This window comes from Streptomyces venezuelae, from assembly GCF_008642375.1.
Lineage (GTDB): Bacteria > Actinomycetota > Actinomycetes > Streptomycetales > Streptomycetaceae > Streptomyces > Streptomyces venezuelae_G.
In genome coordinates this window covers 503,966-561,636 of the sequence record NZ_CP029194.1, presented here as the reverse complement: position 1 = coordinate 561,636, position 57,671 = coordinate 503,966, and the positions used below count along the sequence as shown (strand labels likewise).

At 73.4% G+C, this 57,671-nt stretch carries 44 protein-coding genes, 1 pseudogene and 1 riboswitch (2 of these 46 running past the window's edge); of the genes and pseudogenes, 10 read left to right on the top strand and 35 right to left on the bottom strand.

The window, feature by feature from the left end; translation table 11 throughout:
* The 29 genes and pseudogenes from DEJ46_RS02605 to DEJ46_RS02465 form a co-directional block, all read right to left on the bottom strand.
* A protein-coding gene (locus DEJ46_RS02605) for a glutamate-1-semialdehyde 2,1-aminomutase (protein WP_150263966.1) crosses the window boundary here: on the bottom strand, positions 1–416 show its 5' portion. 928 nt of this gene lie to the left of the window's left edge; 416 of the gene's 1,344 nt are visible here — the first part of the coding sequence; the start codon lies at positions 414–416; the stop codon falls past the left edge of the window.
* A 7-nt stretch (positions 417–423) separates the two neighbouring features.
* Complete coding sequence (gene rfbC, locus DEJ46_RS02600; protein ID WP_150263965.1) at positions 424–975, bottom strand: dTDP-4-dehydrorhamnose 3,5-epimerase; 552 nt, start codon at positions 973–975, stop codon at positions 424–426.
* On the bottom strand, positions 972–2,210 hold the full coding sequence (locus DEJ46_RS02595; RefSeq protein ID WP_150263964.1) for a polysaccharide pyruvyl transferase family protein: 1,239 nt from the start codon (positions 2,208–2,210) through the stop codon (positions 972–974). Before DEJ46_RS02595 ends, rfbC begins: the two co-directional genes overlap by 4 nt.
* Complete coding sequence (locus tag DEJ46_RS02590) at positions 2,207–3,181, bottom strand: glycosyltransferase family 2 protein (RefSeq protein WP_150263963.1); 975 nt, start codon at positions 3,179–3,181, stop codon at positions 2,207–2,209. Before DEJ46_RS02590 ends, DEJ46_RS02595 begins: the two co-directional genes overlap by 4 nt.
* Positions 3,178–4,470 (bottom strand): hypothetical protein, encoded by a 1,293-nt coding sequence (locus DEJ46_RS02585; RefSeq protein ID WP_150263962.1) that lies wholly within the window; start codon positions 4,468–4,470, stop codon positions 3,178–3,180. Before DEJ46_RS02585 ends, DEJ46_RS02590 begins: the two co-directional genes overlap by 4 nt.
* Before the next feature lie 5 nt (positions 4,471–4,475).
* Positions 4,476–5,750, bottom strand: coding sequence for a DUF4910 domain-containing protein (locus DEJ46_RS02580; RefSeq protein WP_190622394.1), 1,275 nt, complete (start codon positions 5,748–5,750; stop codon positions 4,476–4,478).
* A complete protein-coding gene (locus tag DEJ46_RS02575; protein ID WP_150263960.1) occupies positions 5,747–6,772 on the bottom strand; it encodes an NAD-dependent epimerase/dehydratase family protein in 1,026 nt (341 codons plus the stop codon). The genes DEJ46_RS02580 and DEJ46_RS02575 overlap by 4 nt, the downstream gene beginning before the upstream one ends.
* Before the next feature lie 3 nt (positions 6,773–6,775).
* The gene (locus tag DEJ46_RS02570; protein WP_150263959.1) at positions 6,776–7,423 is read right to left on the bottom strand and encodes a PIG-L deacetylase family protein; all 648 of its coding nucleotides are present in this window, start codon (positions 7,421–7,423) and stop codon (positions 6,776–6,778) included.
* Positions 7,420–8,235, bottom strand: coding sequence for a glucose-1-phosphate cytidylyltransferase (locus DEJ46_RS02565; protein WP_150263958.1), 816 nt, complete (start codon positions 8,233–8,235; stop codon positions 7,420–7,422). The genes DEJ46_RS02570 and DEJ46_RS02565 overlap by 4 nt, the downstream gene beginning before the upstream one ends.
* Positions 8,232–9,467 carry a class I SAM-dependent methyltransferase gene (locus DEJ46_RS02560; RefSeq protein WP_150263957.1) on the bottom strand — a complete coding sequence of 412 codons (1,236 nt, stop codon included), beginning with the start codon at positions 9,465–9,467 and terminating at the stop codon, positions 8,232–8,234. Before DEJ46_RS02560 ends, DEJ46_RS02565 begins: the two co-directional genes overlap by 4 nt.
* 1 nt (position 9,468) lies before the next feature.
* Positions 9,469–10,740, bottom strand: coding sequence for a glycosyltransferase (locus DEJ46_RS02555; RefSeq protein WP_150274022.1), 1,272 nt, complete (start codon positions 10,738–10,740; stop codon positions 9,469–9,471).
* A 7-nt stretch (positions 10,741–10,747) separates the two neighbouring features.
* Positions 10,748–12,066 (bottom strand): annotated as a pseudogene (locus tag DEJ46_RS02550) (O-antigen ligase domain-containing protein).
* A 1-nt stretch (position 12,067) separates the two neighbouring features.
* Positions 12,068–13,645, bottom strand: coding sequence for a right-handed parallel beta-helix repeat-containing protein (locus DEJ46_RS02545; protein WP_411757807.1), 1,578 nt, complete (start codon positions 13,643–13,645; stop codon positions 12,068–12,070).
* Positions 13,646–13,656: 11 nt separating this feature from the next.
* The gene (locus tag DEJ46_RS02540) at positions 13,657–15,624 is read right to left on the bottom strand and encodes a heparinase II/III family protein (RefSeq protein ID WP_150263955.1); all 1,968 of its coding nucleotides are present in this window, start codon (positions 15,622–15,624) and stop codon (positions 13,657–13,659) included.
* Positions 15,621–17,807 carry a bi-domain-containing oxidoreductase gene (locus DEJ46_RS02535; RefSeq protein WP_150263954.1) on the bottom strand — a complete coding sequence of 729 codons (2,187 nt, stop codon included), beginning with the start codon at positions 17,805–17,807 and terminating at the stop codon, positions 15,621–15,623. Before DEJ46_RS02535 ends, DEJ46_RS02540 begins: the two co-directional genes overlap by 4 nt.
* Positions 17,808–17,832: 25 nt before the next feature.
* Positions 17,833–19,767 carry an asparagine synthase (glutamine-hydrolyzing) gene (asnB, locus tag DEJ46_RS02530; RefSeq protein WP_150263953.1) on the bottom strand — a complete coding sequence of 645 codons (1,935 nt, stop codon included), beginning with the start codon at positions 19,765–19,767 and terminating at the stop codon, positions 17,833–17,835.
* Positions 19,768–19,770: 3 nt separating this feature from the next.
* Complete coding sequence (locus DEJ46_RS02525) at positions 19,771–21,324, bottom strand: Wzz/FepE/Etk N-terminal domain-containing protein (RefSeq protein ID WP_150263952.1); 1,554 nt, start codon at positions 21,322–21,324, stop codon at positions 19,771–19,773.
* The gene (locus DEJ46_RS02520) at positions 21,321–22,724 is read right to left on the bottom strand and encodes a Wzz/FepE/Etk N-terminal domain-containing protein (RefSeq protein WP_150263951.1); all 1,404 of its coding nucleotides are present in this window, start codon (positions 22,722–22,724) and stop codon (positions 21,321–21,323) included. Before DEJ46_RS02520 ends, DEJ46_RS02525 begins: the two co-directional genes overlap by 4 nt.
* Positions 22,721–23,968: a glycosyltransferase family 4 protein gene (locus DEJ46_RS02515; RefSeq protein ID WP_150263950.1), complete on the bottom strand. Its 1,248-nt coding sequence runs from the start codon at positions 23,966–23,968 to the stop codon at positions 22,721–22,723. Before DEJ46_RS02515 ends, DEJ46_RS02520 begins: the two co-directional genes overlap by 4 nt.
* The gene (locus DEJ46_RS02510) at positions 23,958–25,283 is read right to left on the bottom strand and encodes a nucleotide sugar dehydrogenase (protein ID WP_150263949.1); all 1,326 of its coding nucleotides are present in this window, start codon (positions 25,281–25,283) and stop codon (positions 23,958–23,960) included. The genes DEJ46_RS02515 and DEJ46_RS02510 overlap by 11 nt, the downstream gene beginning before the upstream one ends.
* A 79-nt stretch (positions 25,284–25,362) precedes the next feature.
* The gene (locus tag DEJ46_RS02505; protein ID WP_150263948.1) at positions 25,363–26,841 is read right to left on the bottom strand and encodes a sugar transferase; all 1,479 of its coding nucleotides are present in this window, start codon (positions 26,839–26,841) and stop codon (positions 25,363–25,365) included.
* 276 nt (positions 26,842–27,117) lie between these two features.
* On the bottom strand, positions 27,118–27,327 hold the full coding sequence (locus DEJ46_RS02500) for a Trm112 family protein (RefSeq protein WP_150263947.1): 210 nt from the start codon (positions 27,325–27,327) through the stop codon (positions 27,118–27,120).
* Positions 27,324–28,229 carry a DMT family transporter gene (locus DEJ46_RS02495; RefSeq protein ID WP_150263946.1) on the bottom strand — a complete coding sequence of 302 codons (906 nt, stop codon included), beginning with the start codon at positions 28,227–28,229 and terminating at the stop codon, positions 27,324–27,326. Before DEJ46_RS02495 ends, DEJ46_RS02500 begins: the two co-directional genes overlap by 4 nt.
* A gap of 3 nt (positions 28,230–28,232) precedes the next feature.
* Entirely contained in the window at positions 28,233–29,024 is a 792-nt protein-coding gene (locus DEJ46_RS02490) for a class I SAM-dependent methyltransferase (protein ID WP_190622392.1), read from the bottom strand.
* On the bottom strand, positions 29,021–30,367 hold the full coding sequence (locus DEJ46_RS02485; protein WP_317852160.1) for a condensation protein: 1,347 nt from the start codon (positions 30,365–30,367) through the stop codon (positions 29,021–29,023). Before DEJ46_RS02485 ends, DEJ46_RS02490 begins: the two co-directional genes overlap by 4 nt.
* Before the next feature lie 80 nt (positions 30,368–30,447).
* Positions 30,448–34,716, bottom strand: a complete 4,269-nt coding sequence (locus tag DEJ46_RS02480) for an alpha-(1->3)-arabinofuranosyltransferase family protein (RefSeq protein ID WP_150263944.1) — start codon at positions 34,714–34,716, stop codon at positions 30,448–30,450.
* A 22-nt stretch (positions 34,717–34,738) separates the two neighbouring features.
* Positions 34,739–35,416: a class I SAM-dependent methyltransferase gene (locus DEJ46_RS02475; protein WP_150274018.1), complete on the bottom strand. Its 678-nt coding sequence runs from the start codon at positions 35,414–35,416 to the stop codon at positions 34,739–34,741.
* Positions 35,417–35,480: 64 nt separating this feature from the next.
* Positions 35,481–36,707 (bottom strand): glycosyltransferase family 4 protein, encoded by a 1,227-nt coding sequence (locus DEJ46_RS02470; protein ID WP_150263943.1) that lies wholly within the window; start codon positions 36,705–36,707, stop codon positions 35,481–35,483.
* A 255-nt stretch (positions 36,708–36,962) separates the two neighbouring features.
* Positions 36,963–37,919, bottom strand: a complete 957-nt coding sequence (locus DEJ46_RS02465; protein WP_150263942.1) for a DUF3068 domain-containing protein — start codon at positions 37,917–37,919, stop codon at positions 36,963–36,965.
* A 229-nt stretch (positions 37,920–38,148) separates the two neighbouring features.
* Between DEJ46_RS02465 and DEJ46_RS02460 the strand changes: the two genes are divergently transcribed.
* Both DEJ46_RS02460 and DEJ46_RS02455 read left to right on the top strand, forming a co-directional pair.
* On the top strand, positions 38,149–38,331 hold the full coding sequence (locus DEJ46_RS02460) for a hypothetical protein (RefSeq protein ID WP_150263941.1): 183 nt from the start codon (positions 38,149–38,151) through the stop codon (positions 38,329–38,331).
* 87 nt (positions 38,332–38,418) lie between these two features.
* Positions 38,419–39,606 (top strand): PucR family transcriptional regulator, encoded by a 1,188-nt coding sequence (locus DEJ46_RS02455; RefSeq protein WP_190622389.1) that lies wholly within the window; start codon positions 38,419–38,421, stop codon positions 39,604–39,606.
* A gap of 7 nt (positions 39,607–39,613) precedes the next feature.
* On the opposite strand, the gene DEJ46_RS02450 is transcribed toward DEJ46_RS02455, so the two are convergent.
* Positions 39,614–40,888, bottom strand: coding sequence for a PucR family transcriptional regulator (locus tag DEJ46_RS02450; protein ID WP_223834465.1), 1,275 nt, complete (start codon positions 40,886–40,888; stop codon positions 39,614–39,616).
* Positions 40,889–41,064: 176 nt separating this feature from the next.
* Here DEJ46_RS02450 and DEJ46_RS02445 point away from each other — a divergent pair, with 176 nt between their 5' ends.
* The 3 genes from DEJ46_RS02445 (at position 41,065) to DEJ46_RS02435 (ending at position 44,586) form a co-directional block, all read left to right on the top strand.
* Entirely contained in the window at positions 41,065–42,420 is a 1,356-nt protein-coding gene (locus DEJ46_RS02445) for a lipase family protein (protein ID WP_150263939.1), read from the top strand.
* A gap of 89 nt (positions 42,421–42,509) precedes the next feature.
* Positions 42,510–42,618: riboswitch (ZMP/ZTP riboswitch) on the top strand.
* Positions 42,619–42,646: 28 nt separating this feature from the next.
* A complete protein-coding gene (locus DEJ46_RS02440) occupies positions 42,647–43,501 on the top strand; it encodes a bifunctional 5,10-methylenetetrahydrofolate dehydrogenase/5,10-methenyltetrahydrofolate cyclohydrolase (protein WP_150263938.1) in 855 nt (284 codons plus the stop codon).
* 203 nt (positions 43,502–43,704) lie between these two features.
* Positions 43,705–44,586, top strand: a complete 882-nt coding sequence (locus DEJ46_RS02435) for a hypothetical protein (protein WP_150263937.1) — start codon at positions 43,705–43,707, stop codon at positions 44,584–44,586.
* On the opposite strand, the gene DEJ46_RS02430 is transcribed toward DEJ46_RS02435, so the two are convergent.
* Positions 44,567–45,943, bottom strand: a complete 1,377-nt coding sequence (locus DEJ46_RS02430) for an SWF or SNF family helicase (RefSeq protein WP_150263936.1) — start codon at positions 45,941–45,943, stop codon at positions 44,567–44,569. The two genes, DEJ46_RS02435 and DEJ46_RS02430, sit on opposite strands and share 20 nt — an antisense overlap.
* Positions 45,940–48,948: a DEAD/DEAH box helicase gene (locus tag DEJ46_RS02425; RefSeq protein ID WP_411757708.1), complete on the bottom strand. Its 3,009-nt coding sequence runs from the start codon at positions 48,946–48,948 to the stop codon at positions 45,940–45,942. The genes DEJ46_RS02430 and DEJ46_RS02425 overlap by 4 nt, the downstream gene beginning before the upstream one ends.
* Before the next feature lie 270 nt (positions 48,949–49,218).
* On the opposite strand from DEJ46_RS02425, the gene DEJ46_RS02420 reads away from it, so the two are divergent.
* Both DEJ46_RS02420 and DEJ46_RS02415 read left to right on the top strand, forming a co-directional pair.
* Entirely contained in the window at positions 49,219–50,328 is a 1,110-nt protein-coding gene (locus DEJ46_RS02420) for a fatty acid desaturase family protein (protein ID WP_150263934.1), read from the top strand.
* A 105-nt stretch (positions 50,329–50,433) separates the two neighbouring features.
* Entirely contained in the window at positions 50,434–50,979 is a 546-nt protein-coding gene (locus DEJ46_RS02415; protein WP_150263933.1) for an MOSC domain-containing protein, read from the top strand.
* 13 nt (positions 50,980–50,992) lie between these two features.
* On the opposite strand, the gene DEJ46_RS02410 is transcribed toward DEJ46_RS02415, so the two are convergent.
* The 3 genes from DEJ46_RS02410 to DEJ46_RS02400 form a co-directional block, all read right to left on the bottom strand.
* Entirely contained in the window at positions 50,993–51,874 is an 882-nt protein-coding gene (locus tag DEJ46_RS02410; protein ID WP_150263932.1) for a hypothetical protein, read from the bottom strand.
* A 63-nt stretch (positions 51,875–51,937) separates the two neighbouring features.
* A complete protein-coding gene (locus DEJ46_RS02405) occupies positions 51,938–52,246 on the bottom strand; it encodes a hypothetical protein (protein WP_150263931.1) in 309 nt (102 codons plus the stop codon).
* 166 nt (positions 52,247–52,412) lie between these two features.
* The gene (locus DEJ46_RS02400; RefSeq protein ID WP_150263930.1) at positions 52,413–53,090 is read right to left on the bottom strand and encodes a class I SAM-dependent methyltransferase; all 678 of its coding nucleotides are present in this window, start codon (positions 53,088–53,090) and stop codon (positions 52,413–52,415) included.
* 151 nt (positions 53,091–53,241) lie between these two features.
* Between DEJ46_RS02400 and DEJ46_RS02395 the strand changes: the two genes are divergently transcribed.
* The 3 genes from DEJ46_RS02395 to DEJ46_RS02385 all read left to right on the top strand — a co-directional run.
* Positions 53,242–54,069 carry an MHYT domain-containing protein gene (locus tag DEJ46_RS02395; protein WP_150263929.1) on the top strand — a complete coding sequence of 276 codons (828 nt, stop codon included), beginning with the start codon at positions 53,242–53,244 and terminating at the stop codon, positions 54,067–54,069.
* A 105-nt stretch (positions 54,070–54,174) separates the two neighbouring features.
* Positions 54,175–57,279: a sensor histidine kinase gene (locus DEJ46_RS02390; RefSeq protein WP_150263928.1), complete on the top strand. Its 3,105-nt coding sequence runs from the start codon at positions 54,175–54,177 to the stop codon at positions 57,277–57,279.
* Positions 57,276–57,671: the 5' portion of a roadblock/LC7 domain-containing protein gene (locus DEJ46_RS02385; RefSeq protein ID WP_055639656.1), read on the top strand. It continues 39 nt past the right edge of the window; only the first 396 of its 435 coding nucleotides appear in the window; it begins with the start codon at positions 57,276–57,278; its stop codon lies beyond the right edge, outside the window. The genes DEJ46_RS02390 and DEJ46_RS02385 overlap by 4 nt, the downstream gene beginning before the upstream one ends.

Genomic DNA, 57,671 nt, shown 5'->3' with positions numbered 1-57,671 from the left:
AGGCGCACCGCCGCGGTGGTCGCGTCGGAGCCGTTCTTCGCGAACTTCACCATCTCGGCGGTCGGCACCGTGGCGAGGAAGCGTTCCGCCGCCTCGATCTCCATGACCGACGGCCGGACGAAGTTGCTGCCGCGGTCGAGCTCCCGCCGCACCGCCTCGACCACGCGGGGGTGGGCGTGACCGAGGCTGACCGAGCGCAGGCCGGAGCCGTACTCGATGTAGCGGTTGCCGTCGACGTCCCACACATGGGCTCCGCGGCCGTGGCTGATGACCGGAGCCAGGTTCTCGGGGTACTGGTCGTCGCCCTTGGCATAGGTGTGCGCGCCCCCGGGGACCAGGGCGTGCAGCCGCTCGTTCGCCTGCCGCGACCGGGGGAGGACGAGCTCGCCGGTGTCTTCGGTGTCTTCGGTGTCCATGGCGGCCTCAGCTCTCCTTCTGCTTCAGGACCTCGGCGAGGCTCGGCGCCTCCCGGTCCCGCCGGGACATCGAGGTGGCCGGCAACGGCCAGGGAATGGCGAGCTCCGGGTCGTCGAAGGCGATCGTCACGTCCTCGGCCGGATCGTGCGGTCGGTCGATCCGGTACGAGGTGTCGGCGGTCTCGGTGAGCGCCTGGAAGCCGTGGGCGCACCCCGCCGGGATGTAGAGGGTCGCCTGCGTCTCGTCGGACAGCTCGACGAAGGCCCGGTTCCGGTAGGTCGGCGAGTCCGCCCGCAGGTCCACGACGACGTCGAAGATCCTCCCGTACGAGCACCGCACGAGCTTGGCCTCGCCGGCGCCGGAGCGCAGGTGCAGGCCGCGCAGTACGCCCCGGACCGAGCGGGACAGGCTGTCCTGGACGAAGGCGTTCGGGTCGAGGCCCACCGAGCGGACCACGTCGGCGTCGAAGGTACGGCTGAAGAAGCCGCGCTCGTCGGCGTACGGCGTCGGCTCGAACAGGTACGCGCCGGCGATCTCCGGGACTTCGGTCGCTTTCATGGAGCCTTCCGCGAGGTGTGGAGGGAGGTGTGGGCGGTTGCCGGGAACAGGGTCTTCGTCAGCGCGGTGAACTGGTCCGCGAGGTGGCGGGCGGTGGAAGCGTTCCGCTCGGTCAGGGTCCGGCGCAGTTCGGCCGATCGCTTCTCCAGCTCCCGGAACTGCTCCAGCAGCCGTTCGGCGTCGACCTCGCGCGCCGGGTGGCAGTACGAGGCGAGCCCCATGCGGGCCATGAGCGCGTCGCTCTTCGCCGCGTAGCTGAGCGCGAGCGTCGGCGTGCCGACCTTCAACGCGCACACCAGGTTGTGGTACCGGGTCGCCACCACGGTGTCGGCGGCCGCCGTCTCCTTCATCAGGTCGGTCAGGGAGGCCGTCTCGGCGGCGGTGACCAGCGGCGAGTCCACCGCGTCGAGGATCGCGGCGACCACCCGCGCGTCGCACGCGTCGCCGGTGAGCAGCCGGACCGGCCTGCCGTCCTCGACCAGCGCGCGGACGAAGCGGGTCGTTCCCTCGACGTAGCGCCGGTGGATCTCCTCGGCCCGCGCGCGGTCGTCGTTCCCGCCGTGGAAGTCCATGACCCCGACGCAGACCGTTCCCGGCGGACCGGGGGGCGTGGTCGCCTCCGGCGCCGGCAGGGCGAACGCGAGGTCCGGGTGGACCTCGTCGCGCGCGGTGTCCACGCCCATCGCCCGCATCGCGTCGCGCGACTGGGTGTCCCGGTACGACCGGTACGCGGCGAGCCGCGCCGACCAGCGCACCAGGGCGCGGGTCGGCCGGTCGCCGATCGCGCCGGCGCCGACGCCCACCAGCGCCACCCGGGTGCCGAACAGCCGGCCCGTCGCACAGAGCAGGAACAGCGCATACGGGAATCCCCACGGCCGCAGTGGCAGCGTGGCCTCCAGGACGCCCATGCCCGGCACGATCACCACGTCGTGCCGGCGCACCCAGGCGCCGGTGCGGAGGACGTCGACGAGCTTGCCGAGCCCCTTCGCCGCGACCGCGCCCGCACGCGACGCGGTCCGGTACTCCCCGCGGTACCAGTGCAGCCGGGTCGCGGGGATCCCGTACCGGGCCGTGACGGCCCCGGGGCCGCCGCACAGCGCGTCCACGACCGCCTCAGGGTGTTCGGCGCGGAGGTATCCCAGTACCGCTTCGAGCGACCCGTCGTTGCCGAGGTTGCCGGAGCCGAGGAGACCGAACACCCCGACGTGCACCGGTGCTTCACGAGCGGCCGTCACCCACGCCTCCCGGCACGGCCCTCACGGCCCTCACGGCCCTCGCGGCCCGCGACGAGGGCGTCGACCGAGACCGTCAGGCGGCTCGGGTCGACCGGGGCGCGGTCCTCGACCCGCTCGCCGGCCCCCGGCCGGGCCCGGCTGCTCATCCACTCGGCCAGGTGGCGGTAGCACGCGCGCCGGTCGGCCGCGGACAGGGGCGCCCGCCGGATCGCGGCGACGAAGCCCCAGACGTACTCGGCCAGCAGCCGGGGCGTCGGGTGCAGCGCGCCCGCCCGGCGCGGATCCAGGTTGACGCACCGGGACCGCTTGGAGGGGTTCGCCCGCTCGGCGCGGGTCGGGTGGTCGCGGCGGAAGTACAGCAGCTCCGGCACCTGGTGGAAGGGCCCGTTCAGGCCGATCTCGGCGACGAACGTGCGGTCCGCGTGGTGGTAGCTGTCGTGCGGCCGCACCCGGCGCAGCACGTCGGCCCGCATCACCCCGTAGAAGTCGTCGCCCCCGGGCTCGAACAGCATGCTGCGGAAACGCTCCGGCGCGCTCGGGGAGGCGGTGGCGAGCCCGTACTCGTACGGGACCTTCACCTGGCCGTCGCCGTCGATGACCGCCTGGTCGGCGTGGGCGAGGATCACGTCCGGCCGCTCGTCCAGCGCCTCCACGCACCGCCGCAGCAGGTCCCTCGCGTACAGGTCGTCGTGCGAGGCCCACTTGAACAGCTCGCCGTGGCACTCGGTGAACACGTAGTTGTGGTTCGGCGCGGCACCGATGTTCCGCAGCAGGCGGATGTACCGGATGCGCGGGTCCCGGGCGGCGTAGTCGCGGCAGATCTCCTGCGTGGCGTCAGTCGAGGCGTTGTCGGAGATGACCAGCTCGAAGTCCGTGTAGGTCTGGCCGAGCAGGGCGTCGAGGGATTCGGCGAGGTACTCCTCGCCGTTGTAGACGGGCAGCCCGATGCCGAGCCGGGGGTGGGCGGTCATGACGTCCTCACTTCGGTGATCGGTTCTTGGTGGTGCTCGCGCAGGGCGGAGCGCAGCTCCAGCCACCACACGGCGGAGCTGCCGACGGTCGCGGCGGCGACGCCCCAGGCCGAGCCGACCGCGCCGGCCGCGAGCGCTCCGCCGAGTCCGCCGCCGACATAGAGGGCGGAGGCGAACAACTGGCAGCGCAGACTGCGCCGGGCCGCGCCGAGCGCGCGCAGCCCGGCCGCCGCGCCGGTGCCGAGGCTGGCGCCCGCGACGCCGAGCGTGGCCGGCACGACGAGCTGCGCGGCGGAGTGCCAGACGCCGCCGAGCACGAGCTCGCCCAGCCGGGCCGGTACGAGGAGCAGCGCCCCGCCCCAGAGGAGCGCGGCGGCGGCCTGCCCGCCGCCCAGCAGGAGGCAGAACGTGCCGAGGCGGTGCGAGGCCTGCCGCAGCACCCGGGCCGCCTCGGCGACGGTGACGAGCGACAGGCCCATCAGCACGGCGAGGAACGGGCCGAGCAGGAGCTCGGCGCCCCGGACCGCACCCACCGCGCCGACCCCGGCGATCGCGCCGAGCCCGTAGGCCCGCAGCTGGCTCGCGCCGCTGAGGCTGACGTTCTCGACGAGGTACCGGGATCCGAGGTCGCGCTGCTCGCGGAGCCACGCGCGCGCCCCGGCAGGCCGTGGCCGGATGCCGGACTGGAAGCAGCCGTACACCGCGGCGACCGCGGCGGACCCGCCCCAGGCGAGCACGAAGGCGGCGACACTGCCCACGCGGGCCGCCACGACCATGGCCGGCACGAGCGCGACGCCCCACACGACGTCGTTGACGAACGCCTTCCGTCCGGAGCCGGCGGCGAAGAACGCGAACCGCCAGGCGTCCTGCAGGAGCAGCCCCGGCAGCGCGACGCCGAGGCAGACGAACGCGCTCCCCAACGGGCCGCCGATCCCCGCTCCGGCCGCCAGGCACGCCGTGCCGATGACGGCTCCGACGCCGAGCGCGGTGCCCGCCGAACGGGGCACCGCCCCGCGCCAGGACGCCTCCGGCCCGCCGCTGAAGCGCACCACCAGGGGGTCGGTGGCCAGCCCGCGGGCGACGTTGAGCACGACGCCGTAGGTCACCCAGGCGAGGCTGAACACACCGAACGCGCCCAGCCCGAGCGAGCGGGCCACGTAGATCCCCACCGCGAAGTTGGTCATGCTGGAGGCCGCCTGGTCGGCCAGCCCCCAGGACAGCCGGCCGACGATCGCCCGCCGGACGGACCCGGCGGATCCCGTCGTCTTCTCCCCCTCGGTGGTGGTCATCGGGGTCACTCCTTGATCAGCCCGGCGTCGAGCAGGGCGTCGGCCGCGGCGGCGACGGTGTCGAACGGCAGCCCGGCCCGCTCGGCGACGTCCAGCAGGCTGTGCTCGCCGTCCGAGAGGTTGAGCACCCAGAGCATGGCCATCTGGGCCTGCTTGGTGTCGCTGCGGCCGCCGAGCGCGTCGTACAACCCGCGTCGGCCCAACTGCGGTTCGCCGTAAGGGCTGAGGTTGACGTACCGCCGGTCCCGGTCGAGCACGCCGAAGGCCTCGCGGCAGACGGCGAGCGTGTCGGCCATCGCCTCCGGGGAGACGAAGTCCGGGTTGTCGGCCGAGGTGTGGTACTCGGGATAGCCGGCGTACGGGGTCCGGGTGAGCGAGCCCACGCCGAGATCGAACCCGGGCGAGCAGTACTGCCGCTCGTCGTAGCCGTACGGGGTGAACTCGTCGATCCGGTGCGGGCGTCCGGACGCGGCGAGCACATGCCGCATCGCCCGGTCGATCCCCGCGTCGCCGCGCCTGCTCCGCTTGTACGTCAGGCTGCCCCGGTCACCGGCGCAGGCGAGCACGAGACCGTGCCTGACCTTCTCCACCCGCTCCGCGTTGCGGGCCAGCCAGGTGATCGCCCCGATCGTTCCGGGGGCGAAGACGAACCGGTAGGTGTGGTACGGCTTCTGCTCCGCCAGCGCCCGGGCCAGGAACACCGCCACCGCGACGCCGGCCATGTTGTCGTTGGCCAGCGCCGGATGGCAGACGTGGCAGGAGACGATCACCTCGTCGGCGACCTGCCCGCGGACCACATGCTCCGCGTAGGTGAGGTGGCCGTCGGCGAGCGTGGAGTCGACACACACCTCGTAGTCGCCGTCCGGCAGCGCGTCCAGGGTCTCCTGGGCCAGGCAGAACCCCCATTCCGGCTTGTAGTAGCTGGTCCGGTACGGCACCCAGGACGGGTGGTCCGGCAGGGTGTGCAGGTGTTCGCGCAGCTCGGCCAGCGGCATCGTCGCCGACACCGGCACGCTGTAGCCGAGCACGTGCAGGCTGGACGCGGCGAAGTCGACGACCCGCCTGCCGGTGGAGTCGGCGACGTACGCGTCCCGGATGTTCCACTCCTGCGGCACCGTCCAGTCGAGGACCTGGGTGCCGGTCGGCACCTCGTGGACCTGGAGCGGGATGTACTCGCCGACGATGTCCAGCGTGGCGCGCACACCGTCACCGGTGATGCTCCGGCACAGCGGGTACAACCGCTCCACCAGTGCGTGCATCTCCTCGCCGGGCCCCGTCATCGGCGCCACCGCAGGGTGTCGTCGACGGAGCCGGCGCCGGACGCCGCGCGCAGCACGGCGAGCCGGGTGAAGCGCTGCTCGAAGTCCTCCCGGGTCAGGCCGTGCTTCCGGTAGGCGTCGGCGAGTTCGAGCGCGCCCCGCCGCACCGTCCACTCGCAGTCGAAGCCGGGGACCGCCGCACGGAACCGGGAGAAGTCCACGCGGTACGACCGCGGGTCGGCGCCGTTCTCCCCGGTGATCCGCACCTTCGAACCGGGCACCGCCTCGGCGACCTCCTCGGCGATCTCGGCGACCGTGACGTTGTTGACCTCGCTGCCGATGTTGAACGCCAGGTCGTGCACCGCCTCGCGCGGCGCGGCCAGCGCGGCCGTGAAGGCCCGGGCGATGTCGGCGGCGTGCACCAGCGGGCGCCAGGGGGTGCCGTCGGAGAGGACGAGCACCTCGCCGGACAGCAGCGCGTGGCCCACCAGGTTGTTCAGCACGATGTCGGCGCGCAGCCGGGGCGAGTAGCCGAAGGCGGTGGCGTTGCGCATGTACACCGGGCTGAAGTCGCCGTCGGCCAGCGCGTGCAGGTCGTCCTCCACCCGCACCTTCGACTCCGCGTACGGCGTCACAGGCCGCAGCGGGGCGTCCTCGGCGACCAGGTCGTCGCCGCCCGCCGCGCCGTAGACCGAGCACGTCGACGCGTACAGGAAGCGTCCCACCCCGGCGTCCTTGGCCAGCCGGGCGAGCCGGACGGACGCGTGGTGGTTGATGTCGTAGGTGAGGTCCGGTGCCAGCGACCCCAGCGGGTCGTTGGAGAGCGCGGCGAGGTGGATCACGGCGTCCACGCCGGCCACGTGCTCGGCCGTGACGTCACGCAGGTCCACCCGGTGCCCGGACGGGTCCGCGGGCGTCGGGCCGAGCACACAGCCGGCGAACAGTCCGGCGTCGAGACCGACGACCTCGTGCCCGGCGGCCGTGAGGACGGGGGCCATGACGGTGCCCAGGTAGCCCTGGTGTCCGGTCAGCAGTACGCGCAAGGTTCATTCCCCCAGGTCGAGAGTGAGTTTGGTGATGTCGAACGCCTCGGCGTAGCGCGCGTGGCATTCGATGCCGCGGATCCGGGCGAGGCCGAGGAAGGCCTCCCGGTCGTACCAGGGACGGTGCCGCTGCGAGGGGTAGTGCTCCTGCAGCAGCCGCACCTTCCGTTCGGCGATCTCCGGCGTCAGCGGCTGGTACGCCGCCGGTCGGCCGAGGTCGCCGTCCCACTTGACGATCTCGTAGCCGAGCACGAGGTGGTCGCGGAACGCCGTGGTCATGAGCCGTGCCAGGCCGCGGTGGTCCTGGTGCGCGTCCTCGGTGCGCGGGGCGAGGACCAGATCGGGCTCGGTCTGCCCGCGCAGCTCCTCGATCGCGCCCTTGGCCTCGTCCCAGTGCGCGGGCAGCCGGCCGTCCGGCAGCTTGTGCACGGTCAGCCGGAGGTCGGCGCCCGGGCAGAAGGCGGCGAGCGCGGCCCGCTCCTCCTGCTCCCGCTCGCCGCCACCGCCGGAGAGCACCAGCGCGTCGACGCGGATGCCCGGCCGCGCGAGGCAGAGCGTGAGCAGCGTGCCCCCGGCGCCGATCGCGATGTCGTCGCAGTGCGCGCCCACCGCGACGACCCGGTCGAGGCGTCCGGCCCCGAGCCGGATCACGCCCGTGCTCCGGCGACGGCCGCGGCCGCCGCCGCGCCGCCCCGCTCCCACACGGCCCACGGGCGGTCGCCCCGGGCGTAGGCCTCGTCGAGCGCGGCCCGCTCCTTCACGGTGTCGGTCGGCTTCCAGAAGCCCCGGTGCCGGTGCGCCACGAGCCGGCCCTCCTTGGCCAGGGCGGCGCACCCGTCGGCGACCAGGTCCCCGTTCTCCGGTATGTGGTCGAAGACCTCCTGACGGAGCACGAAGTAGCCGCCGTTCTCCCACAGCGGCAGTTCGCTGACCGCGGTGATGCCTCCCACCAGTCCGTCCTCGCCCAGCTCCACGCAGTGGAACGAGGACTGCGGCGGCACCACCATCATCGACGCGCCGGCGTCGCGCCGGGAGAACTTCTCGATCATCTCCGGCAGCGGGGCGTCGGTGAGCACGTCGGCGTAGTTGGCGAGGAACATCTCGTCGCCCTCCAGGTGGTGCCGCACCCGGCGGAGCCGTTCCCCGATCGGCGACTCGATGCCGGTCTGGGCGAAGGTGATCGTCCAGTCGGCGATGTCGGTGGACAGCAGCTCGGTCCGCCCGCCGCGCAGCACGAAGTCGTTGGACGTCGTCTCCTCGTAGTTGAGGAAGAAGTCCTTGATGTGGTGCGCGCCGTATCCGAGGCACAGGATGAACTCCTTGTGCCCGAAGTGCGCGTAGTACCGCATGACGTGCCAGATCAGTGGCCGCGGCCCGACCATCGCCATCGGCTTGGGCACGTCGTCGGAGGCGCCGTTGCGCATCCGCATCCCGTAACCGCCGCAGAACAGCACGACCTTCACGGCTTGACCTCCACAATGCTCAGCTCCGGTATGGGGAAGACCAGGCGGCCGCCCCACTCGTGCACGAAGGACAGCTGCTCGACCAGCTCGGCCCGCAGGTTCCACGGGAGGACGAGGACGTAGTCCGGCCTGTCGGCGGCGATCCGCTCGGGCGGCAGGATCGGGATACGGGTGCCCGGGGTGAACCTGCCGTGCTTGTAGGGATTCCGGTCGACCGTGTACGCGAGCAGGTCGGGCCGGATGCCGCAGTGGTTGAGCAGGGTGTTGCCCTTGCCCGGGGCGCCGTAGCCGACGACCGTCTTGCCGCGCTCGGCCGCCTCGATGAGGAACTTCAGCAGGTCCCGGCGCACCTTGGCGACCCGGGCGGAGAACTCGGCGTATCCCGACAGCTCCTGGAGCCCGGCCGCCTTCTCCCGGTCGAGCACCTCGGCCACCCTCCGGGACGGCTCGCCCGCCACCTCGGCCGGCCGGGCCCACAGCCGGATGGAACCGCCGTGCGTGGGCAGCAGCTCGACGTCCACGAGCGAGAGTCCGCCGCTCGCGAGCGCCCGGATCGCGGATGCGACCGTGTAGTACTGGAAGTGCTCGTGGTAGATCGTGTCGTACTGGTTCTCCTCGATCAGGGTCAGCAGGTGCTGCACCTCGACGGAGACCCAGCCGTCGTCGGCGACCAGGGCGCGCAGCCCCCGGGTGAAGCCGACCACGTCGGGGATGTGCGCGTACACGTTGTTGGCCACGACCAGGTCCGCCGGGCCGTGCTCGGCGCGGACGGCCGCGCCGGTGTCCGGGCTCAGGAACTCCGTGAGCGTCGGGACCCCGGCCTCCCGCGCCGCGGCGCCGACGTTCACCGACGGCTCGATGCCGAGGCAGCGGATCCCGCGGTCCACCACGTGCCTCAGCAGGTATCCGTCGTTGCTCGCGACCTCGACCACGAAGGCGTCCTCGCCGAGACCGATCCGCTGTACGGCGCCGTCGACGAACGTACGCGCGTGCTCCACCCAGGACGTCGAGTACGAGGAGAAGTACGCGTACTCCTGGAACGTGTCCTCCGGTGTGATCAGCGGTGGGATCTGCGCCAGCCAGCACTCCGTGCAGACCCGCAGGTGCAGCGGGTACGCGGGCTCCGGCCGGTCCAGCCGGTCCGCGGCGAGAAAGCTCTCGCACGGCGGCGTCGCCCCCAGGTCGACGACGCTGGCCAGCGCCGCCGAGCCGCAGAGTCGGCATCGTGTCATCTCATTCCCCCATCCCGCTCGCGCCGGTGCCCCGCCGCGAGCCAGTGCTCTCGTCCCCTGTCGGCAGCGGGCCGTCCCCGCCGCCGGACCACCCCGCTATCGCGGCGTGGTACTCCTCCACCAGGCGCTCCAGCCCGACCGCCGGGCTGAAGTCCCGCTCGTAACGGCGCCGGGCCGCCTGTCCCATCTCCCGGTTGAGGGCCGGATCGGTCGCGATCCGGCGCAGGCGGGCCGCGAGCGAGGCGGCATCGCCCGGCGCGTGCAGCAGCCCGGTCACCCCGTCGTCGACGAGCTCGACGAAGGCGCCGTGAGCGGCGGCGACGGCCGGGACCCCGGCCGCCATCGCCTCCGCGACGACCAGGCCGAACGTCTCCAGCGACATCGACGGCGCCACCACGGCGACCGACCGCGCGACGGCCCGCCGGCACCGATCGGGGTCGTACAGGCCGACGTACCGCACGTCGTCCCGGTCCGCCGCCCAGGCGGACACCTCGCTCTCCAGCGGCCCCGCGCCGGCGATCACGAGCGGCACGCCCACACCGCCGTCCGCCGCGACCGCGTCCCACGCGGCCATGAGCAGCCGCACGCCTTTGGTCTCCGCGAGCCGCCCGAGGAAGAGCAGATGCTCGCCCGCGCCCGCTCGGGCGATGCCCGGCTCGGGCACGAAGTTGTGCTTCACGGCAAGCCGCTCGGGCGGCATGCCGGACCGCACCAGGACGTCGCGCTGCGCGGCGGAGATGCAGAAGAACCGCTCCACGCCGGACCACCAGCGCCGCCGGTTGACCGACAGGCTGACCGCGAGCGGAACGGTCGCGAGCCGGGAGTTCCGGTAGCAGCCGTGCCGGACGGCCGGCAGCGAGGTCGCCGACCCGACGCACTCGGTGCACGGCCGGCCGTCCCGGTGCAGCGTGCCGGGCGGGCAGACCTGGGTGTAGTTGTGCAGCGTGGCGACGACCGGTACGCCGGCGTCGGCGCAGGCGGCGAGCACCGCGGGGGACAGGAGCGGGAAGACGTTGTGGACGTGCACCACGTCCGGCCGCTCGGCGCGGAGCCGGGCGGTGAGCTCCGTACGGACGGCCGGGTTCCACGGCACGAGGAGCGGCACGGCGGCCTTGCCGAGGAGCGACCGGGCGGCGATGTCGTCGCTGCGCCGCTCGAAGACGTCGACCCGGTGGCCGGCCGCGCGCAGCAGCCCCACCTCTTCGTCGACCACCCTGTTCTCGCCGCTCGGCTGCGCCGAGGAATAGCGGTTGTGCACCACAAGGACATGCATGCTCAGGTCACCTCCGGGCCCATCGCGGGATACGTCGTCGGGGAACTTCGGCCGTGGGAAGGGCCGTGGGGACGGGTGGGGGGAGGGGCGTGGGGACGGCTCCGGGGAGGGGCGTGGGGACGGCTCCTGGAGGGGCGTGGGGACGGCCGCGGGGAGCGGTGTGCCCGCCGGGGCGGGCGCCACGAGGAGCGAGGCGGCCAGGGCCAGATGCAGTAGATACGCGGAGGCGTCGCCGAGACCGACCTCCGTGTACGAGGAGATCGCGCAGTAGCTGATCAGGAAGATCGCGCAGGCCCTCGGCAGCGACGGCGGCCGCAGCAGCGCTACGGCGCCCAGCACGAGGATCATCGCCGCCACGATGGTGACGCCGACCAGACCCTGCTCGTGGTAGACGGCCAGCCAGCTGTTGTCGATCGGCAGCCCGTCGAACGACTTGTCGCCGAGACCCGTGCCGAGCGCCTGCTCTCCGAGCGTCCGCGGCTCCGCCAGGAGGGCGTCCCAGACCTTCGCCCGGCCGGTGAGGTTGGAGAAGTTCTCCTGGCTCTGCCCGCGCAGGAACCACGACCGCAGCGCGGAGCTGAACACCACCGCGGCCACCGTGGCGCACAGCACGGCCCAGGCGAAGACCCGGCGGGCGGCGGCGCTCGTCATCACGAGCGAGCCGATCGCCAGCGTCAGCGCGATGATCAGACCGAGCGTGGCCGTCCGTGTGTGGGTCATGGCGAGCAGGACGAGCGACGGCACGACGACGACCGCCGCACCGGCCCCGGCGGTCCGGCGGCCCAGCACGAGCAGCACGGTCAGCCCGGTCACCACCGCGGCGTACTGGCCGATCTGCGGCGGGGTGAGCGGCCACAACGCGCCGACGAGGCGCCCTCCGTAATACTCGGGCATGGCCGTGCCCGGCGCGACGACCAGCCCGACGGCCACCAGGACGAGCACCGCGAAGTACATCCGGATGTGGTGCCGGACGAACGTCGGACCGCCGTCCCACCAGCGGCTGAGCAGCCACAGCGTGCCGACGAAGAGGGCCAGCCGGGCACAGCGGAACAGCGCGCCGAAGCCGACCTCCAGGTGCACGCTGGAGATCACGCTCGGCACCAGCAGCAGGGTGAGCAGGAAGACGAAGGCACTGGCCCGGACGCGCAGCCGGGGGTTGACGACGAGCGCCAGCGCGAACGCGGCGACCAACGCGCCCATCGTGACCATCTGGATGAGGGAGCGGGGGAGCGGGACGACGGTCCTCGCCCCGGCGGAGCCGAGCGTGTTGAGGGCCAGCAGCGCCCAGGCCGTTCCGACGATCTTCGGTGTGTGGTCCGCGACCATCTCAACCACCGTCCCGCGCGCGGAAGGTGCTGCCCGCGTCCTGCCGGTACGGCGCGCCCTGCCAGTCGCCGAAGTCGAGCGTGCGGCCCGGGGCGTGGGCGACGAACGTCCACGGTCCGAGGTAGACGTTGTCGCGCCAGCGGTTCCGCTGCCCGCGGGTGATCGCCTCGGAGACCCGCTCACCCTTGTACGGCGACCACTCCGGAGACGTACCGGAGTTGGCCACCACCGCCATGCGGTCGCACCCCACCGTGCAGTCGAGGGCGGCCTTGTCCAGGACGAAGCGGTTGCCGTGGACGTCCACCCGCTGGGTCTTCCACCGGCAGTCGTCGCGCAGCGGCGCGGCGGCGATCGCCGGAGGCGCGCAGCGGGCCGCGTCCTTCACCAGCAACGTGCAGTACCCGGTGGAGGTGTTGGACGGGCTGTTGCAGAACCGGTCGGCGTTCTCCCACAGGGTGATCCCGGACCAGTTGTTCTCCAGCACGTTCCCGTAGATCTCGATCCTGTCCGTGCGGGCCGGGACCCGCGGCTCGCCCCCGGACTCGGACACGTAGACGGTCCCGTAGGGGAAGTCGTCGCCGTCCTCGGCGTGGCCACGGCCCTCGACCACGTTGTTGCGCCGGATCGTGTTGTTCCTGATGACCGCGTTGTAGCTGGTCTCGTAGATCAGCGCGGCACCGTCGTTGGCTTCGATGACGTTGTCCTCGAAGCGGAAGTCGTTGTTGTTGGTGTCCGCCCACAATCCGGCCCCGCGGTTGTCGTGCACCCAGTTGCCGCGGATGTCGGCGCCGTCGACCGCCCAGAACTTGATGCCCGCGGTGCAGCCGCAGCCCGGCTGCCGCCGCTCCCAGTCGTCGGTGTTGTTGCCCACGACCTCGTTGCCCTCGACCACCAGGCCCTTGACGGAGTCGCCGGTCTTGTAGGCGTTCATGCCGTACTGCCCGTTGCCGCGCAGGCAGCTGGCGCGGACCTGCTGACGGGCACCGGCCATCAGCCCGGCACCGGAGTTGTCCTGGATCCTCGCGTGCTCGATCACCCACCCGTCGGCCATGTCGTGGTTGACCACGCCCTCGTTGTTCGGCGCGACGAAGCGCTGCACGGTCAGGTGGCGGATGGTGACGTCGCGGGCGGTGCCGCCGAACGCGTACTGGTTGGTCCTCCGGCCGTCGAGCACCGCGCCCGGCGCGCCGAGGTAGGTGTTCCCCTCCTTGGGCACGACCTGGGCGTAGGGGTCCGCTTCGAGCCTGTGTGTGCCAGGCCGCAGCCAGAACGTGGTGTTCGGGGGGCTGCTCCCGGTCTTCGCGGCCAGGTCGCCGACCACCGCCGGGTCGACCGTGACCGCGCCGGCCGGGGCCTTCGCCGGCCCGGCCTCGGGTGCGGCGCACACCCGGGCCACGGCGGTGGAGGGGGCTCCGGAGGCCGCGGGCGCCCCGGACGCCGAGGACGTACGGGTCGGCTTCGCCGGGGCGTCCGCCGTACCCGTACAGCCGGTCGCCGCAAGCAGAAGCAGCACCGGCAGCAGCCCCGGGAGCCGCACCGGAGGCGCCGTCGGCACCGTCCGGCGCCGCCGCTCGATCACCACGCGCCCCCCTAGCCGCGGAACCTGAGCACGGTGGTGAACTCCCCCGACAGCGTGGTGCCGTCGGCGAATCCGGTGCCGACCAGCGTGGTGGAGGGTTCCTTGCGCCCGAAACCGGGGGAGTACCAGCCCAGCGGCGGTCGGCTCTCGCCGCGATGCGCCCGCCAGGACAGCTGCCCGGGCAGGTCGAGCGCGGCGGAACGGTCCTCGCCGTCCCGCGTCCAGGTGAGGACGGCCAGGTTCCCCACCAGCTCCGCGGCGATCGCCGGGCCGAGGTGGAACGCCAGGCGGACGGCCCCGCCGTCGCCGTGGACCTCGTCGACCACCCGCAGCTCCCGGCTCGCGGCCGTCAGCTCCACCCGGCGGCGGTGCGTGAAACGCTCGTACCCGTCGTGCTCGGCGCACCAGCGCGCCACCCCGTCGCCGGCGGTGTCCGCGACCAGGACACGGCTCCGGGCATGGCGGGTCCACAGGAACGGGCCGCCGGAGACGGACTGGTCACCGCCCTCCCACTGCAGGGTGTTGTGGCCGAGCGTCGACCGGAAGTACTGCCGCCACTCGGGCTGCCCGTGGTAGCAGTACGTCCCCGGGTCGGCGAGCACGTCGACCCCGTCGTGCCGGACCTCCACGGACAGGGCGTCCGCGTGGGCGTGCGCGGCGATGGACAGGAACCCGTGCGGACCGCCGTCGCAGCGGCACCAGATCTCCCCCGGCCCCCGCAGGATGGTCATGCCCGCGTCGGCGAAATGGGCCGGCCTGCTCGCCGGCCGGGACACGGCCGGTGCGCCGCCCGGCTTCGCGTACGGCCGGACGAGCGCCGCGAGCAGCGGCGTACGCACATCGGTGCCGGTCACCTCCGGCCACCAGTCGAGCCGCCCGAACACGGCGTCCCCGGTGGCCAGCAGAGAACCCCAGCGGTCGGTGCCCGCGCCGTCGACGACCAGACCGTGGCCGTCGTCGGAGTCGCCCTGGCGCGGTGGCCGTAATCGGTTGTCCACGACGGCGGCGAGCGCGTCGGTCATCCGCAGCAGCACCAGCCGGACCGTCGGGGGGACCGGTACGCCGGCCGCGTCCGCCTCGGCCACCGCGGCCAGGCCCAGCTCCAGGACCAGCCCGTGGTACTCGGTGGCCAGCTCGCGGTTGAGGCCGGAGCCGAAGGTGTTGGCCCGCAGCTGCCGGTCCAGCGTCCGCAGGGCGTCCGCCCGCCAACGCGCCGAGGCGGGGAACCAGTCGAACGCGCAGGCCGCGGCGAACTGCCCGGCGGCCTCGGCGACGACGTGGTTGTTCGCCGACGACCCCCGGCTGGGGAAGGCGGCCAGCCAGCGCTGGTGGTGCCAGATCTGGCGCAGCGCCACCGGATTGCCCTCGAACAGGCCGGCCGCGCCCGGCCAGCCGTCGAGCAGCCGCCGGACCCACACCCAGGAGAGCAGCCGGATCCCCAGCTCGATGCCGCTGGTCCAGTGCACCCCGCGCAGCGGCGCGTTGGCCGCCCACCACGACCGCAGGTGCTCGGCCACCCGCTCGGCGTACCGCTCGTCGCCGGTGATCGCGTAGGCGGCGGCGAGCACGGTGAGGTACTGGTGCCGGGACAGCTCCCAGATCTGCTTGATGTCCCCGACCGTCTCCTCGTCGCGGTACGGCACGTCGAAGGCGTAGCCCCACGGGGCCCGGCGCCCGGTCTTCGGGTCGTACCACCAGTCCGGGTCCACCAGGTCGTCGCGGACCACCCCGAAGTACTCGACGTGCCCGGCCATCAGCCGGTCCGCCTCGGCGACGAGACGTTTCGCGGCGTCCGGCGGCACCGCGCCGATCGTCCCCTCGGGCAGCACCGCGGTGAACCGGGCGCCGGTCACCGCCGGGCCGTCCGGTCGCACCGACCGCCACCGCCGCCTGCGCAGGGCGTCGCCCACCCTGCCGCCGACCTCCCGCGGCCCCATCCGGGACAGTCGCCGCAGGTACCAGCCCGTGCTCAGGGTCATCGAGCCCCCGCCAGCGTCACCGGCACCCCCGCGGCCAGGCCGGCCGGCACGGCGAGGGTGGCCGCCGTGGTGGCGACGAGCGACTCCAGCGGCACCGGCATCGGCCCGCCGGTCCGCACGGCCCTGACGAACGCCGCCAGCTCCGCGTTCTGGCCCTTGTCCCGGGCCTTCGGCAGCCGCGAACTGACCCACCGCTTGCCGCCGTGGACCGAGGCACGGACGAAGTCGTCGAGCCGCAGCACCTTTCCGTCGGCGACGAGGTCCAGCGTCTCCTTGGGGAAGCCGGGCGCGCCGGTGGTGACGTAGCTGATGGTGGCGGTGGACCCGTCCGGGTAGCGCAGTACGACCTGCAGGTCGTCGGCGCCGGACATGGCGACCGCGTACACGGAGACCGGGTCGGCCCCCAGCAGCCAGCTCGCCGTGTCGATGAAGTGGCCGCCCTCGCCGGCGAAGCGCGAGCCCTCGGTGCCCTGCCGGAGATACCAGCTGCCGTGCTGGAGCCGGCCCGCGTTGACCAGGTAGCGCAGGCTCGCCGGACCGCTCCGGGCGCCGAACCGCTCCCTGGCCTCCTGCAGCAGGGGCGAGAACCGGCGGTTGAAGCCCACCTGCAGCCGGTCGTTGCCGGACTCCTCCACCGCCGCGAGCACGCCGGCCAGCTCGTCCTCGGAGAGCGCGAGGGGCTTCTCCACGAACACCGCCTTGCCCGCGAGCAGCGCCCGCCGGGTCAGTTCGGCGTGCGAGCTGTGGCGGGTGACGACGAACACCGCGTCGACGGACTTGTCGTCGAGCACGGCGTCGAGATCGGTGGTCGCCTCGGCGAAGCCGAACTTCCGCTGCGCGTTGGCCGCGGAAAGCGCCGTCGTGGTGACGACGGTCGACAGCTCGACGCCGTCGCGCCCCGCCAGATGCGGCAGCAGCATCGACGTCGCGTAGTTGCCGGCGCCGACGAACGCCAGCCGCACCGGCTTCCCGGCGGCCCGGGCCGGGGCGGACACCGCGCCGCCGCTCCGCTTCACGGCGGGCACGGCCACCGCCGGAGCCGCCGCTTCCCCCGTGTCTCCCTCGGGGTACCGGAACAGCACGGCCACGGCCTTCAGATCGCCGTCCTTCAGGCGCCGGTACGTCTCGACGGCGTCGTCGAAATCGGCGACGTGGGAGACCAGGGGCTCCACGTCGACGCTGCCGCGCGAGAGGAGGTCGAGGAAGCACGCCAGGTTGCGGCGCTCGGTCCAGCGCACGTACCCGATCGGATAGTCCCGCCCTTCGAGCTCGTACGCAGGGTCGTAGCGCCCGGGGCCGTAGGAGCGCGAGAACCGGACGTCGAGCTCCTTCTCGTAGTACGCGTTCCACGGGAGGTCCAGGCGGCACTTGCCGATGTCGACGACCCGGCCCCGGTCCCGGGCCAGCCGGGCGGCCAGCTCGACGGGCTGGTTGCTGCCGCCGCCGGCGGCCAGGTACACCTGGTCCACCCCGTGACCGTCGGTGAGCTCGGCGACGGCTGCTTCCACGGCCGCCGACGCGGGATCGCCGCAGGCCTCGGCCCCCAGGCGCTCGGCGAGCTCGCAGCGCGCCGGATCGGGGTCGACGCCGACGACGCGGACCCCCGAGGCCGCCAGGAGCTGCACCACCAGCTGCCCGATCAGCCCGAGGCCGATGACCAGCGCCGCCTCGCCGAGCTGCGGCTCGCCCTGGCGGACTCCCTGCAGCGCGATCGACCCGACCGTGCCGAAGGCCGCGTGCCGAGGCGCGAGGCCGTCCGGCACACGGGAGTAGAGGTTCTTCGGCACCCAGTTCAGCTCGGCGTGCAGCGCGTGCTCGTTGCCGGCGCAGGCCACCAGGTCGCCGACCTTCACGTCGTCGATCCCGCTGCCGACCTGCTCGACCACCCCGCACAGCGAGTAGCCGAGCGGCGTGTAGGAGTCCAGCTTGCCCATGACCTTGCTGTAGGTGGCCGGTAAGCCGTTGGTGGCCACGCTCTGCATGACCTTCGCCACCTGGTCCGGCCGGGAGCGGGCCTTGCCCAGCATCGACATGCCGGCCTCGGACACCTTCATCAGCTCGGTCCCGGTGGATATCAGCGAGTACGCGGTACGGACCAGCACACCGCCCGGCTTGCATCCCGGCACGGGCACGTCGAGCACGGCCAGTTCGCCGCTCTTGTAGTTCTGTACGACCTGTTTCACCAAAGTCCCTTGTCTCTTCTCGTCTCTACGCGGTCAAGGAAGAGTTCTGGCCGGACCCGGAGGTCGCACCGCGATACCAGTACTCGAGCGTCAGCACATGCCACAGATGCTTGGAGAAGTCCCGCTGCCCGGCGGCGTCCTCGGCGACCATGCGCGCCAGCGCGTCGCGGCGCAGGAGCCCGGAGCGGACGAGCTCGCCGTCGTTCACCACCTCGCGCACCAGCGGTGCCAGGTCCCGGCTCATCCAGGCGCGCAGCGGGGCGCTGAAGAGGCCCTTGGGCCGGTACGCGATCTCCCGGGGCAGGACCGACGTGGCCGCCTCCTTGAGGACGGCCTTGCCCTGCCGGCCGACGATCTTGCGGTCACCGGGCACGGTGAACGCCGCCTTGACCACCTCGACGTCCACGTACGGCACGCGCACCTCGGTCGACGCGGCCATGCTCGACCGGTCCGTGTACGCGAGGTTCAGGCCCGGCAGGAACATCCGGGCGTCGCCCAGGCACATGCGGTTGACGAAGTCGTCGAGGTCGTTGTCCTCGTAGACGTCCGCGTGTTCGGTCAGTACGTCGTCGACGGTCCCGGCCAGGTCCGGATCGATCAGGCCGAGCAGCTCGCCCCGGTCGTACATGGTGTAGCTGCGCCGGAACGCGGTCTCCTCCGGCAGGTCGGCGAAGGAGAGGAACCGCTTCGCGAAGCGCACCGACCGGTACCCCCGGCGGGCCGTGGCGACCGGCAGCCGGTCCACGGCCCTGGACACGCCGCGCCGCAGGGGCCGCGGGACGCGCTGGTAGCGCAGCGCGATCAGATTGGCCAGGTGCTTGCGGTAGCCGGCGAACAGCTCGTCGGCGCCCATGCCCGAGAGCATCACCTTGACCCCGGCCTCCCGGGCGGCCGAGCAGATGAGGAAGGTGTTGATCGCGGCGGGGTCGCCGATCGGCTCGTCCAGGTGGTACGTCATCCGCGGCAGCAGGTCGAGCACGTCCGGCGCGATCTCGATCTCGTGGAGGTCGACGCCGAACCGCTCGGCCACCCGCCGGGCGTAGCGCAGGTCGTCCGGCATCGCCTCGAACCTGGCGTCCTCCGCCCGGAACCCGATCGTGTAGGCGGAGATCCCGGGCTGCTCGCGGGCCGCGAGCGCCGTCAGGTAGCTGGAGTCGAGACCACCGGACAGGAAGGTCGCCACGGGCACGTCGGAGAGCAGGTGCCGCCGGGTCGACTCCTCGACGATCGCGGCCAGGTCCGGCCGCTCGCCGGCCAGGGCCCGGTCCCGGCCCTCGGCCGCGACGTCCTTCAGGTTCCAGAACCGGCCGCGCTCCACCCGCCCGTCGGGCCGGCACCGGAGCCAGCTCCCCGGCGGCAGCTTCTCCGCCTCGCGGAAGGCGCACCGCGAGTCCGGCACCCAGTAGTAGAGCAGCGAGGCCACCAGCGCCGCGTGGTCCACCTCCAGCGACCCGCCGGTCACGGCGGCGAGCGCCTTCAGCTCGGAGGAGAACAGCAGACCCCCGCCGCGCCGGAGCAGGAACAGCGGCTTGATGCCGAGCTGGTCACGGGCGAGCACGAGCTCACCGGTCCGCTCGTCGAAGATCCCGAACGCGAACATGCCGCGCAGCCTGGGCAGGCAGTCCGTGCCCCAGCGCCGCCAGGCCTCCAGGAGCACCTCGGTGTCGGACGTACCGCGGAAGCGCACCCCGGCCGCCGTCAACTCGGCCCGCAGCTCGGGCGCGTTGTACAGCTCGCCGTTGTACGTCAGGACGAGGCCGTCCGAGACCATCGGCTGGGCGCCGGTCTCCGAGAGGTCGACGATGGCCAGCCGGCGGTGCCCGAGGTGCACCTCGCCGTCACCGACGGGGTGGCCGTACCGGCCCGCCCCGTCCGGACCGCGGTGGGCGAGCGTATCGGTGAGCCGGTCGGCCACGACCTTCCCGTCCGGCCATCGGTAAGTACCCGCTATGCCACACATGTCCTACTGACCCTCCTGATCGCTGTCGGGGACCCGCGCCGCCCACATCGGCAGCCGCTCCGTCCGCCGTCCGCCCTCCCCCACTGCCTGAACGGCGCGGGAGGTACCCCCACCGTTCCGCCGGACGGGCACCTCGTTCCGGCCGCGCAGAGCGGTGAACGGGCCCTCCCACAGGGTGCCGTCGGTCCTGTCCCGCGGATCCGGGTCGATCAGCACCACACCGACCACCGGGATGTGCTGGTCCGCGAGCTGACGTGCCACGGTGTGCAGCCAGGCGGCGCTGCCGTGCCCCGCCCGCACGACGAGCACGGTCCGGGGACCGAGGTAGCGCAGGTCGGTCCATGCCGTGCCGGGCGCCACCGAGCCGATGCCGACCAGGCGTTCCTGACGCGGCACCGTCGCGGCACGCTCCCCGCCGACCACGGCCGGGTCTCCCGGCTTCGGCCGCCGGTCGGCGAGCCTGCGGCCGGGCAGCCCGTCGACGACGACCACCGGCCCGTCCGCCGCCAGTGACCCGGCGAGGTCCAGGGCGATCGCGCTCGCACTGCGCTCACAGCCCAGCTCCAGCAGGGACACCGGTTCCCCGGAGCCGCGCACGGTGCGGGCCAGGGACGTCGTGAGCCGTTCGCGTGCCGCCCGGGCCCGGCGGCGCTGCCACGGCCAGGCCGACCGGCGGGGGAGCTCCGCGATGACCGAGGCGCCGAGGTTCGCCGCGATCTCCCGGCGCAGCACGGGGCGGTCCGCCACCACCGCGCCGACCGCGGACACCGCGAGCCCGAGGACGAGCCCGAGGGCGAGTCCGATCGCGGCGTCGGTGGCGGCGGTCCTGGGCAGCGAGTGCCGCACCATGCGCGGGGCGTCCACGATCTGCGTCCCGGCGACGAGCCGGGGCGTCCCCATGCGTGCCTCGGCGGCACGCTGGTCGAAATCGCTGATCCGCGAGGTGAGTTCGGCCCGGCGGGCGAAGAGCGCCTCCCGGTCCGCCGACGCCCTGGGCCCGCTCTCCGGCGATCCGTCCCCGATCGTCCTGTTGACCTGGGCGAGTTCGTCCCGCATGCGGTCGCGCTGGTCGAGCAGGGCCTTGGCCTCGGCGTCCGCGACCTCCTGGATCCGCCTCACATGGTCGGCGACGAACACGTCGGCCAGCGCCCTGGCGCGCGCCAAGGCCTCCGCGTCGGTGTCACCCGCCACCTCGATCTGCAGCAGGTTGTTGGTCAGGCCGGCGGCCGTGTACTCCTTCATGAAGTCCTCCGGCTTCACCGGGGACTTGAGAGAGCGCAGGGCCTCACCGGCGATCCGCGTCGTCTGCAGAAGCGCGACGTCGGTGCGGATCAGCGTGCCGGGGTCGTTCGGCTGGTCCTCCTGATGCGCGACCAGCAGCTTGGTCACCGCGGTCGGCGGTGGCGGCAGCAGCACCGCGAAGGCCGTCCCGAGGAGCAGCCCCAGGAGCGCCGAGGCGTACCAGACGCGCCGCCGCCGGCGCACCGCCACCACCAGTGCGTGCAGGTCGAGGAGCGGAGCGGCGGCCGGCTGCTCCGCTGTCGTACGTGTCGTCACCCGGGCACTCCCGTCGCCTCGTCGGCCGGCGCGAGAGCCGCCGCGGCGGATCGCCGAGGACGGCCGGCTGCCCGTGTCGGTCCTGCCAGGACCGTGCCCGCGAGGACGATGCCGACGAGCTCGTGGCCGGAGTCCACGCACGCCTCGGCGATGCCGGCGAGCTCTCCCGCGGTCCACTGGCCCGCGCTGAGCACCACCAGGGCGCCGGACTCCTCGTCGCGGTCCGGCAGCATCGGCCGGGACACCGGGACCTCCACCACGCGCAGCTTGGGGTATCCCGTGCCCGAGGCGTCGGGGGAGGGATCGCCCGCGGCCTCGGCGGCGAGCCGCTCGGCGGCCAGCCGGCCGATCTCGTCGCCGTCCGGGACGACGACCAGCAGCCGGGAGGCCGGCAGCCGGTCCCGGAGGCGGGCGCACACCCGCCGGTAGCGGGTCTGCCTGCTCGCCTCGTCGCCGGACTTCCGGGAGGCCGGCAGGTCCCACCGGACGTCGACGCCGAGCAGCCGGCGGACCAGTGCCCGCGGGCCACGGCCGGCCGGCCCGTGCGTGGGCCGCTGTGCGGGCACGTCGACGCTGCCGAGGAGCGTCGAGCCCAGCGCCGCGGCGATCTCCGGCTCGGTGCGCAGCCGACGGCTCATCCGGGCGGCGACGAGGTGGCCGACGACCGCGACCAGCAGGAACAGCAGCGCTCCGCCGGCGATGAGCTGCGTCCTCGTCGGCGGCGCCTCGCCGGCCGGGCGGACCGCCGGGCCCATGACGACCATGTCGGCCTTGACCGCCCTGCCGGAGGCGGGGTCGGCCTGGTCCAGCTTGTCGACGGCCTCCCGCAGCGCGGTACGCAGCTTCTCGAGGTCGGTGCGGGTCTGCACGCTCTCCACGGTCCGCCCGGGATCGGCCGCTTCGGCCAGCTCGGTGATGCGGCGGTCGGTCCGCACGACGGCCTGCCGCAGTGCCTCCAGCCGCGCCGCCGCGTCGCGGTCGGTGTCGCTGCCCAGGACCTGTTCGGCGAACGTCACGAACTCCCGCGCCACCAGGTCGGCGAGTCGCTGCGCGCGCTCCGGGGTGTCGGCCGTGCCCGAGACCGTGATGATGTTCCCGTCGGCGACCTCGGCGGTCACCCGCTCGCGCAGCTCGACGCCGTCGGCGCCGGGCCGGCCGAGGGCGGCGGCCACCCGGTCGACCACCACCGAACTGGTCGCGATCTCCGCCTGCGTCCGCAGCTCGCGCTCCTCCCACGCCCCCGGCAGCAGTACCGAGGCCGAGGTCGTGTAGCGCGGCGGAAGCAGCAGGGAGGTGCCGTAGCCGACGAGCGCGCCCACCACGACGAGCAGGGTGAGGAGCCGCCGGCGCCGACGGACAATCCGCCCGATCGTGACCAGGCGTATCGTGTCTTCGCTCAACGGTGCGGCCTCTTCCCCGCACGGTCCGTGCCACCGGCCGACACCGCGGCGGTGTAGGCGGCGAGCAGCGATCGCTGGGAGTTGCGCCAGGACAGGGCCCCGTTGATCCGCTCCTGGCCGATCTTGCCCATCCGGGCCCGCTCCTCCGGGTCGTCGAGCAGCCGCGCGATCAGCCGGGCGAACTCGGCCTCGTCGTTCGCCGGAGCGTAGACGGCCGCGTCACCGGCGGAGACGCGCGCCTCCCGGAGGTCGAACGAGACGATCGGCCGGCCCATGACCATGTACTCCAGGACCTTGTTCATGGTCGACACGTCGTTGAGCGGATTGCGCGGGTCGGGGGAGAGGCACACGTCCGCGGTGGACAGGTAGCGCGCCAGATCGGCGTCCGGCACGCGCCCGGTGAACTGCACCTGCTCCGAGAGCCCGAGCCGCCCGGACAGCTCCACCATCGCGTCGAAGGTGTCACCGCCGCCGACGAACACCGCGTGCCAGTCGCTCCGCCCGACCTCGTCCCGCAGCTTCGCCAGGGCGCGCAGGGCGTAGTCGACGCCGTCCTGCGGGCCCATGACGCCGAGGTAGCACAGCAGATGGGGCTTGCCGCGCTTCAGCTCCGGCTCCGGCGGCACGGGGCGGAACCGGTCGGTGTCGGGCGCGCTGCGCACCACGAACACGTCCTCCGGGCGCCGGCCGCCGCGGCGCACCGCGACGTCCCGGTAGCTCTCGTTGGTGGCGAGCACGACGTCCGCGGCCCGGTAGGTCGTCCGTTCCAGCGCGCACACGGCGCGGTAGAGCAGGTCCTCGCCGCGGTCGAACCGGGAGAGGTACAGCTCGGGCACCAGGTCGTGCTGGTCGAAGACGAACCGCGCCCCGCGCCGCTGCAGCCACCGGGCCGGCAGGAACAGCAGGTCCGGCGGGTTGCAGGCGTGGACCACGTCGACCGGGCCGATCCGGCGGGCCAGCCGGAAGGTGTGCCACAACGCCGATCCGTACTCCCGCAGGTAGCCGGCCGGACCGCCGGTGGCCGCGCGCAAGGGGTAGCGGTGGATCCGAACCCCCTCGATCACCGCCTCCGGCTCCGTGTCCCGCTTGTTCCCCTGCGGACAGATGACGTGCACCTCCCAGCCCGCGTCCCGGAGCGTCGTGCACTCCTGCCACACCCGCCGGTCGAACGGCACCGACAGGTTCTCCACCAGGATCAGCGCGCGCCGGTCTGCCCGGTCACCGCCGGTCGTCTCACCAAGCAAGGCCCACGTACCCGGGTTCGGCCCGCCGCGCGTCGGCGTCGGGAAGGTGGATGAGGTCGACGATCACGGGGCCGTCGCCATGCGGCAGCGCCGACAGCACGGCCGGATCCCTGGTCCCGACCAGGCACACCTCGGCGTGTTCGAGGACCTCGTCGACGGAATCCGTGAGCAGCTGGCCCAGGTGCGGCAGCCGGGACTCGATGTACTCGCGGTTCGCGCCGAGCAGCCGCGCGAGGTGCACGTTGGCGTCGTAGATCCGCAGGTCGTAGCCCTTGCCGAAGAGTCTCTCCGCCAGCTCGACGAGCGGGCTCTCACGGAGGTCGTCGGTGCCGGGCTTGAACGACAGCCCGAAGAGACCCACCCGGCGCTTGCCGGTGCGCTCGACCAGGTCCACCGCCCGCTGGAGGTGGTCGGCGTTGGAGGGCAGCACATGGGCGAGGATCGGCACCGAGACGTCGGCCCGCTGCGCCGCGTGGACCAGGCTGCGCAGGTCCTTGGGCAGGCAGGAGCCGCCGAAGGCGAAGCCGGGCCGCAGATAGGCGGGGCTGATGTTCAGCTTGCTGTCGGCCAGGAACACGTCCATCACCTGGTGCGAGTCCACCCCGAGCGCCTGGCACACGGCGCCCAGCTCGTTCGCGAAGCCGATCTTGAGGCCGTGGAAGGCGTTGTCCGCGTACTTGATCGCCTCGGCCGTCGGGATCGGCACCCGGAACACCTCGCCGGGCAGTCCGTCGTACAGCGCCCGCACCACATCGCCGCTGGCCGCGTCGAGTTCGCCGATGACCGTCTTGGGCGGGTCGAAGAAGTCCCGCACGCTCGTGCCCTCGCGCAGGAACTCCGGGTTGACCGCCACGCCGACGTCCACGCCCGCGGTGCCGCCGACGTACTTCTCCAGGATCGGGACCAGCAGGTTCAGGCACGTGCCCGGGAGCATCGTGCTGCGGAACACGACGGTGTGCCGGCCGCCCTCCTTGACCCCCTCGGCCAGCGCGGCGCCGATCTGCTCGGTGACCCGCTCCAAGTAGGTCGTGCACAGGCTGCCGTTGGGCTCCGACGGCGTACCCACGCAGATCAGGGACACGTCACTGCCCATGACCGCCTCGCGCACGTCGTCGGTGGCCCGTAACGCCCCGGTGCGCACCACCGCGGCGACGAGCTCGCCGATCCCCTCCTCCACGACCGGGGCCTTGCCGCCGTTGACCAGGTCGACCTTGACCCGGTTGACGTCCACCCCGATGACCTCGTGCCCCATGTCGGCCAGGCACGCGGCCGACACGCAGCCCACGTAGCCGAGCCCGAAAACGCTGATCCTCATGACCCGTTCCTCCCCCCGGGCAGGTACTCCCCGCCCGCGAACCGCACACCGGCCGTACGTCGACGCGGCCCCCCGCGCATCAATAGGCCCCCTGCCCGTAGAGCACCGCGCGCAGCGTCTTCCACAAGATCACCGTGTCCAGGGCGAGCGACCAGTCCTCCACGTACCGCAGGTCGAGTCGCACCGCCTCCTCCCACGGCAGGTCGCTCCGTCCGCTGATCTGCCACAGACCGGTCAGTCCCGGCTTGACCAGGAGCCTGCGCCGGATGTCCGGGCCGTACGCGGCGGACTCCTCCGGCAGCGGAGGCCGCGGACCGACGAGCGACATCGAGCCGGTGAGCACGTTGAAGAGCTGTGGGAGCTCGTCGATCGAGTACCGGCGCAGCACCGCACCCACCCGGGTCACCCGCGGGTCGCGGCGCAGCTTGAACAGCGGGCCGGCGCCTTCGTTGCTGTCGGCCAGCTCGGCACGTGCCCCGTGCGCCCCGGCGACCATGGTGCGGAACTTGAGGATGGTGAACTCGCGGCCGTCCTTGCCGACCCTGCGCTGGCGGTAGACCGCCCCGCCCCGGCTCTCCACGGTCACGAGCACCCCGACGACCAGCATCAGAGGGGCGAACAGCAGCAGCAGGAGCGCCGCGCCCAGCCGGTCGACGATTCCCTTGATCGCCCGCCGCCCCCCGGTGAAGGTCGGCATGCTGACCCGCAGCAGCGGGATCCCGAGTACCGCGTCGACGTGCAGCCGCGGACCGGCCACCTCCATCAGCACGGGGGCGACGACCATCTCGGCGTCGCTGCCTTCGAGGTTCCAGGCGAGCCGCTGGAGCCGGTGCGGTGACCAGTGGGGGTCCGGTGTGACCGCCAGGACGCGGTAGCCGTCGCGGCGGATGTGGTTGGCGACGTCCGTCAGACGGCCGACGACCGGCACTCCGTCCAGATGGTCACCGTCGGGCCCGAGACCGTCCGTCGTGCACACCGCGTCCACCCGCCAGCCGAGGTGCGGGAACTTGCGGGTCCTGACGATCAGGTCGTGCACGGTGGCCGGACTCCCGGCGGCGAGCACCGGACGCAGGCACCGTCCTTCGTTGCGCTGTTTGTGCAGCCAGAGGCGCAGCAGATAGCGCGTCGTCATGGTGATGATCGCGATCGCGGGGATCGCGACGAAGATCCAGAGTTTGATGTTGCGCGAGGTCAGCGCGATTCCACCGAGCGCGAGTACCACGGTCGCCATGAAAAGGGAACGTCCGAGCCGGCGGAATTCCTCTGCGCCTTGGCCGAGATGTGCCGGAGCCCATGCCCGGTTGACCGCGAGCGCACCCAGGACGAGGAGCTGGGTGCCGAATGCGAGAATGCCCCATTTCTCGTGCCAGTCGGCCGCGTCCCTGGCCCCGAAGAATTCGCCGATCGACGCCACCACGAAGGCGGTGGCCACGGTGTCGCTCATGATCACGGCACGGCGGTACCGCTGCTCCCAGTCGGTCGCGGGCCCGCTGATCGCCCCGTTCGCCAGACGCTCGCGCGTCGACGGTAACGGGCCGACTAATCCCCCTTGCCGCACAGAACCCCCCAGGTCCAGTGGTTCGACATGTCCGCCCGGCAACCCCGTGGGAGGGCCCCGCCCCTCCCCAGGGCAGGACAATCCCAGATGTCTCGGAGCTGTGGGTGCTGGCTTTCCGTAGCGCCGGATCAATTGATCGTGAGTGGTCGACTCAGGTCCGAACTGCTGAAGCACGGTCAATCTAGAGCATCGGGGGTCAGCATGGAGAGGGAATGTGTGAAGTTTGTGGCCAACATTTGTGGCTTGATCCATAGATGGCCGATCACCTACGGGTACTTATGCGCCACTGTCCGGTCCGGAAGCGGCGGAGCCGGAAATTCCGGCAGGCACACCCGAGGAGGGAAGCAGCTGCGGAATGCCGTCGACGATCGGATAGTGGCGGCGCAGCCGGGGGTTGTAGAGGGCGCTCCGGCTCTCGTCGAGGATCAGCGGGCCCTTGTCGAGCGGGCAGGCGAGGATCTTCAAAAGCGGGCTGTCAGGCTTCATGGCCGGGTTCCTTCGTGATCGGGTGTGTCCGTGTCGTGTCGCGGAAGGGTGAGCAGGACGGTCACCGCGAGGACGGTGCCGCCGAGACGCAGTAACAGCCGCAGCCAGTCGTCGGGCAGCGGCTCCGCGAACGCGATCGTGCCGCTCGCGATGGTGAACACGCAGGACACCGTGGAGCACACGGGGACGATCAGCGACGCCCGGCAGCGCTGCAGGGCGGTCTGCGACAGCACGAGGCCGCTGACCCCTGTCACCAGGAGGAGGTACGGGTAAGGCGTGGCGAACAGGGTCGGTGCGGAGGCCGCGAGGTCCGAGGTGTCCAGATGCCCGGAGACGCCCTTGATCGCGAGCGAGCTGACACCGTAGATCAGACCGACCGCGACCGCGTAGGCCACGCCGGTGGTCGGCTGCCGGTGCCGCCGGCGGGCGCGCCGCTCGGCGTTGGCGTAGATCATCAGACCGGCCGCAAGCGTCGGCACGCACAGGGCCAGCAGAATGCCCATGGGCGCCTTGCGGCTGATCTCCTCGCTCGTCCCGTACAGCGAGGACACCACCATCACCAGCGCCAGACCGATCACGGCGACCGCACGCCGCTCGCGACCCGAGGGGCGCTCACCGAGCACCACCGAGGAGAGCACGAGCAGCAGGACGAGACCGGACAGGAACAGGCCCTGGGCGGCGGCGATCGGCAGCGTGCGGTAGACGGCCAGCTGCGCGGCGAAACCCAGGCCGAGCGCCAGGGCCCCGCAGATCCACAAGGGTCTGCCGACCAGCAGGAGCAGGGCCTGGCCCGGCCGTGCGGCGCTCAGCGGCGGCATGCCGGCCAGCGCCCGCTTCTCCAGGACGAAGCCGGTGCTGTACAGGACGTTCGCCACCAGAGCGGCGGCCACCCCCCACAGCACGGGCTACACCCTTCTCGCGTGGACGAGCAGGATGGAGGACAGGGACGGCAGGCCGCAGGCCAGGCGGTCGAGCGGGCGGAGCGGCCGCGGCACCCCGTGGAAGGGCGCGCCGGCGACCTTCACCACCTCGAAGCCGGAAGCCGCCACGAACTCGCGCAGCGCGCGCGCCGTGTACAGCCGCAGGTGCCCCACGACCTCGCTGCCCGGTCGGCCGTGGATGCGGCGCAGACTCACCTCGGAGAACACCGGCTGGACCCCGGCGAGCAGCAGGGCGCGGTTGTACCAGGCGGCGAGGTTAGGCGTCGAGAGCATCAGGTGTCCGCCCGGTCGCAGCACCCTGTGCAGTTCGTCGAGGGCGCTGTCGGGGTCGACGAGATGCTCGACGACCTCGCTGAACAGCACGGCGTCGGCACTGCCGGAGGCGAACGGCAGCCCGCTCCCGGTCAGTTCGCCGCGGACGACGTGACTCAGGCGCGGCGCCGCCCGGCGCAGCGCGTCCTGGGACCAGTCGATCCCCACGACGCGGTGCCCGTCGAGAACGCGGGCGGCGATCGCGCCCGCCGAGCCGTCCCCGCAGCCCACGTCGAGCACGGTCGCGGCCGGCCGGCCGGGCCCCACGGGGCCGAGCGCGTCGGCCAGCATCCGGGCCTGGCGCAGCGTACGGGCCTCGCCGGAGGCGACGGGAACGGCGGGGTTCTCGTAGAAGTCCCGCAGCCCGGGGACCGGCCGGTCCTGCGAGCTCCCCGTCTCGGGCGACGTCCCGGTCTCCGCCGGGCCGGTGGCTGAGAAGGTCATGACGGCCCCTTGTGGTTGTCCTGGGTGGAGAGGGCTCCATCGGTGGTCGGGTCGGTGGCGGCCAGCGACTCCTCGAACAGGCCGGCCAGTTCCGCGCCGGCCGTGTCCCCGAGCAGCGCCCGCGACCAGCGCAGCGTCACGTGCAGGCGGCCGCCGGTGGAGGCCGCCGCCACGCTCAGCCCGCGCGGCATCCGCGCCGGCGCGGAGAACCACACGGCCGACGCCCGGCCGGCCTCGCCGAAGTCCAGCGCGTACGGCACACGGCCGACGTTGGTGACCAACGCCGTCGACGTCCACGCCGCGGCCGCCCACCGTGCGCCACGGGTGAGCACGCCCCGGACGCCGACCGGCAGCAGCGGGGCGGTCAGCAGATTCGCCCCGGCGCCCATGGGCGCGCCGTGGACCGACTTCAGCGCGCGCGTGCGCCGGGCCGTCGCGCGCAGCAACCGGGCCACGGCTGCCGGGTCCGGATGCGCACCGAGCAGGAGCTCGGTGTCGCGCGGGTCATCGGCGGCCACGGTCACCTCGACGAGCCGGGTCCCGTTGCCCATCGGCATCTCCGTGCCGCGCGGCCGGTCGTCCACGGGCATCGTGAGCCGTACCGGGCCGGCCGGCCGGCCGTGCGAGACGTTCCAGCGGCCCACCGTCAGTGCCGTGGCGACCAGCAGCTGGTCGTTGACGGTCCAGGGCGGGAGGTCCCCGGTCCGCGCCGCGCGCGGTGGCACGGGCAGATCGACCTGCAGCATGCCGTTGCCCGCGGCGCGGGCGCGTACGGGCTCGGGACGGGAGTCCGGCGCGACCCGCACGGGCCGCGTACGCACCTCGCGCCCGGTCCCGCCCGGAGCCGCGCCCGCGCGTTCGGGCCGGACCCGCCCGGGAACCGGGAGCGCCGCCTCGCCGCCGTACTGCTGGGCGGTCGTGGCGAGCACCCGCAGCCCCGACGGCGCGTCGAGAGCCGTGTGATGCATCGTCAGCAGCAGCACGGTCCCGGTCCTGCTGCCGGCACCCGTCCCGGTCCCGTCGAGCTCGACGGCCTCCAGGCGCATCGGCGGCGACTGGGTGAGCGGCGGGCAGTCGTCCAGCGCGCGGGCGCGGGCCCGCGCCAGGGCGTCGGGTCCGCGGCCCGCGAAGCTCACCGGGTCGCCGTCCGGCTCGTCCGTCAGCTCCCACGCGAAGGACCGCAGGTGCCGCCGGCCGGGCACCTCCCGCATCAGCGCCCTGGGGTGCGTGAGCAGCGCCTGGCGGAAGGCGGCCCGCAGCCGGTCCGGGTCCAGCCGGCCGGGCAGATGGACCTCGATGTGCACGCTCTCCGGCTCGTCGTCGCTGAGGCAGTGCCGCGACACCTCGTCGACGGTCGGGAAGGGAATCAGGGCCTTGCCGGGAGGGGTTGAGGTGCCCCTCCCGGCGGCTGCCCAGCGACCGATCACGCGGGGTCGCCGTCGTCCGGCCGCCGACGGGGCGGCTCGGGCAGGTACCAGTCGTCGGTGCTGCCCGGCCCGGTCGGGACCACGCGTCCGACGCCCGGCGCCTCGGACCCCTCGGGGTCCTCCTGCGAGGCGGCCACGGACCCCGGCGGCACCGCCGTCACCAGCGCGGCGGACACGGCCACCAGCGCCAGCACCTGCGCGAGGCCGCTGAAGGCGCCCGCCCCCGCGGCGACCGGCTCGCCGGCGCCGACGGCCGCGACGAGACCGGCTCCGGCCATCGCCGCCGCCGCGGTCGGTACGAGCACGGCCGGCCGGAACCGCGCCGCCACGGCGAGCACGGGCACGATCAGGGCCAGCGGCCCCGCCGCCACCGCGACGACCGCGGTCAGCGCCACCGTTCCGAGGAGCATCCCCGGCGCCGTCGGCTCGGGCAGATCCTCGGCGGTCCCGTCGCCGCCGTCACGCCGACGGCCGACGAAGGCCAAGGCGATCAGAGCGACGAGCGCGAACGCACCGCCGACGAGGGCCGCCCGGTACGTACCGGAGGGCTCGAACTCCATGGTCACCGTGCCGGAGGCGCCGGCCGGGACCACCCAGGCCTGCTGCCAGCCGTCGAGGCGCACGGACTCCAGCTCCTTGCCGCCCAGGGTGGCCTTCCAGCCGTCGTTGGCGTTCTCGAAGGTCCGCAGGTAGACGGCCTCGCCGGAGCCGGCCGACACCGAGACGGTCCGGCTGTCGTCGGTCCACCGGGTGACGGTGGCCTCGCGGCCCGCCGCTCCGGACAGTGCCTCCGGAGCGCCGTGGGTCAGCGTGACGTCGGTGATCGCCAGCGGGCCGGCGTCACCCGCCTCCACCTCGTGGTCGCCGGCGGGAAGACCCAGAGTGCCGTCCTTCTCGTCGCCCGCGCAGAGGGTGACGGTGACGGGGCGGCGCTCGGTGAGGTCCCGGACGAACCCGGAGGCCTTCGTCTTGTGCAGGACACCGCCCACGGCGAGGTCAGGACCCTCGCCACAGGCCAGGGAGAAGCGCGCGTCGGCCTTCGGCCGCGGCACCCGCAGCTCGGCCAGCGCGGGCACGTGCACCTCGCTCAGTCCGACCGGCAGCTGCACCTGGGCGTTCGCCACCGGGTTGTGGATGGTGAGCGGAGCCACCCTGCTGACGGTGATGTCGAGCCGGTCCGTCTCGATCGCGGGGAAGCGGACGCGTCCGTTCTCGTCCACGTCGGCCACCGCCGCGCCGTTCGGGGAGCTGATCATCACCTGCTCGGGCCGGGTGGACACGCCACCCGCCGGAGCGAGGATGATCTCGTCGATCTTCTTCTTCCCGGGCCAGTTCAGGTGGACGACCGGCTTGTCGCCCGCGATCCAGGAGGTCGTCAGATCACCGTCGACCAGGTTGCGCGCGCCGAGCGACGTGCCGTTGGCGCTGACGGAGTCCACGGACGCCGTCACCCGGTTCTTCGACCCGGGGGCCGCACGGTCGAACAGCTTGTCCAACGGGCCCCCGGGCACGGCGACGGCACGCGCCGACACCCTGTACTCGCCCGGCTCCCCGGTGGTGAACCGGCGGTGCAGTCCCACCTCGGCCGACTGGGGCGACAGGCCACCCGCGTCGGTACCCCGGTGCAGGGAGTACACGGTCGCCGCCGCCTCGGTGCGCTTCGCGTCGGCGGGCAGCGCCAGCAGGCGCGTCACCCGCACGTCCGGGATCGACACCTCGGAGAACCCGGCCCCGGAGAGGCCCGGACTCGCCTGCTGGGCGGAGAGCACGGTGATCTTCATCCACGAGGCCACGCCGGCGGGGGCCTTGACCGTCTGCGGCAGGCCGTTGGTCCGCAGCGGGCTGTCGGCCGAACCGCGGTCGGTCTCGATCCGGACCTGCGTGGGCGCCGCGCGCATGGCGTCGCCCGGCAGCGGGGTCAGCTGGATGGAGTCCGGGATGTCGGTCGGCCCGGAGAAGGCCACCCGGAGCCACTGACCGACCGGCTCACCCTGGCTGCCGTCGGCCCACGCGGTGTCCGGGTTGCCGTCGAAGGCGTTCACCGGGTCGTACTGCGGCAGGTGGAACAGCCAGTTGCCACTGCTGGAGGCCGTCACGGACTCGGCGCCGCGCAGCACCGCCGTCGTCTGGTGCTCGACGCCCTCGAACGGAAGGATCTGCTTGGGCCGCTCGCCCGGGTTCTGCAGGCTGCCGGAGTGGTTGCGCTCGTCCGCGGTGTACGTGTACGAGGTGTTGTTGTTGACCAGGCCGAAGCGGGTGTCGGCCCGGCGCAGTCCGTCCGCGACCGCCTTCACCGGAGCGTCGACGCCCTTGGGCAGCTTGTCACCGGCCAGCACGGCCGGCCGGTCCGTCATCGAGGGGTCGGCGGACAGCTGGAGCAGCGACTCGGGTCCGCCGCTGACCACGGCCGTGTCGGCCACGGCCGAGACACCGACCCGGTCGGGCCGCCCGTCACGGTCCGCCGGCCGGTAGATCTCCACGGCCTGGAGCCGCGGGTAGAGCCCCTGCACCTGGAGCGGGGTGTCGGCGGCGATGCGCCCGCCGGTCACCAGCGGACCGAAGCCGGTCACCTTGCGGTAGCCGGAGGACTCCAGGGTCCGCTTCACGGTCTGCGGCGGGACGTAGCCGATCTGGTCGGGGTCGAGGTCGTTGCGGACGACCACCTCGTGCATGCCCGCCCGTGACAGGTACGCCTGCAGGCCCGGAACCTCCGTGCCGGAGAGCAGTGCCTGCTCGACGGCGTCCGTCATGCGCCGCGCTCCGGGAGTGCCGAAGGGGACGAAGTCGCGCTGCGCCCAGGGAGTTTCGGCCAGCACGTCGAAGGGCTGGTCGATGGGGGATCCCCAGGTGTAGATGCCGTGCGCCGTCGCCGGCACGACCAGGGCCCGACTGTTCGGGGCGTTGTCCTTGAGCCAGCCGGCGGCCTTCTCCCAGTGGGTGGGCAGCTTGCTGAACGCGCCGGGCTGCAGGATCGAGCCGTTGACGTACGGAAGCGCCAGACCGGGCAGGACGAGCACGGCGGCGGTCGCGGGCACCCAGCGGCGACCGCGCAGCGCGCGGGACCCCCGGTTCTCGGCGAGCACGGCCGTCAGGTGGGCCAGTCCGAGGGCGAGTGCGAGGGCCAGTCCCGGCTGGAACTTGTAGATGTTGCGGAACGGCTTGAGAGCCCCGTTCAACAAGTCCTGGACGACACCGTGGAACGGACCGCCGAAGGCCCCGCCGTATCCGGCGAGCACGATCAGGACGACCGACAGGACGGTCAGCAGCAGCCAGCGGCGCTCCGGCAGATCACGCCGGGCGAGGCCCGCGAGGCCCAGCGCGGCGGCGAACGCCGAACCGAGGACGGTGACGACGGAGGTCGCGACGGTCCAGCCGGCCGGCAGCCACGCCTCACCGAAGTTCAGATAGGCCACCCAGTTGCCGGCTCCGCGCAGCAGCTCGGTCGCGGACATGGTGGCGGTGGTGGTGTCGGCCTGTTCGACGTACGGCATGAAGTTCTCGCCGTGCATGCCGAGCAGGAGCAGCGGCACCACCCACCAGACGGTGGCCAGCACGACGCCCGGGATCCACCAGCCGAGCAGCGCGCGCCGACGAGGGCCGGCCGGGCGGCTGAGCAGGTACAGCCCCACGGGCAGCAGCGCGGCCAGGGTCGAGGCGGCGTTCACACCACCCATGAAGGGGATGAGCAGGGCCGAACGCGCGGCGGCCGTCCGGGGGCTCAGCGTCGCGGACGTGAGCGGGAGCAGCACCCAGGGCAGCAGGGCACCGGGCAGCGCGGCCGCGGAGGTCGACCCGACGACGATCGTGAACGTGGGCCACAGCGCGTACACGACCGCGCCGAGGACCCGCGACACGGGCGTGCCCACGCGCAGACGTTCGGCGAGCCGGAGCGCTCCCCAGAACGCGGCGGTCACGATGATCGACAGCCAGAGCCGCTCGGCCAGCCAGACCGGCAGCTGCAGCAGGTCCGCGAGCGCGTAGTAGGGCAGTGCCGGGAAGGCGTACCCGACGTACTGGTTGGCTATGCCGCCGAGACCCACGTTGCCGTTCCACAGCGAACCGAGGTCGCCGATGAAGCGCCAGGGGTCGAGTGCGACCCCCAGTTTGGTCTCGAACGTCATCTTCCCCGGTGACACCGAGAGGAACGCCAGCAGTACGACGGCCCAGAAGCCGAACAGCAGGCGTCGTCCACGCGGCTCGCCCGACGCCGACGGCGTCCGGCCGGGCTGCGGCACCCAGGTGGGTGTCTGGACCGTAGTGGTCATGACCGTTCCTCGCTTCGCATGCTCATGGGCTTCGCCTGAGAATCAGCAGCAGATTCCAGGTGGCGATCTCGCGGAGACCCGGTATCCGGGTGATCGTGCTCGCGAGGAACGGCCAGTAACGTGATCGCGCCGTGACGACCTGTACGTCGTCGCGGCCGCGGACGTGCCGAAGGGTGGGACCGATGTGGACGGGGAAGAGGTTCTCGCCGACCGTGTGCTTCGCCTCGCGGCCGGTGCGCCGCTCGTAGCGTCGGCGGGCGCGGTCGGCGCCGAGGTAGTGCCACGGCGCGGTCTCGTGACCGCCCCAGGGAGAGAGCCAGTTGGTGAACGACAGGTAGATCAGCCCACCGGGGCGGGTGACCCGCGCCATCTCGCTGATGAACGTCTGCGGGTCCGACACGTGCTCCAGGACGTTGGACGAGAAGCACACGTCCGCCGCGCCGTCGGCGAGCGGCAGCAGATATCCGTCGGCGAGCACCGCGTCCCCGCCGACCGGGCCGCGGGCGCCGAGCTCCCGCGGGTCGGGCTCGAAGAGGTAGCACTCCGCGCCGCGGCGGCGGAACTCCTCCGTGAAGTGGCCGCTGCCTCCGCCGACGTCGACGACGATCTTGCCGGGTAGGTCCACATGGCGTGCGACCTGCGCGACCGAGTCACGGGCCAGCAGGGTGTAGCACCGCGCCGGATCGTTCTGTTCGCGCATGAACGCCCGGAAGAGGGCCGTCGATCGTTTCAACGACGGGTCCTTGAAGGCGCGTTCGGTGATCTCAGGCACGGCCGCTCCTGCCGCCTCCACGGGCCGCCGCCCGCGCCGCGGCCTCGGCGGCGACCGCCTGGAACTGGCGGACCGTCGCGCTCCAGCGGAAGCGCCTGGCGCGCTGCGTGGCGGCACGGCCCATGGCCGCGCGCCGTTCCGTACTGAGGGACAGGGCGCACCACGCGGCGGCGAACGAACTCTCGCCACGGGCGAGCACCCCGGTCTCCCCGTCCTCGACGGAGTCGCACAGACCGGGGATGTCGAAACCGATCGCCGGGGTGCCCCGGGCGGCCGCCTCGGTGACGACCAGCCCCCAGCCCTCGACGAGGGAGGGGTGCAGCAGGAGCCACGCCTCGCACATCAGGCGGTGCTTCTCGGCCTCCGACACCCGGCCGGCGAAGGTCACGCCGGGACCGGCCATGGCCTCGAGCCGTTCCCGCTCGGGGCCGTCGCCGACGATGACGAGCCGGCCCCCGGTGACGGGACGGACCCGCTCCCACAGCCTGAGGAGCAGGTCGATGCGCTTGTACTCCACCAGCCGGCCGACGGCAAGGAACAGCGGTTCCTTCGCCTCGGGCAGCAGCGGGCCGGGCTCCTCGACACCGTTGTTGACGATCCGGATGCGGTCCGCGGCGACGCCGATGCCGCGCAGCTCGGCGGCGGTCGACTCGGAGACGGCCACCATCAGGTTGTCGCGGTGGGTGCCGGCCAGCGCCCAGTGCTCCAGCCGGCGGCCCAGCCGTGCCGCGGGGCCGGGGTATCGCATCTGCCAGAGATCCGTGTGTACGTGGTTGACCAGGCACAACGTCGGTCCGCGGTGCCACAGCGGCGCCAGGTACGGCATGCCGTTGCACACCTCGACCAGCAGATCGCAGTCGCCGACCTCGCGGGCGAAGGTCGCCTTGGCGCGCAGGAAGTGGCCCGCGTCGCCTCCCGCGGACACCACCCGGTAGTCGCGCGCCGCGGGCGGGCCGCCGCACACGAGGGTGACGTCATGGCCGTCGGCGGTGAGGCCGCCGGCTATCCGGTCGATGAGCAGTTCCGAGCCGCCGGCGGCCTGGTTGCCCAGGTCGCGGCGGGCGAGGAAGGTGATCCGGTGGGGCAGGGGTGACCCGGAGGACACCAGGTGCGGGTCGGTGGGGAGCGGGTCGGCGACGTGGTCGCCGGTACGGAGATGAGCGGGGACGGTGAGGGAGTCCTTCTGGCCGGGGGCCAGAGCGGACGCGCGCTGGGGCATAGAGGTGCTCCAACTCGGCGGCTGCGGGAGGCAGGCGGGTGAGGGTCGTGCCGGGCTTCCGGGGATGAAGCGCTGGGCTGGCTCGGTGCTGCGGGTCGTACGGGTGGTGCGGGTACACCAGGTCTCCTGGGGTGGGAGACCCGTCCACAGGAAGCACTGACGCCTTACTAAGCGGTAACGTCAGTGTTCGTTCAAGCATTCGTTCCAGCTACTCACGCTGCTGATAAATTCGATCCGTTTCGCAGCGCTGTTTCATCACTCTTCTGAGTGTTGCGGCCGTCGGCCGCCCCGCAGCGTCAGCGCGGCGCCGACGATGATCAGCAGACCGCCCACGACCCCGCCCCCGACGGGCGCGGTCTCGCCGAGCAGCTTCAGCCGGCTGCTGTCCGCCTCGGCCAGCTTCACCTGCTCGCGCCGGGTGGCATCGGTGAACCGCAGCCCCTCGCTGGCCAGCAGGGTGACCGCGTCCTTCTGGGAGCCCGGGGCCCGCAGCGTCTTCGTCGGCGCGATCATCGCGTTCATGATCCGGCCCGTCCGAGGGTCCACGGTCAGCTCGATCCGCTCGTTCGCGTACCACTCCTCGGCCGCGATCTGGCCCGGCTGCGAACTGCCGACCAGCACGGCGGGCACCAGACGGGTTCCCGTCGCGGTGGCCTTCACGGCGCCGACGAAGCGGTAGCCCGTGTGCCCCTCGACCCTGACGGCCTGGTCGAACTTCAGCGGCACCGTGGCGCCCAGGCTGCTGTCCCACCAGGTGTAGGTGCGCTTCTCGACGTCGAACGGGAACTTCAGATAGGCCTCGCCCTCGAACGACGGCTTCTCCTCGCAGCAGTGCACCGGGCGGTTCGTACGGCGGTCGGTCACCCAGCGCTCGGTGGTCCACTGCAGGGACTTGCGCGGGTCGGCCAGCGGCAGCGTCTTCGGCGTGTCGATCTGGGTCGACACGTCCCAGACCGCGTTTCCGCTGCGCTCGCTGCCTGCGACGTCACCCACCACCCGGCGGGTGATCGTGAGCTTCTGGTCGTCCACCGTGGAGACGGACCCGGTGTCGAAATAGCTGCCCTGACCTTCGAAGACCGTCGTGGAGAGCGTGTCGGTCGGCGTCCGTTTGGCACGCGGCTCCACGTACCAGGCGAGCAGTTGGGAGAGCACCAGCAGGAAGACACCGGTACCCAGCAGAATCAGAGGGAAAGGCGATATTGAGCGGCGCATGCGGGTACTCCGATACGGACGCGATACGTGGAGGTCGGGGCCGCGCGGAATCGGCCGCGCGGATCACAGCCGGCCGGGGCGATGGACGTCTTACCCGGGAGTAACTGCTGTGCAGGGCGAAATTAGGTGGAGCTTGACCACCTGTCAATGTGCCTCGCATACTGACCGCGCCGGACCGGGCCGGCGCGCTGGGTGACAGACCTCATCGACTGAGAGGCCGATCATCCTCATGTCCAGACTGCTCGCCGCCATCCTGACCTGCGTCGCCGCCGCCGTACTGGCCACCGGCACCGCCTTCGGGATCGTCGCCGCCCTCGAAGCCACACCCGAGCAGCAGAACGTGCCGCTCGTCACATTCCCCGACCCGCCCGCCCAGGGGCCTTCCAGCGCGCCGGGCTCCGACGCGGGCTAGTTTGTGCCTGTCAGGCCGACGGACCGAGCCCAGACGGACCGGACATCCAGGAGCGGTGCTTTGCAAGCCTCGTCAGCGTGGCACGACGTGCCACGGGAACGAATCCAGCTGTTCGCCGACCGTGCCCTCGAGGAGGTTCCCGGACTGGCGCAGGACATCCTCGCCGAGATCCGGCGGGAGCATCCGGGGCTGGTGCTCATGCCCGACGAGTCCGGAGAGCCGAAGGCCCTGGTGGCCATCCGCCACGCGCTGGAGCTCTTCGTGGAGCAGATGACCACGGGCTCGGACCGGCCGCGGGCCCTGCCCGAGCTGTTCCAGGACTTCGGGCGCGGCGAGGTCTCGCAGGGGCGCAGCCTGGACTCGCTCCAGGAGATCTACCGGCTGGGCGTGCGTCTCTCCTGGCGGCGCATGGCGGAGGTCGGCCAGCAGGTCGACATCCCGCCGTCCGCCATGTACGAACTCGCCGAGTCCGCCTTCGAGTACCTGGACGTGATGGTCGCGCAGTCGGTACGCGGCTACGCCGAGGCCGTCGCCCGCCAGGCCGGGGAGCGGCTCCGTCTGCAACGGCTCCTCGTCGACCTCCTGTTGTCCGAGCACCGCGCCGACCCGTCGGCCCTGCTCGCCGACCGCGCCGCCCACCTGGGCTGGCAGCTGCCGGAGAAGGTGGCGGTGGCGGTGCTGCTCCGCCCTGCCGAGGAGGCCGTCGCCCCCGCGGTGGGCGACGAGGTGCTGCTCGACATGGAGGGCGAGCGGCCGCGCCTGGTCGTCCCTGACGTGGAAGCCCCCGGGCGCGCGGAGCTGCTGCACCGGGCGGTCGCGGGCTGGTCCGGTGCGATCGGCCCGTCGGTTCCCGTGGCCGAGGCCGCCACGTCGCTGCGCTGGGCCGAGGCCGCTGTCGGGATGATCGAGCAGGGCGTCCTGCCGCGAGGACGGCTCCTGCACTGCGCGGAGCACGCCGAGGCCCTGGTCCTGCTGCCCGCGGGCGAGTTGATCGACGATCTGGCGCAGCGGCGGCTGGCGGGGCTCGACGATTCCGGCGGCCCGGCGCACGCCCACCGTCTGGCCGAGACGCTGCTCGCCTGGCTGGAGACACGGGGTGGTGCCCCCGAGGTGGCCGCCCGGCTCGGAGTGCACCCGCAGACCGTGCGCTACCGGCTGCGTCAGCTCCGGGAGTTGTTCGGCGACGACCTGGACGACCCGGACCGCCGCTTCGAGCTGGAGCTGGTGCTCCGTACCCGGCGCCTGCGCGGGGATCTCGTCCCGCCGGCCGAATGACGCACCGTCAGTCCGTGTCGAACTCGCCTTGCCGCAGGGCGTCGTGGGCGGCCAGTGCGGCGCGCAGCGTCAGTTGGTCGGCGCCCCGGGCGGCGTCGAGGCCGGTGAGTTTCGTGGCGCTGCGCAGGCGGTAGTCCACCGTGTTCGGGTGGATCTGGAGCCGGGCCGCGGCCTGGCGGCGGTCGATGCCGCAGGCAAGGTAGGTGCGCAGGGTGTCGAGCAGCTCCGGGCGCTCCGCCAGTGGGCCGAGCAGGGCGGCGAGCGCTTCGCTGGCCGGACTCGGCCGGCTCAACTGGTACTCCAGCAGCACGTCGTCGAGCAGATACAGCCCGGGGCCACGGCCGGACGCCTTCGCCACCTGCCGTATCTCGCCCACGAGCCGGGCCGCGTCCGCGACGCCCTCCGGCGCCGCGGCGGCCGCCGCCACCAGCAGCTCTGCGCCGCACATCCGGCTGAGCTCCTCGACCAGCCGGGCGAGCCGGTCCCGGTCCGCGCGGACCGGGCCGGGGGCCGGCGTCTCGTCCGGTACGAGGGCGAGACCGCCGTCGGCGGACAGCACGGACAGCGGGACGCCCGGCGTCCGGCGCTGCAACTCGTTGCGCAGCCGCCGGAGTTTGCGGCGCACGGCGACGGCGCTGTTCACCTCGGGCCTCAGCTCGTCCGGGTGCGGGCCCATGAAGATGCCCAGGACGAGATAGCGGGGCGGCAGCCGGATGCCGGCGCGGTCGGCCGCGGCCCGCGGGTCGCCGCCCTCGAGGAGCCGGGACAGCAGCGACTGCCGGGCGACCTGCTCGTCTCCGAGTGCGGTCTGCCGCTCCTCCACGTATCCGGCCGCGACCGCACAGCTCACCAGCCGCAGGTAGCGGAGCAGTTGGCGCTGCACCAGCAGGACGTCGGGCAGGTCTTCCGGCTCGGCGGCCGACAGGACCCGGTCCACGCACGCCTCCGCCCCGAAGTGGTAGGCGCCGACGACGGCTTCCAGCGGGATCCCCTCGTCGGCGCGTCGGGCCGACGACTCCCGGATCCTGGCCAACTCCGACTCCTCCGGCGGTTCGCCGGTGCGCAGCACCTCGATGAAGGTGCGGAGGCCGCGGTCCACCGCCTGGGCGGTCTCGCCGCGAAGCTGCTCCTTCGGCAGCGCCCCGTACGAGGGAAGCTGCTCGACGAGCCGGGCCATCACCGCGGGCGCCAGCGTCGGCGAGGCGTCCAACAGCCGCTTGTGGACCGGGATACCGCCCAACTGCGGCGCCGGGTCGGGTTCCGCGGCGTTGGACGCGATCACAATCCACCTCACGAATCTCTGTGCTTCGCCCCGGGGACAGCGCCCCGGACCGTCGCCATGATGGTTTCCGGGATATTACCTACCAGTTGGTAACACGCCATTCGGCGGACCACCAGACGTGTGCGGACCGCAACCGCACCGCCCATCGTGATGCCGTTCCACGAACCGGGGGAATCATGTCCAAGCCAGGAGTCCGGCTGATCGCCGTCACGGCGGCCCTCGCCACGGCGGCCCTGACCGCCGCTCCGGCGGCCACCGCGGCCACCACCACCGAATCCGCGCCGACGACGACCGCAACCGCCGCCACCGACCCGTTCTACGCCTACGAGGGCAGCGAGCCCCTGTCGTCGTTCGCACCGGGCACCGTCCTGAAGACGCGGACGCTGCAGTACCACCTCGTCGGCGTACCCACGCCGCTGAAGGCGATCCAGCTGCTCTACCGCAGCACCGACGCCCAGGGGCGACCGTCCGCCAACGTGACCACGGTGGTGCGCAGCCTCACGGGCGACGGCAGCAAGGCCGTGTCCTACCAGTCCTTCTACGACTCGCTGAACCCGGAGGACGGGCCGTCCCGCGCGATCGCCGGAAACCTCACCCTCGGCGGCGTGATCCCGAACGCCGAGGCGCTCTTCATGGCGCCGCTGCTCGCGAAGGGCTACACCCTCGTCATCCCGGACACCCAGGGACAACGGGCGAACTTCGCCGCGGGGCCCGAGTACGGCACCAACACCCTGGACTCGATCCGTGCCGCGACCCGGTCCGGGGAGACGGGGCTGAGCGCCGGCACCAGGTTCGGTCTCATGGGCTACTCCGGCGGCGCCATCGCCACGAACTGGGCAGCCGCGATGGCACCGGCCTACGCGCCGGACGTGAACCGGCAGTTGGTCGGCTTCGCCGAGGGCGGCCTGCTCGTGGCCCCCGCGCACAACCTGCGGTACGTGGACGGCTCCCTCGTGTGGTCGGGAGTCATCCCCATGGCGGTGATCGGCGTCTCCCGCTCCTACGACATCGACCTCAAGCAGTACCTGAACGACTACGGCAAGCAGGTGTACGAGGAGCTCGAGCACGGCTCGATCCTCGACGCGCTCGGCCACTACCCCGGGCTGACCTGGAAGAAGATGGCGAAGCCGCAGTACGCCGACGCGAACTCGGTGCCCGAGTTCGTCGACGCGGTGAACAGGATCAACCTCGGCTCGGCCGCCACCCCGACCATCCCCGGGTTCATCGCCCAGGGCAACGGTGGCGTCCTCGAAGGGACCTTCGCCGACCCGCCGGGCATCGGCACCGGCGACGCGGTCATGGTCGCCGGGGACGTGCGAGCCCTGGCCCGTCAGTACTGCGCCACCGGCAACGACTCCATCGCGTACCAGCAGTTCAACCTGCTCAGCCACAACGGCGTGCCCGTCGTCTGGGCACCGCGCGCGATCGACTGGCTCGACGACCGGTTCGCGGGCAGGACCGCCCCGTCCGACTGCGGCGACATCCCCGGGGGCAACTCGCTGGCCCCGGAGCAGCCGGTGCCGGCGGCCTGAGCGTCCTGACCACAGCGCATGCGCCGCCCTGACCGGGGACCGGGCCCGGCCCCCGGCCCCCCGGGCCCCGGCAGGGAGGACGTAGAGTGGGCGCGGGCCGTGACTGGCGCTTGAGGTGGATCACCACCGGGGAGCGGCCCGGGCGGAGCGCACCCGAGCGGTGCGGCCGTGCCGATGCCGTGCGCCTGGGCGAACCATCCGTCAGACACGACGCCCAGGAGTCACCATGTCCACCAGCACCGCCACCCTCATGGACGGCACCGCCCTCGCCCGCCGCACGGTCGAGGAGACCGCCGCGCGCGCCGCCGAGGTCACCCGCCGCACCGGCGTCACGCCGTGCCTCGCGACCGTCCTGGTCGGGGCCGACCCGGCCTCCGTGACGTACGTGAAGATGAAGCAGAACCGCTGCGCGAAGGCCGGCATCCGCTCCAAGCACGTCGAGCTGCCCGCCACCACGACGACCGAGGAACTGGTCGCCGCGATCACCGCGCTGTCGGAGGATCCCGAGGTCCACGGCATCCTGCTGCAGCACCCGGTCGGCCCGCACATCGACGAGCGCGCCGCCTTCGAGGCCATCGCGCCGGAGAAGGACGTCGACGGGGTCACCATGGCCTCCTTCGCCGCCATGGGCTTCGGGCTGCCCGGCTTCGTCTCCTGCACGCCCGGCGGCATCATGCGCCTCCTCGACGCGTACGACGTCGAACCGAGCGGCAAGCGGGCCGTCGTCGTCGGGCGCAGCGCCATCCTCGGCAAGCCGGCCGGTCTGCTCCTCCTCGGCCGCGACGCCACCGTCACCTACTGCCACTCCCGCACCAAGGACCTCTCCTCCGTCATACGGGAGGCCGACATCCTGGTGGCGGCCGTGGGCAAGCCGAACTTCATCAAGGGCGAGGACATCAAGCCCGGCGCCGTCGTCGTCGACGCCGGCTACAACCCGGGCAACATCGGCGACGTCGACTTCGCGTCCGCAGCCGAGCGCGCCTCCCTCATCACCCCGGTCCCCGGCGGCGTCGGCCCCATGACCATCGCCGTGCTCCTCGCCCAGACCGTCGAGGGCGCGGAGCGCCAGCTCGGTCTGTAGGACACGAGCCCCCCGGCAGGGGAGGGGACGATTCCGGCGATCACCGGACAAGACGCCCCCGGACGTGCTCGGCGATGGTCACGATTCTGTACAGGCCGTACTCAGCGCCCCGTGATCACTCGCCTCACGGCCGTCGACAGGCAACCCTGGTGTACGTGCCGCACCAGCCGACCACCCCTCCACCGCCGGACCGCCGACCTGCTGTGTCCCCCTCAGCCGAGCCCCGCCTCACCGGGCCCGACCCCACCGAGCGGCTCACCGCTCCCGCGTGGTCACGTGTCGTACGCCTCGGAGCGCCCCGGCCCGGGCCGGCCGCCCGGCACGCCCGCTGGTTCGGCGTGCCGCTCGTCCCGCTGGTCCTGGCCGCACTGGTCGTGGGCGGAGTGATGGCCGTCGGCGGCGGGGAGGAGCTCGAAGGACCGGCCGACGGACGGGCGGGCGGCGGCCCGGTGGCCGGACCGTCCCCGGTCGTCACCCCTGACGACGGAGCCGCCGTGTCGCCGTCGCCCTCGAAACCGGGCACGCCGTCGAAGGCCGGCACACCCTCGACCGGCGCGCCCGCGACACCCGACCCCGTGGCCGACACGCCGACACACACGGCACCCGGCCGGCACCCCGCCCCGCCGGAGGGCAGCGCCTCCCCGCACTCCCTCCGTACCGCCACCACCGCTCCCGCCACCACCGAGCCGTCCGCGTCCGCCTCCACGGCCCCGACGCCGACACGGCCCCCCGCCCGTCCTGTCTCCTTCGAGGCACTGCGCGTCGGCGACTGCTTCGACATCGACCGCGCCACGCCGGGCACCGCCCTCCGGCGCGACTGCGACACGCCGCACGACGCCGAGCTCGTCACCCGGCTCCGCCTCACCGGCACGTTCGCCGACGACCCGGGGGTACGGGAAGCGGCCACGGAACTCTGCCGCGTACCCCTCCGCGACAAGGCCGCCCGACAGGCGCTCGGCACCCGCTGGACGACCTTCGTCCAGTACCCCTACCGCACCAGTTACCTGCTCGGCTCCGACACCGTCGCCTGCAGCCTGGCCATCCCCTCCGCCACCGGCCGGAAGCTCACCGGCCTCCTCCGGTAGCGGCGGCACCCTCGCCGCCCGCTCCCGTCGTGCCGGCCGCGAGTGCCGTGGCCAGGGCCGATGCCGGATCGCGGTCCGCCGGACCCGCGGGGGACCAACGGCCGGCGGCCTTGAGGTACGGCCACCAGCGGCCGTCCGCACCGAGCCGCAACTGCGCCTCCGCGCCCACCACCGTCCAGCGCCCGCCGGCCGTGCGCCTCAGCACGGGCCGCTCACCGTCCTCCCAGGACTCCGCGAGCCGCGCCTCGGCACGGACGAGCGTCTCGGCGTCCGGCGCCCACTCCTCCTCCAGTACGGAGAGGGCGGCGCCGCCACCGAACCGCCACGCGCGCGCGGCCGCGTCCAGCTCCGACCGCGACCTGCCCGAACCGGCGGCGAGCCGCGCCGTGATCCAGGAGGCGGGAGCCCCCGCGGCGAGGCGCGCCGCGTCCTGCGCGACCGTCGGCGAGGTTTCGCCCGGCTCACCGCCGCCGAGGGCCGCCACGAGCATCCGGTGCGCGCGGGCCGCCGCGTCCTGCGCGAGGAACTCGAGCGCAGTCGGATCGACCCCCGGCTGCGGATCGGTCTCCGTGTCGAGCGAGGGCGGTTCGCCCGGCGCCGGGAGGGCGTTCGGCGGGACCGGCAGCGGCGGCAGGATGCCCCTGGCCGCGTACGCCTCGGCCGCCGACACGCCGGGCATGCCTCCGGTGCCCTCCGCCAGGGCCCCGTCCTCCGGCCCGTCCCCGGACCCGTGCTTCCCGCCGCGCACCGAAGGCGCCGCGGCACGCCGCGCGCTGCGCGTCTGCAGCTGGTCGAGGAGGGTCCGCTCCCCGCGCCCCCGCATCAGCAGCAGGACGAACGGGTCCTCGTCGAGCAGCCGCGCCACCTGGTAGCAGAGCGCCGACGTGTGCGGACAGTGGTCCCACGCCTCGCAGCCGCACTCCGGATCGAGATCGCCGATCCCGGGCAGCAGGTCGAGCCCCGTCACCGCCGCGTCCTCCACCAGGTGCGGCGGCATCTCGCGGTCGAGAAGCGCCGCGATGTGCCCGGCGCTGTCCACGGCCAGGTCGAGCAGCCGCTCCCACTCCTCCTCCGTGAACTCCCGCACCAGCACGTCGCTGCGGTGCGCGGTGCCGTCGCGGTCCTTGACGATCGCCGTGATCCGGCCGGGGCGCACCGACACGGAGCCCACCGCGCCCGCGCGCGCGTGCCTGCGCCCCGCCTTCAACTGCTGGCCGTCGAGCGCCGTGTCCTCCAGCGCCTTGAGCCACGCCCGGCCCCACCAGGTCCTGGCGAACGCCGAGCCCCTCGCGGGCGGCAGCGCCTCGAAGGTCCGCTCGTCGCCGCCGTGCCCGTGCCCGTTTCCGTACTCGCTCATCGTCCGTCCCCTCGCAGTCGTACGAGCTCAGCCAGCTCCGCGTCGGTCAGTTCGGTCAGCTCCGGCGGGGCGTCCCCGCCGGTCCCGAGGACGGCGTCCGCCAGCTCCCGCTTGCGGTCGAGCATGGCGGCGATCCGGTCCTCGATCGTGCCCTCGGCGATCAGCCGGTGCACCTGCACCGGCCGGTCCTGCCCGATCCGGTACGCGCGGTCGGTGGCCTGCGCCTCCACGGCCGGGTTCCACCAGCGGTCGTAGTGCACGACGTGCTCGGCCCGGGTGAGGTTGAGCCCGGTCCCGGCGGCCTTCAGCGAGAGCAGGAAGACGGGTACCTCCCCGTCCTGGAACCGCGCCACCATGGCCTCGCGCTCGGCGACGGGCGTGCCGCCGTGCAGGAACTGCGTCCGCACGCCCCGCGCCGCGAGGTGCGTCTCCAGGAGCCGGGCCATCCCCACGTACTGGGTGAAGACCAGGGTGCTCGCGCCCTCGGCGAGGATCGTGTCGAGCAGTTCGTCGAGCAGCTCCAGCTTGCCCGAGCGGCCCTCGATCGTCGGCCGGTCCTCCTTGAGGTACTGGGCGGGGTGGTTGCAGATCTGCTTGAGGCCGGTCAGCAGCTTCACGACGAGCCCGCGGCGCTCCATGCCCTGGGCGCCGGCGATCGACTCCAGGGTCTCGCGCACCACCGCCTCGTACAGACCGGCCTGTTCCGGCGTCAGCGAGACGGCCCGGTCGGTCTCCGTCTTCGGCGGCAGCTCCGGCGCGATGCCCGGGTCGGACTTCCGGCGGCGCAGCAGGAAGGGGCGGACCAGCGCGCCGAGCCGTTCGGCGGCGGCCGGGTTCCCGCCGCCCTCGACGGCGGCGGCGAAGCGCGTACGGAAGGCCCCGAGACTGCCGAGCAGGCCCGGGGTCGTCCAGTCGAGGATCGCCCACAGCTCGGAGAGGTTGTTCTCCACCGGGGTGCCGGACAGCGCCACGCGCGCGCGTGCCCCGATCGTCCGCAGCGCACGCGCGGTCGCCGAGTACGGGTTCTTGACGTGCTGCGCCTCGTCCGCGACGAGGAGTCCCCAGCTCCGCCCGGCGAGCCGCTCGGTGTCGAGCCGCATCGTGCCGTACGTGGTGAGGACGAAGTCGCCGTCGGCGACGCCCTCCAGGTCACGCGCGGCGCCGTGGAAGCGGCGGACCCGCGTGCCGGGCGCGAACTTCTCGATCTCCCGCTGCCAGTTGCCCATGAGCGAGGTCGGGCAGACGACCAGCGTGGGCCCGGCCGAGGCCGGGTCGGACTGGCGGTGCAGATGGAGCGCGATGACCGTGATCGTCTTGCCGAGGCCCATGTCGTCGGCGAGACAGCCGCCGAGGCCGAGGGAGGTCATCCGGTGGAGCCAGTCGAGCCCGCGCAGCTGGTAGTCGCGCAGGTTCGCGGCGAGCGCGGCGGGCTGCGCGATCTCCGGGCGGCCGCCCTCGGGGTCGGCGATCCGCTCCCGCAACCGTTCCAGCCAGCCGGACGCCGCCACCTCGACGGCGCGGCCGTCCACCTCGGTCGTGCCGGTCAGGACGGCCGCGAGGGCGTCGACCGGAGTGACCTTGCGGTCCTGCTGGGCGCGGGCGCGGAGCACCTCGGCCGGGTCGACGAGCACCCAGCGGTCCCGCAGGCGGACGAGGGGACGCCCGGCCTCGGCGAGCCGGTCGAGCTCGGCCCGCGTCAGCTCGTGCCCGCCCACCGCGAAGCGCCAGTTGAAGGCGAGCAGGGCGTCGGCGGAGAGGAAGGAGGGGAGCGAACCGCCGACCGGACCGTGCGCGCCGTCCGGCGTGTCGGAGGGGTTTCCGTCCGGAACGCCGTGGCCTGCGTCCGGCGCGTCGCCGATTCCGTGTCCCGTGCCGTTCCCCTCGCCCGCCGTGGCCGACGGGCCGATCACCGCCTGGGCGGTGAGCCGGTCGGCGAGTTCGCGCGGCCAGTGGACCTGGACGCCGGTCGCCGCGAGGGCCCGGGCCGCCGGGCCGAGGAGCTCCGCGACCTCCTCGTCGGCGAGCTCGACGGTGTCGGGTACGGCCGCGGTGAGGAGCGGGGCCAGGGGCGGCCAGGCGCGGGAGGCGCGCCGCAGCGCGAGGAGCGCGTCGATCCGGGCCCGCGGGCCGAAGGCGCCGGCCGTCGTGCCGGATCCCGCCCAGACCTCCGCCGCGTCCGCGACCAGCGTCGGGTCGGCGACGCCGTGCAGCTGGAGGACCGCGCGGAAGGCGGGCGCCTCGCTCGCCTCGGCGGTGAAGCCGGGGAGTTCGAGCCGGAGCGACAGCCGTACGCCCGCGTCGTGACCCGCCGCCACATCGGCGGCCCAGGGCCGCTGTTCGGGGATGGACTGTGGCGCGTCGGCCGCGAAGGCGGGCCCGCCCGCCGCGAGGGAGGCGGCGGGGGTCCGGGGCAGCGTGTCCGCGACCGCGTCGGTGAACGCGCGGAGCAGCGCCTCGGGTTCGGGGAGCAGCAGCGGCTCGCCGGAGGACACGGGTCGGGAGGACACGGGCTCGGGGGAGTCGGGCCCGGTGGTGAGGGTGACGGCGGACAGGGGTACGGCGTGGGCGCTCGGCGGCATCGAGGCCGCGAGGGTGCGCAGGCGCGCCAGTTCCTCGGGACCGAGCGGCCCGGCCCGCCACGCGTCGTGGTCGCCGGGAGTCACCCCCGGCAGCAGCAGTCCGCGTGCGACGAGGTCCAGGGCGAGCAGCGACGCGGCGCCCCAGAACGCGGCGGAGGGCGAGGCGGAGTCCGCGAACCGGGCACGGGCGAGCAGCGGCAGGGCCTCCCGGACGGAGAGGGCGTGCGCGGGGACGGTGACGGGACGGAGGCTGTCGCCGTCCACGACCGTGAGCTCGGCGTTCGCGGGGGCGCCGTCCGGCAGCGCGTCGTCATCCGGTGACCAGAAGGCGATCCTCCCCGCGCGGGGCGGATCGGCGGGAAGGAAGACGGCGGAGAAAAGGGTGAGTTCGCGGGCGGAATCGTCGGATCCGTGCAACAGCGACAATGCATTCCTCAAATTTGACTACCTGGCGACCGAGTGGCCGGGGGTACTCCAGCCGACCCCCTCCGCGTGCACCTGGCAAGCGTGATGTGTGTCACGGTCGCCCGAGTGGCGCCGCGGGGTGGGGTTCCCCCCACCCCCGCACCCCTGCGTGCCCCCTGACCTGGACGGGTGGTGACGCCATGGCCCCGGACGATCACGAATCCGTAGCGTCGACGGAGGCGCCCGCACCGATCCGATCGCTCCCCGACGCACAGAAACAGGAGCCCGCCCATGTCCCAGGCCACCGTTCTGCCCCCGGCGCTCGCCCCCGCCGAGGTCCCCGCCGACGCCCCTGTCCGGGCCAGGGGCGGCAGCGAGTTCAGCCCGCTCCTGCGGACGGTCAGGGAACAGGGCCTCCTGGAACACCGCCCCGGCTGGTACGCCCGGGGGATCGTCGTCAACCTCCTCGGCATCGCCGCCGTGGTGGCCGGACTCGCCCTGATCGGCCCTTCCTGGTGGGCCCTTCCGCTCGCGGTCCCCCTCGCACTGCTCTCCGCCCGCGCCGCCTTCGTCGCCCACGACGCGGGTCACGCCCAGATCACCGCCGACCGGAAGGCGAGCCGGATCATCCAGCTCGCCCACGCCAACCTGCTCCTCGGCATGAGCCGGGAGTGGTGGAACGACAAGCACAACCGCCACCACGCGAATCCCAACCACCTCGACAAGGACCCGGACGTCGCCGCGGACATCCTCGTCTTCGCCGAGCACCAGACCACGGGCCGCACGGGCCTGCGCGGCTTCCTCACCCGCCACCAGGCCTGGCTGTTCTTCCCGCTGACGACCCTGGAGGGCATCGCCCTCAAGGTGTACGGCGTCCAGGCCCTGCTCGCGAAGGACGGCCCCTGCCGCACCCGGCGCGAGCGGCTCGTCGAGGGCGCCCTGCTCCTCGCCCACTTCGCCGGCTACGCGGCCCTGCTCCTCACCCTCCTCGACCCCCTCCAGGCGCTGGTCTTCGCCCTCCTCCACCAGATGCTGCTCGGTGTCCACCTCGGCCTGGCCTTCGCCCCCAACCACAAGGGCATGGAGCGCCCGGACGAGCACGCCGACGGCGACAGCTGGGGCCACCTCCGCCGCCAGGTGCTCACCTCGCGCAACATCCGCGGCGGCGCCTTCACCGACTGGTTCCTCGGCGGACTCAACTACCAGGTCGAGCACCACCTCTTCCCGAGCATGCCGCGCCCCCACCTCCGACTCGCCCAGCCCGCCGTGCGCGCCCACTGCGCCGCGCTGGGCGTGCCGTACACCGAGACCGGTTTCGTGGAGTCGTACCGCCAGGCCCTCGGGCACCTCCACGAGGTGGGCGGGCCCCTGCGCGCGCGGTCGGCGGAAGGCGCCGAGTAGGGTCGGAACCGATCACACGCGGTGTGATCATCGGTTCGGGGTCGGGTGGGGTGTATCCAGCGCCCGTGACGACCGGTCAGCAGCGGAGAAGGGGAGCTCCTCGGCATGAGCAGCGGCACCGTCCAGTCGGTCAGCAGCAACGGCACGTACTCGTTCACCAAGCCCAACCGCGAGGCCATCACGCTCCTCGCGGGCCTCGGGGTCGAGGGTGACGTCCACGCGGGAGTGACGGTCAAGCACCGGTCGCGTGTCGCCCAGGACCCGACCCAGCCGAACCTCCGGCAGGTGCACCTGATCCACGCCGAGCTCTTCGAGGACGTGGCGGGCGCCGGCTTCGAGGTCACCCCCGGCGACCTCGGCGAGAACGTCACGACCCACGGGATCGACCTCCTCGGCCTGCCCACCGGCACCCGTCTCCACCTGGGCGCCGAGGCCGTCGTCGAGGTCACCGGGCTGCGCAACCCCTGCGCGCAGATCGACACCTTCCGGCACGGCCTGCTCAAGCAGGTCCTCGGCCGTGACGAGAACGGCGAGGTCGTCCGCAAGGCGGGCATCATGGGCATCGTGCTCACGGGCGGGGAGGTCCGCCCCGGCGACACGATCCGCGCCGAGCTCCCGGAGGGCCCGCACCGCCCCCTGGAGCGGGTCTGACCGCGTACCCCTTTCAGGAGGGTCGGACGGCCATCGCGTCGAGCGCTTCCAGGAGCGCGGGCAGCCTCGGGCCCCTGGCCACCGGCAGCACCTCGCGCGGCAGCTCGTCGAGCAGGACGAAGGCCATGTCGTCGGTCCGGGCCACGAACGACCACCCGGGACCGTCCGCGCGCAGGACGCGAGCATGGCCTTCCCCGGTAGAGGCGGACCGTACCCGCCCCACCGGGGGTGCCTCCTCCAGATAGCCGCGGAGCTCGCTCAGGGCTCGTCGGACGCCGTCGTACGGGTCGGGCGCGGAGGCGGCGACGGTGCCGGAGCCGGCTTCCGGACCCGCCTCCGCGGAACTCGCCTCTGCCGTACCCGTCGCCGGCGTACCGCCGACCTCGGCGTCGTCGCTCACCTGCGCACGCCAGTCCGCCCACTGGAGCGCCACCTCGTCCGCGCCGAGCCGGCGCTGGGCCGGGCCCCACACGTCGCCGGACGGCGGGACCAGCGGGGCCGGATCGCCCTCCTCCGGCTCCGGGTCGTGCGGCGCGGGCACGCCGGGCGCGGCGGTGGCCACCGCGAGGGGCCAGCCCGGCAGCCCCGCGACCACCGAGTTCTCGTCGGGGGAGAGGTCGTAGGCCATGCCGCAGTCCCAGGACGAGATCGCCACCGCGACGAGCGACACGTCGTCGACGACGACCGTCCACCGCGCCCCGAGCCCGTCCTGACCGAACACGAGCCCGTACCCGTCCACGTAGGGCTGGAGCCCCAGCGCGGCGCAGGCCGCCGGATAGTCGTCACCGAGCACGCTCGGGAAGCGTGCGGGCGTCAGCAGCGCCGCGGTCAGCACAAACAGTGCGTCGGCGTCGGCTTCGGCGCGCGCATCGGCGATCGGGTCCGTCCCGGTCACGGCAGCCTCCCCATCTGGTCGTCGGCGCACCTTAACCAGTGAGTAACCCGCGCGTCGAGGGTGTCAGCCGTCCCGGAGGCCGAGCAGTGAGCGGGCCACGGTGGTCGGTGACTCGTCGCGCTCGCGGGCGAGGGCGATGAGCGCTCGGCAGGCCAGTTCGTTGACTCCGAAGGAGAGCATGCCGGGGGAGACCCGGCTCGCCGCCTCCTCCGCCCGGGCCGGGTCGTCCTCGGCACACGCGGCCACGTACTCCGCCGCCGCCTCGAAGAGATTGTGGCCCTGCCGGGCGCGCGCTGGCGCGGGCGCGGCGGCCTCGGTCGCCCGCCGGGCGGAAGGGAAGAGTCTGCGCAGTCGTTCCGTCACCCGTGCCACAGCCCACCGCCTCTCCCGGGCACGACTTGCCCGGCACCTCCACCGTAGACAGCGAAGTGCCGTGACAGAAGGGTGCGTTGGGACCGTTCTGATCAGGACCGGTCATGACGGGGCCGGGCCGGTCGTGGTGTGCGCTGCGCGGGCCGTCCGGCATCGGCCCGTCGGTTCAGCCTTCGCGGACGGCCAGAGCCAGGTAGCGAGCGTCCTCGTCCACGTAGCTGACGAGCCGCCAGCCGGCCTCGGCGAGCACGGGGCGCAGCACGGGCTCGGCGCGGAGGTCGTCCGGCGTGATCTGCCGGCCGTGCCGGGCCGCGAGGGCGGCGCGGCCGATCGGGTGGAACAGCGCGAGACGGCCGCCCGGACGGACGACCCGGGCGAGCTCCCGCAGGTCGGCGACGGGGTCGGCGAGATGGGAGACGAGCCCCGCCCCGAAGACGGCGTCGAGCGCGCCGTCGCGCACCGGAAGCCGGCCGACGTCGGCGAGCAGGAGGGTCCCCGCGCCGGTCCGGCCGTCCGGGGTGTCGGTGTTCTCTGGGGTGTCAGGGCCGGTCCCGGCGCCGGGCGAACCCTGCCCCGGGGCGCCGCGTCCCGCCCGTACGGCCTCGGTCAGCATCTCGGGGGTCAGGTCGGCGCCGAGTACGGTGCCGGTCGGGCCGACGGCCGCACGGAGCGGCGGCAGGGCCCGGCCCGTCCCGCAGCCGGCGTCCAGCACCGCGTCACCGGGGCGCAGACCGATCTCGCTCACGGCGGCGGCGTACGCGGGACCGTCGTCGGGGAACCGGCTGTCCCAGTCGGCGGCACGAGCGCCGAAGAACTCTCGGACGTGCGTGGGGTCATCGCTCATGTGCCCATGATTCACCACCCGGAGGTGTGAACGTTCTGTGTGCTCGTTCGAACTCGGCGTGATCGTTCGGGACCATCTCTCTGTCATATTCCATCAGCTTTCGAAATGCGCCCCTGGTGCGCCCCCCGATGCGCACTAGCGTCCCTGAGCCATGGGACACCTGGACCACGCCACCTTCGGCTGGCTGACACCCGCGCTGTCGTACGCGATGGCCTGCATAGGCGCCGCCCTCGGGCTGCGCTGCACCGTACGGGCGCTCGACGCGACCGGCCGATCACGGCGGAACTGGCTGCTCACCGCCGCCTCCGCGATCGGCACCGGCATCTGGACGATGCACTTCGTCGCGATGCTCGGCTTCGGCGTGACCGGAACCGACATCCGCTACAACGTTCCCCTCACCATCCTCAGCCTGCTCATCGCCATGGCCGTCGTCGGCGTCGGCGTGTTCGCTGTCGGGTACGGCCGTGACCGGGTCCGCTCGCTCCTGATCGGTGGACTGACCACGGGCGTCGGAGTGGCGAGCATGCACTACATGGGCATGGCCGCGCTCCGGCTGCACGGCGACGTCAGGTACGACCCCCTGCTCGTCGCCCTCTCGGTCGTGATCGCGGTCGTGGCCGCCACCGCGGCGCTGTGGGCGGCACTCAACATCCACGCTCCGGCGGCCGTGGCCGTCGCCTCGCTCGTCATGGGCGCGGCCGTCAGCAGCATGCACTACACGGGGATGCTCGCGGTGCGGGTCGAGGTCGTCCCCTCCGCCGCCGCTCTCCCCGGTGCCACGGTCATGCAGTTCATCTTCCCGCTCGCCGTCGGACTCGGCTCGTACCTGTTCATCACCTCCGCCTTCGTCGCCCTCTCCCCGACGGCGAAGGAGCGGGCCGCGTACGCCTCCGCCGAGCGCCTCACCGAACCGGACGAGCGGGCGGTGGACGTCGCACCTCCCGGCTTCCGCACAGCCGAAGCCGCGCGTCGCCCCTGACCTGACGCGACCTGACCTGCCCCGTCCGCCCTCCAGTCCTACCCCCGCACACCGCTCGCGCACAGCCACCGCACCAGAGACAGACGCAGCCGGAACGAGGAGCCCATGCGAACTCCCCGCAAGACCAAGGACGCCGAGGCGACGGCTCCGCCGCCGGCGGCCGCGCGCGGGCGACGCGCACACGCCGGGCGCCCCGCCGAGGAGCCGGGGCCGCACCACACCCCCGCCCCGGACCCCGTTTCCCCGGCCCGCACCCGGCCCGTCCGCCACGGACTGCGGCCCCGTACGGTCCGCGCCAAGATCGTCTCGCTCCTGATGGTCCCGGTCGTCTCGCTCCTCGCCCTGTGGGGTTTCGCCACCGTCACCACCGCCCAGGACGTCGCCAGGCTCCGGCAGCTTCAGCGCGTCGACGCCGAGATCCGCGAGCCGGTGACGGCCGCGATCGACGCGCTCCAGGCGGAACGGCGCGCCGCCGGACGCCAGGTCGCCGCGCCCGGCACCGCCCGGTCGGCCGAACTCAAGGACCGGATCGCCCGCACCGACGCCGCCGTCGGCCGCCTCCGCCTCGGCGGCGACCACACCGTCGGCGACACCGGGGACCTGCCCGGAGACGTCCCGGCACGGGTGAGCGCCTTCGTCGGCACCGTCGAGGGCCTCGCCAAGCTGCGCACCGCCGCCGTCGACGGGCGCGCCGACTGGGACCAGGTGTACGAGGAGTACACCGCCGCCGTCTCCGCGGGCTTCGCCGTCGGCGGCGCCCTCACCGGCATCCAGGACACCCAGCAGGGCTCCGACGCGCGCGTGCTCCTCGAATTCGGCCGCGCGGGCGAGATGCTGGCCCGCGAGGACGCCCTCATCGGCTCCGCCCACCTCACCGGGCGCCTCACCCCGGAGCGGCTCCGCGTCTTCGCCGGAGCCGTCGAGACCCGCCGTACGCTCACCGCCTCCGCCACCGCCGACCTGCCCGCCGCCACGCGCGCGGAGTGGGACCGGATCGAGTCGGGCCGCGACCACACCCGCCTCGTCAAGGCCGAGGACAGCGTCCTGACCGCCGAGGCCGGGCGCCCCGCCGCCCAGGCGGTCACGTCGGCCGACTGGGACGACACCCTCGCCGCCGTACGGAGCGGACTCACCGCGATCGAGACCGAGGCGCGCACGGCGGCGGCCGACCGCGCCGACCCCTTCGCGGGCGGCGTCCTGAGCGTGGGCGGCGCGGCCGTCCTGCTCGGCCTGGCCGCCGTCGCCGCCTCCCTCGTCATCTCCGTCCGCATCGGCCGGGGCCTCGTCGTCGAGCTCGTCAGCCTCCGCAACACCGCCCTCGGGATCGCCCGCCGCAAGCTCCCCGCCGCCATGCGGCGACTTCGTGCCGGAGAGGAGATCGACGTGCGGGCCGAGACACCGTCCGGGCCCGTCTCCCAGGACGAGATCGGCCAGGTCCGCGAGGCGCTCACCACCGTGCACCGCGCGGCTCTCTCCGCGGCCGTCGAGCGCGCCGAGCTCGCCAGCGGAATCTCCGGCGTCTTCGTCAACCTCGCCCGCCGCAGCCAGGTCCTCGTCCACCGCCAGCTCAACCTCCTGGACAGCATGGAGCGGCGTGCCGACGACCCCAACGAGCTCGGAGACCTCTTCCGCCTCGACCACCTCACCACCCGCATGCGCCGCCACGCCGAGAGCCTGATCATCCTCTCCGGCGCCGCCCCCGGCCGCGCCTGGCGCATGCCCGTCCCCCTCACCAACGTCGTCCGCGCCGCCGTCTCCGAAATCGAGGACTACGCGCGCGTGGAGGTGCGCAGACTGCCCGAGACGGCCGTCGTCGGCGGCGCCGTCGCCGACCTGACGCACCTCCTCGCCGAACTCATCGAGAACGCCGCCCAGTTCTCCCCGCCCCACACCAAGGTGCGGGTCAGCGGCGAGCCCGTCGGCAACGGCTACGCCCTGGAGATCGAGGACCGCGGACTCGGCATGGGCAAGGAGACCCTCGCCGAGGCCAACGCCCGCATCGCCCAGTCCGAGGCCCTCGACCTCTTCGACAGCGACCGCCTCGGCCTCTTCGTCGTCAGCCGGCTCTCGGCCCGCCACGACGTCAAGGTCCATCTGCGGACCTCCCCGTACGGCGGGACGACGGCCGTCGTGCTGCTCCCGACCGATCTGCTCCAGGGTGCGCTGCCGCCCGGGCGAGGCACCCCGGCGACCACCGGACGGGACGCCGAGGGCGCGGCCGCCGCTTCCCCGGCCGGCAACCCCGGGCCCCGGCGAACTCCGGACGGGCCGCCCCGCGGTGGCGACCCCCGGACGGGTGCCCCCCGCGGCGGGGACCCGCGCGCGGGCGGCTCCGCCGCGGACCCCTCGCGCGCCGCGCGGGAGCACGAGGAGGAGCAGCGCGCGGAGGCCCGCCGCTTCGGCCGCCCCCAGGCCCCCCGTACGCCGACGCCGACCCTCCCTCTCGGCCCCGCCCCGGCCGCCCGGACCCCGCAGCCGCCGCCCGGTCCGCAGTCCCGTCCGCAGCCCCTGTCACGCCCGACGGCGGTCCCCGCCCTGTCGGTGCGACCGGAGGAAGGCCCGCCGCCCGCCGGGGTCACCGCTCTCCGCCAGCGCGGCCCCACCGCATCGACGCAGTCCGGAGCGGCGCAGCCCGGACCGACGACGCCCCGACCGGTACAAGCGGGACCGGTACAAGCCGGACCGCCACGGATCGTTCCGACACCGACCGGACCGACGCAGCCCGGATCGCCACAGGCCGCGCCGCCCCGGGTCGTTCCGACGCCGGCCGCACCGCCCTCCTCGTCGGTGCCGGCGACGCCGACGCCACCGGCGCCCCGGGGCCCGGCTCCCGCGCCGTCGTCCACCAGTCCGTACGGTCCCGGCGCATACGGTCCGCGAGGGGATCAAGAAGAGCCCGGCGCCGACCACGGCGATCCCGAGGGCGATCTGCCGCGCCGCGTACGGCAGGCGAGCCTCGTCCCGCAGTTGCGCGAGGCACCCGTTCCCGCCCCGGTCTCCGCATCCGCCGCTCCCGGCGCGGACGCGCGGACCCCCGAGCAGGTCCGGGACCGGATGGCGGCCTACCGGGACGGCTGGCAGCGCGGCGGCGGCCCCGCCCCCGGCAGCAGGCGGCCCCTCGGGACCGGCTTCGGCGGAGAGTTCTCCGACGGGCAGCACCACGACCTCATCGACCCCATGACCCCCCGCTTCGAAGGAGACGACGCATGATCGACCACGAGAGGATCTCCCACCACCGGTCAGGCGAACTCGACTGGCTCCTCGACGACCTCGTCATGCGGGTCCGCGAGGTCCGCCACACCGTGGTGCTCTCCAACGACGGCCTCGCCGTCGGCTCCTCCAGCGGACTGAGCCGGGAGGACGCCGAGCACCTCGCCGCCATCGCCTCCGGCTTCCACAGCCTCGCCAAGGGCGCGGGAAGGCAGTTCCACACCGGCGGCGTCCGCCAGACCATGGTCGAGATGGACGACGGGTTCCTCTTCGTCGCCGCGGCGGGCGACGGCTCCTGCCTGGCGGTCCTCAGCTCGGTCAGCGCCGACATCGGCCTCATCGCCTACGAGATGGCCCGTCTCGTCAAGCGGGTCGGCGAGCACCTGCACACC

What these genes read in the sequence shown, in the direction of transcription:
- asnB (WP_150263953.1), bottom strand. Translation starts at nt 19,767, where the DNA reads ATGTGTGGCATAGCGGGTACTTACCGATGGCCGGACGGGAAGGTCGTG.
- DEJ46_RS02540 (WP_150263955.1), bottom strand. Translation starts at nt 15,624, where the DNA reads ATGACCCTGAGCACGGGCTGGTACCTGCGGCGACTGTCCCGGATGGGG.
- DEJ46_RS02480 (WP_150263944.1), bottom strand. Translation starts at nt 34,716, where the DNA reads ATGACCACTACGGTCCAGACACCCACCTGGGTGCCGCAGCCCGGCCGG.
- DEJ46_RS02400 (WP_150263930.1), bottom strand. Translation starts at nt 53,090, where the DNA reads ATGAGCGATGACCCCACGCACGTCCGAGAGTTCTTCGGCGCTCGTGCC.
- DEJ46_RS02470 (WP_150263943.1), bottom strand. Translation starts at nt 36,707, where the DNA reads ATGCCCCAGCGCGCGTCCGCTCTGGCCCCCGGCCAGAAGGACTCCCTC.
- DEJ46_RS02420 (WP_150263934.1), top strand. Translation starts at nt 49,219, where the DNA reads ATGTCCCAGGCCACCGTTCTGCCCCCGGCGCTCGCCCCCGCCGAGGTC.
- DEJ46_RS02390 (WP_150263928.1), top strand. Translation starts at nt 54,175, where the DNA reads ATGCGAACTCCCCGCAAGACCAAGGACGCCGAGGCGACGGCTCCGCCG.
- DEJ46_RS02560 (WP_150263957.1), bottom strand. Translation starts at nt 9,467, where the DNA reads ATGACACGATGCCGACTCTGCGGCTCGGCGGCGCTGGCCAGCGTCGTC.
- DEJ46_RS02490 (WP_190622392.1), bottom strand. Translation starts at nt 29,024, where the DNA reads ATGACCTTCTCAGCCACCGGCCCGGCGGAGACCGGGACGTCGCCCGAG.
- DEJ46_RS02580 (WP_190622394.1), bottom strand. Translation starts at nt 5,750, where the DNA reads ATGACGGGGCCCGGCGAGGAGATGCACGCACTGGTGGAGCGGTTGTAC.
- DEJ46_RS02430 (WP_150263936.1), bottom strand. Translation starts at nt 45,943, where the DNA reads ATGAGCGAGTACGGAAACGGGCACGGGCACGGCGGCGACGAGCGGACC.
- DEJ46_RS02440 (WP_150263938.1), top strand. Translation starts at nt 42,647, where the DNA reads ATGTCCACCAGCACCGCCACCCTCATGGACGGCACCGCCCTCGCCCGC.
- rfbC (WP_150263965.1), bottom strand. Translation starts at nt 975, where the DNA reads ATGAAAGCGACCGAAGTCCCGGAGATCGCCGGCGCGTACCTGTTCGAG.
- DEJ46_RS02555 (WP_150274022.1), bottom strand. Translation starts at nt 10,740, where the DNA reads ATGCATGTCCTTGTGGTGCACAACCGCTATTCCTCGGCGCAGCCGAGC.
- DEJ46_RS02445 (WP_150263939.1), top strand. Translation starts at nt 41,065, where the DNA reads ATGTCCAAGCCAGGAGTCCGGCTGATCGCCGTCACGGCGGCCCTCGCC.
- DEJ46_RS02460 (WP_150263941.1), top strand. Translation starts at nt 38,149, where the DNA reads ATGTCCAGACTGCTCGCCGCCATCCTGACCTGCGTCGCCGCCGCCGTA.
- DEJ46_RS02395 (WP_150263929.1), top strand. Translation starts at nt 53,242, where the DNA reads ATGGGACACCTGGACCACGCCACCTTCGGCTGGCTGACACCCGCGCTG.
- DEJ46_RS02590 (WP_150263963.1), bottom strand. Translation starts at nt 3,181, where the DNA reads ATGACCGCCCACCCCCGGCTCGGCATCGGGCTGCCCGTCTACAACGGC.
- DEJ46_RS02415 (WP_150263933.1), top strand. Translation starts at nt 50,434, where the DNA reads ATGAGCAGCGGCACCGTCCAGTCGGTCAGCAGCAACGGCACGTACTCG.
- DEJ46_RS02465 (WP_150263942.1), bottom strand. Translation starts at nt 37,919, where the DNA reads ATGCGCCGCTCAATATCGCCTTTCCCTCTGATTCTGCTGGGTACCGGT.
- DEJ46_RS02500 (WP_150263947.1), bottom strand. Translation starts at nt 27,327, where the DNA reads ATGAAGCCTGACAGCCCGCTTTTGAAGATCCTCGCCTGCCCGCTCGAC.
- DEJ46_RS02585 (WP_150263962.1), bottom strand. Translation starts at nt 4,470, where the DNA reads ATGACCACCACCGAGGGGGAGAAGACGACGGGATCCGCCGGGTCCGTC.
- DEJ46_RS02510 (WP_150263949.1), bottom strand. Translation starts at nt 25,283, where the DNA reads ATGAGGATCAGCGTTTTCGGGCTCGGCTACGTGGGCTGCGTGTCGGCC.
- DEJ46_RS02475 (WP_150274018.1), bottom strand. Translation starts at nt 35,416, where the DNA reads ATGCGCGAACAGAACGATCCGGCGCGGTGCTACACCCTGCTGGCCCGT.